The 57,671-nt window shown below is 48.2% G+C and carries 44 protein-coding genes and 4 pseudogenes (2 of these 48 only partly in view); 30 read left to right on the top strand and 18 right to left on the bottom strand.

Translation table 11 applies throughout. The features are described 5' to 3' along the window. The 4 genes and pseudogenes from HV350_RS06095 to HV350_RS06080 all read right to left on the bottom strand — a co-directional run. Positions 1 to 998: the 5' portion of a P-loop NTPase fold protein gene (locus HV350_RS06095; RefSeq protein ID WP_054626373.1), read on the bottom strand. 877 nt of this gene lie to the left of the window's left edge; only the first 998 of its 1,875 coding nucleotides appear in the window; the start codon lies at positions 996 to 998; its stop codon lies beyond the left edge, outside the window. Between the two features lie 220 nt (positions 999 to 1,218). Further along, positions 1,219 to 1,362: pseudogene (locus HV350_RS06090) on the bottom strand (IS3 family transposase); the annotation flags it as partial. A gap of 256 nt (positions 1,363 to 1,618) precedes the next feature. After that, positions 1,619 to 3,166: a hypothetical protein gene (locus tag HV350_RS06085; RefSeq protein ID WP_054626374.1), complete on the bottom strand. Its 1,548-nt coding sequence runs from the start codon at positions 3,164 to 3,166 to the stop codon at positions 1,619 to 1,621. After that, a complete protein-coding gene (locus HV350_RS06080) occupies positions 3,166 to 8,124 on the bottom strand; it encodes an AAA domain-containing protein (protein ID WP_094909260.1) in 4,959 nt (1,652 codons plus the stop codon). Before HV350_RS06080 ends, HV350_RS06085 begins: the two co-directional genes overlap by 1 nt. Positions 8,125 to 8,382: 258 nt before the next feature. Here HV350_RS06080 and HV350_RS06075 point away from each other — a divergent pair, with 258 nt between their 5' ends. From HV350_RS06075 to HV350_RS06020, 12 genes and pseudogenes are all read left to right on the top strand, one after another. Continuing rightward, on the top strand, positions 8,383 to 9,246 hold the full coding sequence (locus tag HV350_RS06075; protein WP_054626376.1) for a GTPase family protein: 864 nt from the start codon (positions 8,383 to 8,385) through the stop codon (positions 9,244 to 9,246). Between the two features lie 93 nt (positions 9,247 to 9,339). Further along, positions 9,340 to 10,167, top strand: a complete 828-nt coding sequence (locus HV350_RS06070) for a DUF932 domain-containing protein (RefSeq protein WP_054626377.1) — start codon at positions 9,340 to 9,342, stop codon at positions 10,165 to 10,167. Positions 10,168 to 10,393: 226 nt separating this feature from the next. Then, on the top strand, positions 10,394 to 11,089 hold the full coding sequence (locus tag HV350_RS06065) for a hypothetical protein (RefSeq protein ID WP_054626378.1): 696 nt from the start codon (positions 10,394 to 10,396) through the stop codon (positions 11,087 to 11,089). Positions 11,090 to 11,126: 37 nt separating this feature from the next. Continuing rightward, positions 11,127 to 11,294 (top strand): annotated as a pseudogene (locus HV350_RS06060) (DUF4339 domain-containing protein); the annotation flags it as partial. A gap of 68 nt (positions 11,295 to 11,362) precedes the next feature. Next, on the top strand, positions 11,363 to 12,271 hold the full coding sequence (locus tag HV350_RS06055) for an Ivy family c-type lysozyme inhibitor (protein WP_064761968.1): 909 nt from the start codon (positions 11,363 to 11,365) through the stop codon (positions 12,269 to 12,271). Between the two features lie 99 nt (positions 12,272 to 12,370). Continuing rightward, complete coding sequence (locus tag HV350_RS06050; protein ID WP_054626379.1) at positions 12,371 to 12,610, top strand: DUF905 domain-containing protein; 240 nt, start codon at positions 12,371 to 12,373, stop codon at positions 12,608 to 12,610. 83 nt (positions 12,611 to 12,693) lie between these two features. Further along, positions 12,694 to 13,152, top strand: a complete 459-nt coding sequence (locus tag HV350_RS06045) for an antirestriction protein (RefSeq protein ID WP_128347215.1) — start codon at positions 12,694 to 12,696, stop codon at positions 13,150 to 13,152. Between the two features lie 15 nt (positions 13,153 to 13,167). Further along, complete coding sequence (locus HV350_RS06040; protein WP_046495838.1) at positions 13,168 to 13,644, top strand: RadC family protein; 477 nt, start codon at positions 13,168 to 13,170, stop codon at positions 13,642 to 13,644. Between the two features lie 8 nt (positions 13,645 to 13,652). Next, positions 13,653 to 13,874, top strand: coding sequence for a DUF987 domain-containing protein (locus HV350_RS06035; protein WP_000691995.1), 222 nt, complete (start codon positions 13,653 to 13,655; stop codon positions 13,872 to 13,874). A gap of 18 nt (positions 13,875 to 13,892) precedes the next feature. Then, positions 13,893 to 14,210 (top strand): type IV toxin-antitoxin system YeeU family antitoxin, encoded by a 318-nt coding sequence (locus HV350_RS06030; protein WP_046495841.1) that lies wholly within the window; start codon positions 13,893 to 13,895, stop codon positions 14,208 to 14,210. Positions 14,211 to 14,230: 20 nt separating this feature from the next. Further along, a complete protein-coding gene (locus HV350_RS06025; protein WP_181630016.1) occupies positions 14,231 to 14,560 on the top strand; it encodes a TA system toxin CbtA family protein in 330 nt (109 codons plus the stop codon). A gap of 396 nt (positions 14,561 to 14,956) precedes the next feature. Next, the gene (locus HV350_RS06020) at positions 14,957 to 15,139 is read left to right on the top strand and encodes a hypothetical protein (protein WP_181630015.1); all 183 of its coding nucleotides are present in this window, start codon (positions 14,957 to 14,959) and stop codon (positions 15,137 to 15,139) included. A gap of 190 nt (positions 15,140 to 15,329) precedes the next feature. Here the strand turns inward: HV350_RS06020 and HV350_RS06015 are convergent, their stop codons facing one another. After that, a complete protein-coding gene (locus tag HV350_RS06015) occupies positions 15,330 to 16,076 on the bottom strand; it encodes an SDR family NAD(P)-dependent oxidoreductase (protein WP_181630014.1) in 747 nt (248 codons plus the stop codon). A 70-nt stretch (positions 16,077 to 16,146) separates the two neighbouring features. After that, positions 16,147 to 16,836, bottom strand: coding sequence for a YafY family protein (locus HV350_RS06010; protein WP_181630012.1), 690 nt, complete (start codon positions 16,834 to 16,836; stop codon positions 16,147 to 16,149). Positions 16,837 to 17,291: 455 nt separating this feature from the next. Here HV350_RS06010 and HV350_RS06005 point away from each other — a divergent pair, with 455 nt between their 5' ends. Further along, the gene (locus HV350_RS06005) at positions 17,292 to 17,648 is read left to right on the top strand and encodes a hypothetical protein (RefSeq protein ID WP_016157245.1); all 357 of its coding nucleotides are present in this window, start codon (positions 17,292 to 17,294) and stop codon (positions 17,646 to 17,648) included. 58 nt (positions 17,649 to 17,706) lie between these two features. On the opposite strand, the gene HV350_RS06000 is transcribed toward HV350_RS06005, so the two are convergent. Then, positions 17,707 to 19,140, bottom strand: coding sequence for an EAL domain-containing protein (locus HV350_RS06000; protein WP_181630010.1), 1,434 nt, complete (start codon positions 19,138 to 19,140; stop codon positions 17,707 to 17,709). Between the two features lie 116 nt (positions 19,141 to 19,256). After that, the gene (locus HV350_RS05995; RefSeq protein ID WP_249418038.1) at positions 19,257 to 26,171 is read right to left on the bottom strand and encodes an autotransporter outer membrane beta-barrel domain-containing protein; all 6,915 of its coding nucleotides are present in this window, start codon (positions 26,169 to 26,171) and stop codon (positions 19,257 to 19,259) included. 997 nt (positions 26,172 to 27,168) lie between these two features. Here HV350_RS05995 and HV350_RS05990 point away from each other — a divergent pair. The 5 genes from HV350_RS05990 to HV350_RS05970 all read left to right on the top strand — a co-directional run bounded on the left by HV350_RS05990 (position 27,169) and on the right by HV350_RS05970 (position 33,857). Beyond that, entirely contained in the window at positions 27,169 to 27,939 is a 771-nt protein-coding gene (locus HV350_RS05990; RefSeq protein ID WP_047499516.1) for a winged helix-turn-helix domain-containing protein, read from the top strand. After that, positions 27,929 to 28,441 carry a hypothetical protein gene (locus HV350_RS05985; RefSeq protein ID WP_047414843.1) on the top strand — a complete coding sequence of 171 codons (513 nt, stop codon included), beginning with the start codon at positions 27,929 to 27,931 and terminating at the stop codon, positions 28,439 to 28,441. Before HV350_RS05990 ends, HV350_RS05985 begins: the two co-directional genes overlap by 11 nt. A 268-nt stretch (positions 28,442 to 28,709) precedes the next feature. Next, positions 28,710 to 29,276 (top strand): Slp family lipoprotein, encoded by a 567-nt coding sequence (locus HV350_RS05980; RefSeq protein WP_181630007.1) that lies wholly within the window; start codon positions 28,710 to 28,712, stop codon positions 29,274 to 29,276. A 278-nt stretch (positions 29,277 to 29,554) separates the two neighbouring features. Then, complete coding sequence (locus HV350_RS05975; protein WP_181630005.1) at positions 29,555 to 30,712, top strand: efflux RND transporter periplasmic adaptor subunit; 1,158 nt, start codon at positions 29,555 to 29,557, stop codon at positions 30,710 to 30,712. Between the two features lie 28 nt (positions 30,713 to 30,740). After that, the gene (locus HV350_RS05970) at positions 30,741 to 33,857 is read left to right on the top strand and encodes an efflux RND transporter permease subunit (RefSeq protein ID WP_016154096.1); all 3,117 of its coding nucleotides are present in this window, start codon (positions 30,741 to 30,743) and stop codon (positions 33,855 to 33,857) included. A gap of 361 nt (positions 33,858 to 34,218) precedes the next feature. On the opposite strand, the gene HV350_RS05965 is transcribed toward HV350_RS05970, so the two are convergent. Both HV350_RS05965 and HV350_RS05960 read right to left on the bottom strand, forming a co-directional pair. Then, complete coding sequence (locus tag HV350_RS05965; RefSeq protein WP_225622952.1) at positions 34,219 to 34,509, bottom strand: HdeA/HdeB family chaperone; 291 nt, start codon at positions 34,507 to 34,509, stop codon at positions 34,219 to 34,221. Between the two features lie 56 nt (positions 34,510 to 34,565). Continuing rightward, a complete protein-coding gene (locus tag HV350_RS05960) occupies positions 34,566 to 35,162 on the bottom strand; it encodes a DUF308 domain-containing protein (RefSeq protein WP_181630001.1) in 597 nt (198 codons plus the stop codon). 280 nt (positions 35,163 to 35,442) lie between these two features. Here HV350_RS05960 and HV350_RS05955 point away from each other — a divergent pair, with 280 nt between their 5' ends. After that, positions 35,443 to 36,069: a YfdX family protein gene (locus HV350_RS05955; RefSeq protein WP_016154099.1), complete on the top strand. Its 627-nt coding sequence runs from the start codon at positions 35,443 to 35,445 to the stop codon at positions 36,067 to 36,069. A 74-nt stretch (positions 36,070 to 36,143) separates the two neighbouring features. Here HV350_RS05955 and HV350_RS05950 read toward each other — a convergent pair whose 3' ends face one another. The 3 genes from HV350_RS05950 to HV350_RS05940 form a co-directional block, all read right to left on the bottom strand. Further along, positions 36,144 to 39,386, bottom strand: coding sequence for a transporter substrate-binding domain-containing protein (locus HV350_RS05950; protein ID WP_181629999.1), 3,243 nt, complete (start codon positions 39,384 to 39,386; stop codon positions 36,144 to 36,146). 4 nt (positions 39,387 to 39,390) lie between these two features. After that, a complete protein-coding gene (gene evgA / locus HV350_RS05945) occupies positions 39,391 to 40,005 on the bottom strand; it encodes an acid-sensing system DNA-binding response regulator EvgA (RefSeq protein WP_016157256.1) in 615 nt (204 codons plus the stop codon). A gap of 799 nt (positions 40,006 to 40,804) precedes the next feature. Further along, positions 40,805 to 41,305, bottom strand: coding sequence for an anti-virulence regulator CigR family protein (locus HV350_RS05940; RefSeq protein WP_181629998.1), 501 nt, complete (start codon positions 41,303 to 41,305; stop codon positions 40,805 to 40,807). A 309-nt stretch (positions 41,306 to 41,614) separates the two neighbouring features. On the opposite strand from HV350_RS05940, the gene melR reads away from it, so the two are divergent. From melR to HV350_RS05925, 3 genes are all read left to right on the top strand, one after another. Next, positions 41,615 to 42,553: a transcriptional regulator MelR gene (gene melR / locus HV350_RS05935; protein ID WP_016154104.1), complete on the top strand. Its 939-nt coding sequence runs from the start codon at positions 41,615 to 41,617 to the stop codon at positions 42,551 to 42,553. A gap of 193 nt (positions 42,554 to 42,746) precedes the next feature. After that, on the top strand, positions 42,747 to 44,207 hold the full coding sequence (nhaC, locus tag HV350_RS05930) for a Na+/H+ antiporter NhaC (RefSeq protein ID WP_046275107.1): 1,461 nt from the start codon (positions 42,747 to 42,749) through the stop codon (positions 44,205 to 44,207). Between the two features lie 124 nt (positions 44,208 to 44,331). Next, complete coding sequence (locus tag HV350_RS05925; RefSeq protein WP_249418030.1) at positions 44,332 to 44,652, top strand: hypothetical protein; 321 nt, start codon at positions 44,332 to 44,334, stop codon at positions 44,650 to 44,652. 34 nt (positions 44,653 to 44,686) lie between these two features. Here the strand turns inward: HV350_RS05925 and HV350_RS05920 are convergent. Further along, positions 44,687 to 45,894 (bottom strand): IS3 family transposase gene (locus HV350_RS05920; RefSeq protein ID WP_089617520.1). Its coding sequence is split into 2 segments (ribosomal slippage): positions 44,687 to 45,573 and positions 45,573 to 45,894, totalling 1,209 coding nucleotides; the frame shifts between segments, so codons are not numbered across the junction. Between the two features lie 96 nt (positions 45,895 to 45,990). Here HV350_RS05920 and HV350_RS05915 point away from each other — a divergent pair. The 4 genes and pseudogenes from HV350_RS05915 to galE all read left to right on the top strand — a co-directional run bounded on the left by HV350_RS05915 (position 45,991) and on the right by galE (position 49,877). Continuing rightward, positions 45,991 to 46,857, top strand: a pseudogene (locus HV350_RS05915) (aminotransferase class I/II-fold pyridoxal phosphate-dependent enzyme). A 154-nt stretch (positions 46,858 to 47,011) separates the two neighbouring features. After that, positions 47,012 to 47,647, top strand: a complete 636-nt coding sequence (locus HV350_RS05910; RefSeq protein ID WP_016154107.1) for a carbonic anhydrase — start codon at positions 47,012 to 47,014, stop codon at positions 47,645 to 47,647. Positions 47,648 to 47,855: 208 nt separating this feature from the next. Next, the gene (locus HV350_RS05905; protein ID WP_049270986.1) at positions 47,856 to 48,794 is read left to right on the top strand and encodes a hypothetical protein; all 939 of its coding nucleotides are present in this window, start codon (positions 47,856 to 47,858) and stop codon (positions 48,792 to 48,794) included. Between the two features lie 66 nt (positions 48,795 to 48,860). After that, on the top strand, positions 48,861 to 49,877 hold the full coding sequence (galE, locus tag HV350_RS05900; RefSeq protein ID WP_016154109.1) for a UDP-glucose 4-epimerase GalE: 1,017 nt from the start codon (positions 48,861 to 48,863) through the stop codon (positions 49,875 to 49,877). 46 nt (positions 49,878 to 49,923) lie between these two features. Here galE and HV350_RS05895 read toward each other — a convergent pair whose 3' ends face one another. From HV350_RS05895 to HV350_RS26820, 3 genes and pseudogenes are all read right to left on the bottom strand, one after another. After that, on the bottom strand, positions 49,924 to 51,315 hold the full coding sequence (locus tag HV350_RS05895) for a DUF4832 domain-containing protein (protein ID WP_181629996.1): 1,392 nt from the start codon (positions 51,313 to 51,315) through the stop codon (positions 49,924 to 49,926). A 31-nt stretch (positions 51,316 to 51,346) separates the two neighbouring features. Further along, complete coding sequence (locus tag HV350_RS05890; RefSeq protein WP_016154111.1) at positions 51,347 to 51,754, bottom strand: hypothetical protein; 408 nt, start codon at positions 51,752 to 51,754, stop codon at positions 51,347 to 51,349. Between the two features lie 2 nt (positions 51,755 to 51,756). Next, positions 51,757 to 51,876 (bottom strand): annotated as a pseudogene (locus HV350_RS26820) (phosphonate ABC transporter substrate-binding protein); the annotation flags it as partial. A 70-nt stretch (positions 51,877 to 51,946) separates the two neighbouring features. On the opposite strand from HV350_RS26820, the gene HV350_RS05885 reads away from it, so the two are divergent. After that, positions 51,947 to 53,154 (top strand): IS3 family transposase gene (locus tag HV350_RS05885; protein WP_089617520.1). Its coding sequence is split into 2 segments (ribosomal slippage): positions 51,947 to 52,268 and positions 52,268 to 53,154, totalling 1,209 coding nucleotides; the frame shifts between segments, so codons are not numbered across the junction. On the opposite strand, the gene HV350_RS05880 is transcribed toward HV350_RS05885, so the two are convergent. Beyond that, positions 53,151 to 54,221: a glycosyltransferase family 4 protein gene (locus HV350_RS05880; RefSeq protein ID WP_181629994.1), complete on the bottom strand. Its 1,071-nt coding sequence runs from the start codon at positions 54,219 to 54,221 to the stop codon at positions 53,151 to 53,153. The genes HV350_RS05885 and HV350_RS05880 overlap by 4 nt on opposite strands. Before the next feature lie 139 nt (positions 54,222 to 54,360). Here HV350_RS05880 and HV350_RS05875 point away from each other — a divergent pair. The 3 genes from HV350_RS05875 to HV350_RS05865 form a co-directional block, all read left to right on the top strand. Further along, positions 54,361 to 55,058, top strand: a protein-coding gene (locus HV350_RS05875) for an IS1-like element IS1A family transposase (protein ID WP_103215986.1) whose coding sequence is annotated in 2 segments (ribosomal slippage) — positions 54,361 to 54,610 and positions 54,610 to 55,058 — 699 coding nt in all. Because the reading frame shifts where the segments join, the coding sequence is not laid out codon by codon here. A gap of 43 nt (positions 55,059 to 55,101) precedes the next feature. After that, positions 55,102 to 55,773 (top strand): molecular chaperone, encoded by a 672-nt coding sequence (locus HV350_RS05870; RefSeq protein WP_016157277.1) that lies wholly within the window; start codon positions 55,102 to 55,104, stop codon positions 55,771 to 55,773. Between the two features lie 14 nt (positions 55,774 to 55,787). Beyond that, positions 55,788 to 57,671, top strand: partial view of a fimbria/pilus outer membrane usher protein gene (locus tag HV350_RS05865; protein WP_181629992.1) — the 5' portion only. Its footprint extends 669 nt past the window's final position; 1,884 of the gene's 2,553 nt are visible here — the first part of the coding sequence; the start codon lies at positions 55,788 to 55,790; the stop codon falls past the right edge of the window.

Raw genomic sequence — 57,671 nt, 5'->3', positions numbered from 1 at the left:
CAAGTTTCTCGTAGTCGAGCTTCTACGCTGAGTTTAGCTTTCTCAAAACTCTCGGTTTTCAGCTGTCCGCTGCGGTGAGCACGTTCCAAAAATAGCAACGCGGTATATGCTTTAGTCTCGTTAGCGCCCAGTCTTGGTACTCGCAATGGAACTTGAATTAACTTGTCGAAATAATTAGTTGCGATATCGTCATCCAAACCAGTACCAGCAAAGTGGACACGGACGGCTCCACGAATAAACACATCGTCCGCGGCAATGACGAATGCACTTCGACGCAGAAACAGTAGCAACCGAATAGCCTCGAGCGTTGAAATAGCAGTCTTAGGTAGGCATCGATCAAGGTCATCGACAAAGACTACCAACGTGATATTCAGCTCGACGAGTAGCTCTTCCAAGGCTTCCCGAAAGGATTGTATTTCTTTTGGCAGCGAAACGGGTTTAGCTTCGTTCAAGAGTCCTTTGGTAGCATCTGATGCATCTTTGGCGACTGCGATGCCTTCATTAAGTGATTCATTCTGCAATGCACCTTTTCCAGCCTCGACAACTTTTCCAATAAGACCGACCGGAACCCCTGTGATCAAAGTGGCTGCAACTTCTCCACCAAGTTGAGCCAACCGTAGAAAATTAATGCGCTTGACGAGGGATTTTGCCTTACCTAAAAGTCCACTATTCTGAGCGACTACAGCCTCAAGTACTGCATCTCCAACCGTCTGTAGCAGCGCGGTACGTGCATCCTCAAAGCCTTGGTAAAGCCATGGATTGAAAGTTATCACTACATGTTTTGGTCGTTCCTCAGAGGCAATTCCCACTCCGACAGTCTGTTCCAGCGATAACTCAGATGCGATCATCCGTACAAGTGACGATTTTCCTGCGCCCCAGCCTCCCGAGATCCCAATCGAGATTGGCTCCCCACCGGTATCTTGAATGAGCTCCGCACATGCTTTTGCTACTAGGCGAAAATTAACGTAATCAACGGTTGTCTCATTGTCATGCCACATAACGTCCCCAATTATTTTTCTTCAAAACAACTGTTTACTAATCTCAGAAAGTTCTTCGACCCGACACCTGCTACCGAATTTATAGTATATGGGCAAGTTCCCTTTCTATTTGCAAGGTTTTTATTAGGATAAGGTAGATAATTGCTGTCGAACTCAAATTCATTACAAACATAAATTTTAGAGTGACTTCCATGGCCTTCTACGGGGGGATTACCTCACTCTGGTTAAGCGCTTCTGGCGTAGCCAGTGGTGCCGGGCTACGGCTTGGCAGACGTTGCTTTCCTTTTCGACGAAAACTCAGTTTCTGCAGACAGTAAATCCAGTGAACACGCTTATGGTTCCAAGCGTTACCCTGCCTGCATATCATCAGGAACCCGGAAATCTCAAAAAGTGCGTGGAACTAAAACAGGTATGCTTACACCGGGGGCAGGTCAAACCGAAAGCTCAATTTATTTAAAAAAAAGCATAATTAACTCCGACCATTCAAAATGGTCGGAGGGGTATAAATTCCTATCAATTTAGCATTATCTCATTTGACATGAATAACGCCGCTCACCTATTTTTTGTCCTTTAGCTAGTTCATAGCAACCTAGAAAAATTTATTCGCTGCAATATAAATGCTACTTGCGCAGCGATAAAATTGCCCGTGCGGTTTCAGCACGGTTAGCAATTTGCATTTTTTGTATTGCAGCATCCACATCTTCACCACTTTTCTTATTCAGTTTAATCAGAAACTCAACAGGTAATAGCGAAGTTAAATTTTCAAGTTTTGATTCAGACCAATTGATGGTTGCAACAACCCCTTCAATTCGCTTAATCATTAGGTTTTTAAGTAATTCTAAACGCTCTGGCTCAACGGTTATATAACCAATCGGCAGGGTTAATGCACTATCAGAATTAGGTTGACCGTGGTATTGCACCAAAGCAATCACATCAGGAATTAAGAGGATCTCCAAACGATCAAACTTAGCCTCTGAAGTAAGGCCAATACCGGTAGGAAAACGACCTAAGTGTCGCTTACGTTCTTGACGTTTCTCACCTTCATCAGCGCTTGGGTGTAAAAGCGAAATGCGGGCAATCTTATCATCGGCATAATTACCAAGTATATCGCCTAGATCGCGATTAAAACGCGAAAGTTGACTGCCATTAGCTCCCCACAGTGGTACTTTACTGCTATACCACAGCGCTTTTGGAGCTGTTTTACCCACATAATCACGTAATGCATTATGCAACATACTAATGAACAGCTTAGAGTTGTGCGGCAAATAAACAGCCCCTAACATGCCGGTAGTCAATGAAGTACCGTAGCCAGTTTTCCGTTGTTCGCGAGCCTCTATCCAGCCGGAATAGTCGAACTTATAACCATTAGCAAATTGTAACAACACTTTATCATTTGCTAGTTTACAGAAATCTTCACAGTCGATACCAAATTCATCTAGTTTATGTTCTCCCAAAAAATCTGCGATATGAGCCTCCAGCTCGTTTGAAAGCGGCAGTCGGGTGTTACCTAAATATTCATAGGAGCGAGTAAATTTCTGCGGCTCAATGCTACCAGCAGAAGCATCGTAGCTAACCTCTATCTCTATTGGGAGCTGCACCATTTCATGCGAACTACAGCCCATTATCTTATATAATCTAGTCCTTTGACGCTCATACTCGCTGTTGCGGCTGAGCAAAAGATGGTGGCGAAACTGGGAGCTAAAAGCCTCTGTTACCGCAGCAGCATCTCCCCCGATCTGATGCCGAGGCAATAGCTCTGGCAGTCCAGAAGTAAAACGACGATTCGGTTGCGGTTTACATATCGAAAGAGTTAATAGATCGAATGCCACTTCCTCCGTACGTTCTTGATACTTAACTAAACTTGGCTTCCCACCATTACTAGCTGCATGCTTACGTAGGAATGAGCTAGCCTCAATATGCCCATCAGGGTTAATGTTGATCAGTCTGTTAGCCAGCAAGCCATCAAGCAATACCTCTCGCTCACGATCGGTTAGACCAAAGTAATTCTGTAACTCGCTGGGATAGAGCTGATCAAAAATCAGCAGCAAGCGACATGCAAACTGTTCAATTCCAGGCATCAGTTTTTCAGTGGTCAAAGCGCAGTTGATCTTGTAACTACGCGCAGGTAGTAAAACGGTAATCAGATTACCCAGACGTGGTTCTGACATTAGTTGTTATCTCCAAGCAGACTTTGACCACACAGGATTTGGTAGTTGGGTTCATCTACGGCAACCTGTTTACTAATAAATTCATGAACGTTTCCAAGTGCTGAATCATTATTGGTCTTTGACCACATACGCCTAGCTCCCAGAATCAATAACCTTTCTTGAGCTCGCGAAATAGCAACGTTTATTCGCGGCGCATCGCGCAGGAAACCTTGTAGTTTGTTGGGGTTATCGCGAACCAGACTGAGGATAATTATCTTGTTCTCCTGGCCCTGATATGAATCAACGGTATCGATCTTAATCAAACCACGTAACGATGCAGCCCATTCAGCCCGACTGATAGCATTGTCAATTTCCTCTTTTTGCTGACGATACATTGTGATTATACCAATAGGATATGGCTGCTCTGTGGTAATAGTTTGCTCAAGCTGTGCAATGCAGTCATCGCTCGACAATGACTGCAAAGCCTCTAACAGTAGCCGGACTTCTCGTTGATTATAGTAACGGCCATTACCCTTATGCTCTTCTGCACCTGCTTCATTAGGGCTCGAACTATCGATCCAAGTAACAGTTTTGTTCCAAGGACTTGGTAACTGGGAATACCAATCTGGCGAGACTTTCCTCGATGAATGCAGTTTACCGATATCTTGAGCGTAAAAGCACTCCGATACTAACTCGCCAATTGGTTCTACCATTCGATATTGAGTATCGAGTGTTACGCCGTCTGTTGCTTTAAAAGCGCGTTCAAAATCAGACTCGTAAAAGATCCCTTTCCCGAGTTCTAACTTCTTAGAGGCTAACTTAAGATGCTGTTGATGATAGAATGGTGGCAATTGTTTATGATCCCCTACCAGCAACACTCGCTTGCCTGATTGCAGCGCTACCATCAATTCAGCAGCTTGTGCTCGGCCAGCCTCATCAACTATTACCCAATCAAAACTAGACTCAGCTAGCTCTAGTCGACGATTCCCAACACCAACAAGAGTTCCGCAAACCAATCGCTTACTTTTGAACATAAATCGATCAAACCCAGCCTCGCCGCCGCGTAATACATCCATCCACTCTTGGCTCATTTCCAATAGCTGCAGAAAACGTTCAAGGTTCTCTGGATTGTTATAACTGCATTGTATGGCAATTTGCTCAGCCAACTGTCTTATCAAGGTCTCATCATAGACGAGAGTTTTCAGCAAGCTGTCATCGAATATTGAGTTAATAATTTCTTGTGTTCGCAGTTTAAGCTGATTGCTTTGTTCTAATAATTCAGTCAGTCGCTCTTGATGACTAATACTACTGCTCTTTGTCTGTTCTACTTTATCCAGCTCACGGCTATATTGGCCATATGTCACCATCAAGGGATTCAGCGTACGATGTAACTGACATAACTGTTTGACTAATAATGGAGCCATCCCTAGACGCTTTCCTAGGGAGCTAACTCGCAGGTCATATTCACGGTGAAATTTATGCTGAATCTGTCGCTGAAGAGCTTTAGTTGCAACACTTAGCATACCCTCATCAATCATAAGTTCATTACCAATACGTACTGTATCCAGTTCCATTCCTTTTGTATGGCAGAGCTCTCTAGCCTTGATGGCAACATTATCAACAGACGCATGGGATTGGCCGACCAGAAGAATATTATTCACACCGCAATGTTGATACAGATAGTGAATAAATTTTGAAATAAAGGTTGTTTTACCTGTTCCTGGCGGTCCCTGCAGAACTCCAACAGGTCCCAACTCGACCAACTGTTGAAACGCCATGAGCTGCTGTTCATTAAAACGTTGTCCAGGCTGATCATAAAGCTCGCGTAATGTCTCCGCGGATGGCCGCGGTTGCATTTGCTGCATGCAGGGTTTCTGGTGGTAATCAAAATACTGTGGCAGATGCTGGATCTCTGCTTTGTTTTCAATTACTCGTTGAAGGGCTCTTTGACGCAACTCTCTTGATGATTTGTCACGGATCGACTCCAATTGTAGCTGGCTGCCGCTACTAATTCGCTTACGAGCAGCATCGAAATCAAAGCGAATAGCCAATAGATTCGGCGTAGTCTCACTTAGTCGCAACTCCCCTAACTGCACTGATTCACGCTTATCTTTAATATAAACAATGATCTTATCATCAAGTTCAAAGCTGAGGTCAGCACCGGATTCCGTAGTATATGGGTAGAGTAAGCAACCACTTGGTGATTCCTGAAAGTCAGTTGAATCGATGTTGACTATATCTCGTAGGTCTACTTCTGTGTCAGACAATGCCTGCCACAACTCAACTGGACTTGACTCACTACTATCGAAGTCATCTTCATCCATCTCTTGATTAGGATTAGCCCGCTCAATGATGGCGTCAATTACTGGCTCGAGATTAAACAGTAGTTCAATAAAAGTATTGCGCTGATTAAGTGAGCCACGCTGTAATGAAAGTTGAGTATTAATTTTAGCTTGGGAATATTTACCAGCCTTTATACTTTCTTCGATCGATAATCCTTTTTTATACACTATTCTATTAATAGTGCGATTATCAGGATCCAGGTCTACCAATAGCCGCTCACCTAGGCCAGTGATGTTACAACGCAATTCATGCGCAAAGCGTGGGTTAGCTGACCAGTTACAGTGAAAATGATAGATCCCATCATTTTGTTCTAGAAGCTTCACTTCTTGCGGCCAATCATCTGCGCCCCAGCAAACAGGAATTACATTATCCTGTGACTCAGACTCCACAACTTGCTTAATCTCAGCTTGTTCCGGTGCTCGAAGTGACTGCAGCAAAGGATCGAGCGCGATAGGTATACCGTCAACGGTTTGCTTTGCACGTTCTAACTCAGCTTGCACCGGTACTGGCATATCTTCACTAAATAGCTCCTCCACCATACGATATACTGCAAAGCAATCTCGCCCAAAAGCATCAGTACTTTCAGGATTATCTGGCTGGTAGCGATTATCTGCAGTTAATTCATCACTGAATTCAAGCAATCCAATCAGAGTAATTGCTGTCTGCTCCCCGACTTGTACCAGCAGTTTCTCTGGGCAAAGATCTCCATGAGGTAACTGTTTTTCATGAAAAGCATGAATGGTGTTGATCAACGTCTCCGCAATTGTGAAACGTTGGGATTGTTCTAAAACGTTCTCAGCAATAAACTGTGACCACGGTAGACCATCCACATACTCGCTCACTACATACAAGCCGCCTTGTCCTAATAGTCCACAGGAACGCACCTTAGGAGTTGGCAGATTTATATGCGTAAGCTTATCGATTCGCTGCTTAAAAGCGTGGATACGGCGGTTAACACCAGGTTGCTGAGGATTCAAAATCACGCCATCCCACAATTTTACCTGCAGGGCTTTCCCACCTTGTTCACAGTGATAACTGATGCTGCCAGTCGTAGCAATGGCAGCAAGCGCAGGGTAAACCATAGGCAACTGTTCAGGAAGCGGAGGAAACTCAATTAACACACCAACGCTGTTCATCCCTTCGCGAAAGAATTTGTTTTGCTTTAACTCTTGATAAATCTGGTTAGCTTCATCAAATTCTTGGCTATGTTCCTTAGTAGCCGCATTAAACTCATTGAGCATTATGTCCGCACGTGGAAAGCGTTTACTTGGCTCAAGGTTAAGAGCTTGTTCAAACCAGCTATTTAAAATGCCGCTAAAAGGATCAGTTAATGGAGCTCGCCATTCAGGCATCTGTCCAGGAGTCAGTAACGATTCGCCTGCAAAACAAATACGATAAGCAATTACAGCCAACATGAATACATCTAGGCGATAGGGCTCAACTGCTTCTTCAAAAGCATCTTCGGGCAGAGTATATGGAGCACTTTGCAATGTCGGACGTAATGCCTCTAGGCTATTATGTCCCTCCAGCGAGGCTGCGCCAAAACCAGTAACGACAATGCTCTTTTGATCCCCTGCGTACCATAGATTGTGCGGGTCAATATCACAATGGCCGATACCTAGGCTATGTAATTCAGAGAATGGAGCCAATAATGCACGAACGCGATCAATACGATCAGACTTACTCCATCCGTCAGCTTCGCTATCTAGTATCTCATCCAATCGGCTAAAACTACGGCGTAATTCATACAGCTCACGGGCATCATCAGTTATATCCTCCTCGGATAATTCCCTTACCGCACGCAACATATAATCCTGCATAGTTGCACTGCCATGACGAACCAAGCGACCGACTCGAGTCTCACGCAGCGCTATCTCAGACCATAATGTTTGCATTGCATTTGCCACACCCAGGGCATCAAAGTTCCACTGACGCAGCAGACCTCTGTGTTGACTATTGTCTTTGTGGGTAGCCCTGAATTCGTTGTAGACCATGTGAGGGTGACTAAAGAATGGCTTATCGTTCGCAAGATAACCGCTTTCTTTAAGTGGTAAAGGCCTGACTTTTGGGCCTTCAAAGAAGGACTTAATGATCGGTAATGCCTCATCTGAATTTGGCCGAGGCTTTCCCCCCTCAAAAAGATGAGAAAAGTTAGTGTCCTGCACCAGCTTTTCGTAATTTTTGGGGTTGCCTATAGTCAAGAATTCATCACGGGTATGAACATAGCGACTCTCACTTGATGGCAAGTTCTCAGGACCTGCAGTGCCACACAGCACTACATGAGCCTCAACATGCAAAAAGTAACCCAACTTACGAGATAGCTCTTCCTGCAACAAATCTTTTAGTCGCAGTGCATGCTCACGCTTGATCTGATAGGGACTTTTGCCTCGTGGCTTACCATTTTGCAGCCACTTACCCCCTTCGTATGTGATGTTACCATTCCACTCTTTAAGCTCGACTAATAGCAGCCGGTCAGCAGTAATAATTAGCGTATCGATTTCCATCGATCCTTGGCTATCAGTAACAACCAAGCCAGCATAGCCAAACCAACTATCTGGTAACTGCTTAACCATCATATCAACTGTTTTGGTTTCGCTGCGGTGCAGGCCTGCACCACCTACTATCTGATACTTCACGTTTTCTCCTGCACCACTATATTTTTGTTGGTGGTAGTCAAGTAAAAATGGATGTAGTTATCTCAGACATTGCATAGATTGTGCCTGCCTGATCCTAAAAAATGTAATTATGAAAGGGAACGCCAGAAATTTTATACCGTTCGCAATGAGAACGCATTCCAAAACTTTTCAAATATATATCATCATCTTGAACATATCACTATAACGGCGAATCCATAAGGATTCGCCGTTTTTGTTTTCTTTGTTTCAGGAGATATCATGAATAATCTGGGAGGGTTGCAGTCCTTGCAGGGCTCACTTAAGGGCTTACCAGAATGGGCCTCAGAACGGGTCATGCAGCAAATTCGTCAGCTCACAAACTACGAGCCAGTTATCGGCATTATGGGGAAAACAGGGGCGGGAAAATCGTCGCTGTGCAATGCCCTGTTTGCCGGTGAAGTGTCGCCGGTCAGCGATGTAGCGGCCTGTACACGTGAACCTCTGCGCTTTCGTCTGCAAGTCGGTGAGCGCTATATGACGCTGGTGGACCTTCCCGGCGTGGGGGAAAGTGGTGCACGCGATACTGAGTATGCTGCGCTGTACCGCGAACAGCTACCCCGGCTCGACCTAGTACTGTGGCTGATTAAGGCTGATGATCGGGCTCTGGCGGTGGATGAGCATTTTTACCGGCAAGTGATTGGTGAGGCATACCGGCATAAGGTGCTGTTTGTTATCAGCCAGTCAGACAAAGCTGAACCCACCAGCGGAGGAGAACGATTATCCACAGAGCAGAAGCAAAACATCAGCCGCAAAATCTGCCTGTTGCATGAGCTGTTCCAGCCCGTGCATCCGGTGTGTGCTGTGTCGGTCCGTCTACAGTGGGGACTACGGGTGATGGCAGAGCGCATGATCCGTTGCCTGCCGCGTGAGGCCAGCAGCCCGGTGGTGTCGCAACTGCAGCATCCCTTTCGCACAACGGTAGTCCGGGAGCAGGCCCGTGACGATTTCGGTGAAACCGTAGGTGCAGTACTTGATACCATCAGTGCTTTGCCCCTTATTCCCGCCCCGATGCGGGCCGTCATTCAGGCCGTGCGCGGCACAGTGGTGTCGGTTGCCCGTGCCGTCTGGAATTTCTTCTTCTGAATATTGCTTCTTAATCCGTCGTTTCCTGAGCCCTGTCGCCATTTGAGCGGCAGGGCTTTTTTGTCTTTATTTTCCATCATGAGGAGTCTGCTTATGACCCGTCTGGCTTCGCGCTTTGGCGCAGCAAACCTTATTCGTCGCGACCGCCCGTTAACCCGTGAAGAGCTGTTTCGTGTGGTGCCCAGCGTGTTCAGCGAGGATAAACACGAATCCCGCAGTGAACGTTATACCTATATTCCGACCATCTCCCTGCTGGACAGCCTGCAGCGCGAAGGCTTTCAGCCATTCTTTGCCTGTCAGACCCGGGTACGTGACCCTGGTCGTCGGGAGCATACAAAGCATATGTTGCGTTTGCGTCGGGAGGGACAGATTACCGGTAAACAGGTCCCGGAAATCATTCTGCTCAACTCGCATGACGGCACAAGTTCGTATCAGATGCTGCCGGGATTATTCCGTGCAGTGTGCCAGAACGGGCTCGTCTGCGGTGAGTCTTTTGGTGAGGTGCGGGTGCCGCACAAAGGAGATGTGGTGAGTCAGGTGATTGAAGGGGCGTATGAAGTGCTGGGGATTTTTGACCGTGTGGAAGAAAAGCGAGATGCCATGCAGTCGCTGATGCTGCCGCCACCTGCTCAGCAGGCTCTGGCACAGGCCGCGCTGACGTACCGCTTTGGTGAGGACCACCAGCCGGTTGCCCCGTCACAAATACTTTCCCCACGCCGCTGGCAGGATGAGAGTAATGACCTGTGGACCACCTACCAGCGTATTCAGGAGAACCTGATAAAAGGCGGGCTTAGCGGACGTAGTGTAAAAGGCGTGCGAACGCATACCCGTGCCGTGCGCGGCATTGACGGAGATGTGAAGCTTAACCGGGCACTGTGGGTGATGGCGGAAGCCATGCTCAGTGGTTTCCGGCCTGCGTGAGTTCACATTTTACCTCTGGCATGGTTATTAAAATGTGAATAAATGACACACCCTGTCATTTCGGGTGCACAGAACTTGCCGGTTAAATCATCAGAAATCCGCGCAGGTCTGATAATCACGGGCTTCATGCGCTTCCCAAATTAATTCCCGTCGTGGACATATCCTGTCAACCCTCTCCTTTAGAATCTTATTTCTTTCAGTCAGTTAACCATGCGGAGGAGCCTCCATGCCACTGACAGAGCGCCGCTACGACAGGCTGGCGGTCAGGCTGTCGCTGATTATCAGCCGTCTTGTGGCGGGTGAAACGTTAGAGATGCAAAAACTGGCGACCGAGTTTGATGTGTCGGTCCGTACCCTGTACCGGGATTTTCGCGAACGACTGATGTACCTGGACCTCGAATGTCATCAGGGATGCTATCGCCTGCGGACCGGTGCAGGTCCGCAGGGTGAACTGGATGTGCTGACTTTTGCATACCGGGCCGGGCTGGCCGATATCTTTCCGGGGCTGGACCGGCGTCTGGCGGGCGCACTGCTGGCATCGGATGGAACCCCTTGCCTGGTGTGGCAGTCACCACAGCCGATAACGACCACCAGCCCGCTGGTATTTTATCGACTGGTCAGCGCCATCACCGGCAGCCAGCGTGTATTGCTGCTCGCGGACGGTGAACGTTGTGACGGACTGGCCCCGTACCGTCTGATATTTCTCGACGGCTGCTGGTACCTCACCGGTGAACTTAACGGGCATATAACCGTGCATCCTCTGGCGACCATCCATGCAGTGACAATCCTGAACACCACTTTTACCCCTCGAAAACGACTCAGCCTGTTAACCACTCAGGCAGGCTTTATCCGGGCACTTCCTCACTTCAGCTGTATCCGTGAAGTTTTGTCACAGGCTGCCGATAACGGGGGATCGGGATGAGCTTTGGTTTAATGACCTCTGTTAACAAGGAAAAACAATGATATGGTATTACGAGATAAATGGCGTACGTCACGACAATGTGACCGAAGACGACATCACCGGCCTGATTGTTCACGGTGAACTGACTGCCGCCACTCTGGTTTGGCGACAGGGAATGACGGAGTGGCAACCGGTCTCCGCCACCCCACTAGCTTCGGTGCTACTTCAGAGCGCCATACGCGAGCATACGCCCACAGCCCCTGACGCATCAGGGGCTTTATAAGGAGTCTTATAATGAAAAGAAAATCTTTCTCTGCAAATGTGAAATGGAGTTGGTTGGCATTGTCTGTGGCACTGATGGCCCCGACTGTAGTCCAGGCAACCGCAAAAACGGCGGTAGAAGCCAAGAACTGTCAGTCAGAAAACAATACCTGCCCATATCCTTTCGACCTGTACAAAACCGACCCAGCGTACAAAAAGTCGTTTGATGAGACCATGAATCAGAATGGTTTACCGGCGATGCTCGACGAGATGAATGGTCCAGCGGGTCCGATGGAACCAGTAAAAATTGACGGTAAAGTCTACCTGAAAGGTTTTATGTGTGAAGACGGTAACTGTGGTAACCACAATCTGACATTCTTGTACCAGCCTGACCTCCATAACTTCGTGGGCTTCTACAGCAACGGTAAAGATGGGCAATGGGTTAACACCCCAAGTGATGGTGAGCTGAAAGTATTACGTGCATTAGTCAATGGGACTGCGGAACCAACACACACGCCAACCGCCACTACCACGTCCAATGATGCACCACCAGCGAATACCATCTGGGAATTTACCGGGGGTAACGGTGACACTCTGTGGAACATGTGCGGCGGTAAACATAACAGTTGTGTGATTGTTGGTAATACCAAACACGTGGCCGCCGTGTTAAATCACAAATCTGCAAGTGGGTGTTCATTAGGTGATTTTTACATCATTGACAGGGATGACCGTTCCTGGCAACAGCGAGATACTGGAACCTGTAGCCCAAATGCTTGGGTGCGCAAAGGCTCCATTAAAGGTGGTCAATATCTGTCTGTTGACATCGGCGTCGGTGATGAAACTGTTATCCAGTACCCTATCGGTTACTGGTCAGACATGAAAGAGTTTTCCGGCCCGAACCGACCATCCTGGGAAAAAGCAAAACAAGCTGCTAAGCAGTAGTGTTATCGTTACGACACGAAACATACCCTATTTTTCCTTCCTCTCTTTCAGTCCCCTGTCGCTTTTGCGACAGGGGATTTTGCTTTTAAGGTACACCGAATGTCTGAACCTAAATGGTTACCACCGGGACCTTTCATCCGACAGCAGGCCGAAGCGATTACCCGCCGATATCACAACATCGCCATTGAAGACGACCAGGACAGTCACTTCCGTCTGGTGGTTCGCGACCCCGAAGGCCGGATGGTCTGGCGGGCGTGGAACTTTGAACCGGATGCCGGTACGGCCCTCAACCGGTATATCGGGCAGGATGGCATTTGCAGAGCATTATCCACCGACTGACTGCAGTCATTTTTCAGACCCTGATTACCCCACCTCATACGCCAGCCATCGCCGCTGGCGTTTTTTATTGACGGAGAAACCCTATGACAACACAGACACAGCACGAGTTTGTTCCCGCTAACGAACCGCAGTTCACCCTCAGTGCCACGCTGGTACCCGACGAACAGCGTATCAACTTCTGGCCACTGCACTTTGGCGCTATCCCGCAGTGGATAACGCTGGAACCCCGTATTTTCGCCTGGATGGATCGCTTCTGTTCGACCTACAGCGGTGGTATCTGGTCCTTTTACACCCTCAGCAATGGCGGGGCGTTTATGGCTCCCGAGTCTGACAATGATGAGATATGGCGTCTGTTTAATTGCCTGAACGGCAACGATGCCCAAATGAGTGCAGAAGCCGCAGGTATTGCTGTCTGCCTGATTGCGTACAGCCATCACGCCTGTCGCACCCAATGCGATGCCATGACTGAACACTATTACCGCCTGCGGGACTACGCCCTGCAGCATCCAGAGGCCCACGCCATTCTGCGTATTATCGACTGACCGAAGGAGCAACAGATGAAACAGCTTTCCTTTTTACCCGGCGAGATGACGCCACAGGACCGGCGTCTCATTCAGCGGGCGCTCAGGGCTCTGGACCGCCACCTGCATGAGCCCGGCGTGGCCTTCACCTCTACCCACGCCGTACGTGAATGGCTGCGACTGCATATGGCCGCGCTTGAGCGGGAAGAGTTCCGTGTGTTGTATCTGGACAACCAGAATCAGTTGATTGCCCATGAGACGCTCTTCACAGGCACGATTAACCGTACCGAGGTGCATCCCCGGGAAGTGGTAAAACGTGCCCTATACTTCAACGCGGCGGCGGTGATACTCGCGCACAACCATCCCTCTGGTGAGACAACACCCAGCCAGGCTGACAAAACCCTCACGCAGCGACTGGTGCAGGTGCTTCAGCTGGTGGATATCCGCGTCCCTGACCACCTGATTGTCGGCGGCAGGCAAATCTATTCGTTCGCAGAACACGGTCTGCTGTGAGGTATGACATGAAAATTATCAGTAAACGCCGGGCAATGACGATATACCGCCAGCATCCTGAGTCCCGAATCTTTCGCTACTGCACCGGAAAATATCAGTGGCACGGTAGCGTCTGCCATTACACCGGCAGGGACGTTCCGGATATCACAGGAGTCCTGGCTGTGTACGCCGAACGCCGCCAGGACCGCAACGGGCCTTATGCCTGCCTGATGAGCATCACCCTAAACTGACAATAGTGGAGAACTGTAATGAGCAACATCACTTGGGGCTTGCAGCGCGATATCACGCCGCGCCTGGGAACACGTCTGGTGCAGGAGGGCAACCGGCTGCACTACCTAGCTGACCGGGCCAGTATCACCGGTAAGTTCAGTGACGCCGAATGCCAGAAGCTGGATGAAACATTCCCGCACTTTATCAGCCAGATGGAATCGATGCTGACCTCCGGTGAACTGAATCCCCTACACGTTCATTGCGTCACCCTGTACCACACCGGTTTTACCTGCGAAGCCGACACCCTCGGCAGTTGCGGCTACGTATACATCGCCATTTACCCCACTAAGCGCTAATTACTTTCACGAGAGCAAGCATGAAACCTCAATCTGCAGCAACTTCGCGGGCGGTAAAACCCTGCCTGTCACCCGTGGCTATCTGGCAAATTCTACTGACACGCCTGCTGGAACAACACTACGGCCTGACCCTGAACGACACGCCGTTCAGGGATGAATCCGTTATACAGGAACATATCGATGCAGGTATCACGCTGGCCAATGCCGTTAACTTTCTGGTGGAAAAATACGAACTGGTTCGTATCGACAGGAATGGATTTTCGTGGCAAGAACAAACCCCGTATATTTCCGTAGTGGATATTCTGCGAGCAAGGCGCTCTACCGGCTTGCTAAAAAATAACGTGAAATAAACGCTTAAATACAGAGCAGACTAAAGGAAAGCAAAATGCTAATCTCACCAACGAAGAGGCTCCTGCTATAACCTCCCCTCCCCTGCCAAAAAAACCTGACATTTTCTTTTAGGACCAACAATGGGACCAAATTGAAAATTGAATTGAAAGTTAAGTATTATAAAACAACTGGTTACACAACCAATTCAGACTCCGCCAGCCCACCAAAATTCTCCATCGGTGATTACCAGAGTCATCCGATGAAGTCCTAAGAGCCCGCACGGCGCAAGCCCTGCGGGCTTTTTTGTGCCCTCAATTTGTCCCGCGAAGTCCGAAGAGAACTCATTAAATCCGAACCTTTTAGGCACCTTGTTAGGCACCTCATAAAGCTTTATTGTTTTTGAGGTGCCTAAAACTATGGAAACCCGACAATGGCAAGACAAACCAAACCTCTATCCGTTAAAGAAATCGAATCTGCCAAACATAATCAAGGTAGCTGTCTCACGCGCCAAGAAAAACCTGTATGTGGTCGGCTCGACTGCAGCTTGGGAGGGAACCGGTCTGCAGGTCCTGCAGCGACAACTGGCAGAATCAGCGTGACAATCTCCGAGGTGACCCTCACGTAACGGACCGGCCACTACGTGCCAGCAGCGGAAGTTATTAATAGCATGATGAATGGACCAATGGAGAGCCGATCATCTATACTCTTGTTAATCCAGACTGGAAATATTGTTATCACTAGCCCTACAACACAAGAGTTAACTCTATACTCTGACGCTTTAGAGGAATTTTACTCTGCTAAATAACCACCATCGATTGGATATACTCCTCCGGTACAGAACCCTGAATTGTCTGACAGCAAAAACAGAATGAAGTCTGCTATTTCTTGCATTTTTGCCATCCTTTTCATAGGGTGGCTATTTGCGAAACTACGTACGATATTTTCTGGAAATTCACTCATTCGTGGGGTTTGGACATAGCCCGGAGCGACTGCATTGATTCGAATGCCTTGACATGCAAACTCTAGCGCTGCGGTTTTGGTTAAACCGATTATACCATGCTTAGCCACGGTGTAAGGTGCTAATCCACGAATGCCAACCAGACCATTTACTGCAGATAAATTAACTATAGAGCCACCAAATTTCATCATCTCAGGTATTTCATATTTTAGGCAGTAAAAAACACTGCTCAATGAGGTGGCAATGACCTTATCCCAGTTTTCAACCGTCTGCTCGGTTATGTTTTTACCATGTTCACCTGTTAAGCCTGCGTTATTTACAGCACAATCAAGTCTGCCGAAATTTTTGATAACTTCATCTATCATTTGCCGTACTTGTTCGGGCTGTGACACATCACATCCGATCCCCAGCGCTTGTTGTCCCTGTGAAGATAATCGTTTCGCTTTTTGTTTAGCCTGCTCTGACGAGCGGGAGACAATAACGACCTTAGCTCCATGTTTGTGTAATTGCTCTGCGACTGCCTCACCTATACCTGCAGTACTTCCTGTTATGACAGCAACTTTATTCTGGAAATTCATAATTCACCCTATGAAGTCGAATTGAGTCTTTCATCTGGGTTAGTATACAAATTAGCTGTGACAGTTTTTGTCAGTACTCTTTCTCCTCGCTGATTCCTTCTTTTATTCTCCATTTTTTCAATAAAACTGTCCTGCTTTCTCTATATATGGAACCCAGTTGTACTATCTCTTCAATCTTGTCAGTTCTAAAATGACGAAAATCATTTCTCATCTCACACCATGCAACCAAAAGCCAGCATGACTCCATATATACCAATCCGATGGGCCATATGGCTCGAGAAGAGTAAGTATCTTTCTTGTCACAATACTTTATTTTGATTCTCTTGCGCTTTTTAATAGCATTGCGGATGTCTTCAAAAAACACCTCATTATTTTCTGAAGGGCCGATCAGATAAGATTGACTCTCAATAAGATTTTTTAATTCACCGGGAATGACAGCGTGGATTTTGGCAAGTGCATTCCTTGCGGTATTTTTAAAATCATAATCCGTATTATGAGATACCCAATTTAACCCAAGCGTAATAGCATTGATTTCTTCATGAGAAAGGTTTAAGGGTGGCAAATGAAAGTCAGACTTAATGATATAACCAATTCCAGCACCACCTTCAATGCACACGCCTTGATGCTGTAGCGTTTTTATATCTCTGTAAAGGGAGCGCACACTTATTCCTAATCTTTCAGAGAGAGTGGATGCAGTGATCGGATATCTTTGCGCCCTTAATATCTGTAGTAGTTCGAGAAGCCTTTCTGTTCTGGTCATGTTGATAAATCCATCTTGATTCTGAGACAAAATCTTAAAGCATCTATTGGATAAGCATCTTAGTACAAAGTAAGCGTACACGCTTAAGTTGAACTTCCCCCTCGATTAAGGATAGCGTGGCATCAACCCGTGAACTCACACCTCATAGAAGACCTTTAGCCCAGTTAGCCTGTCCGCTGTGTGCCAGAGACTCTCTAAAAGTTGATGGTTCGTTTTGCAGGGAGACTTACACATACTTAATATGTCCATGCTTAATAACGACAACCACTTATTATTTAACCTAACACTGAATGCGTCTTTTTGCCCCACCACAAAATTACCGTATTGATCGCTCCCAGCTGCACAAAATGGATAAATACCGTTATCAGCACTTACAGTTTTTTCCTAAAGCCAGCGCTTCGTTCGTGTGCCATGCTTAATCACGCTAATAACTTATAACGCTAAGCGAGGATATTATGAAAAAGACAATTATCGCATTATCTGCAATTCTGCTGGCTTCTCCCGTTATTGCCGCGACGACACACGCAACTGATAATGATGTAGCCGCCGCGCACGAAAATGCCAATACCGCAAAAGAAAAACTGCATCAGGCGCAGAATCAGGGCGAAGAGCAACAGTTAAAAGCAAAACATGCTGCTGAAGGTAAACAAGATGACCTGAGCAGTAAAGTGAGTGAAGGCTCACAAAAAGCCTGGAATACAACCAAAGAAGGTACTGAAAAAGGTTGGAATGCAACAAAAGAAGGTACCGAGAAAGGCTGGAATAAGACCAAAGAAGGTGCTGCCTCCGTTGAGAAAAAAGTCAGCGAGTAATCTTCCATCCATTCAATAATAAAAAGCCGCTTTCGCGGTTTTTTATTATTAGCAATCCTTATAATAAACGTAGAAACGCATTAAAGGGTATTGGTTTACTGAACAGATACCCCTGACCAAAGCTAACGTTAATCCGTCGCAGTCTCTCCATTTGTTCTTCACTTTCTATTCCTTCCGCCACCAATGGGATCCTGGCTAGTTCAGACAGGTGAACAATATTGCTGATGATAGTATCACTCACGCCGCCTTTACCCAGTGAGTCGATAAACATCTTATCAACTTTCAAGAACCGCGGCGAAATGCGTTGCAGCGCAGCATAGTTAGAATATCCGGTCCCAAAGTCATCCAGGGCTAGCGCAGCGCCTGCCTCTTTCAAGCGTCTAAGAACACTTTCACGGATCAGATTCTGCTGCCGTTCGGTGATTTCCAGCATTACGCCAATATGAAACAAGTTCATCCGCTGAATAAAGGCGATAGTGGCATCGGTAAATTCATGATCCTCCAGTGAAAGTGGAGGTACGTTAATACCGATATGAAATGGTATATCACACTGAGCCCTAAGGCACCGCATATCAACCTCTACCTGCGTCAACAATTTCAGCGTCAGCACATTGATCAAGCCGCTATGTTCAGCCGTGTGGATAAATTCGTTAGGGGGAATAATTCCCTGCTCAGGGTGATTCCAGCGAACAAGGACTTCAGCCCCGACGATTTTTCCGCAAGCGAGTTCAACGACGGGCTGATAAAACGGAATAAATTCATCATTATTAATCGCACGCTGCAGTATTTTTATCGGTGATATCCGCTGCGCCCGGCGTAAGTGGAAATATAACAGCAAAGACAGAACCACAAATAAAATAAGAAGATAATGATTATCCCGCACATAATCCGCAATGCCATCCTGTGAATCCGTCACAATCCAGAAAGGATAGTTTTGCGAGGCCATCTGCACGAAAGGATGTTTTTCTGGATACAATAAAAAATGCACATCAATTTTTTCTTTACGGGCAAAATCCATGAGAATTTTATCGATTGCCGCTTTATATACTGCAACAGCCACCACCTGCCCCTGAATCGGAAAATAGATTATATACATCTCCGTGTTCAGCCGATAAATCTGTTCAATCATCAGTGAGTGTGTAGTCGTTCCATTGGAAATAATCCCCGGCGATTCTCGGCCTTCAAGAGAAGAGCAGTTCCACTCACCGTTCCTGATGATACTGACTGAACGAATCTTCTCGCCAGACGCCGTAAGAAGACGCAATTTTCGTAGCAGATCGTCAGTGCAATTCTCTTGTATATGTGCGCTGGCTAACACAGCCAGTGTATTTACGTCGTCAAATATCGTATCGATTTCTTCGACCAGGCTATTTATCGCGTGTTCTCTGACAAGTTGTCCCTCTCTATCCCATTGCTGCCATGACGTCAGCACACCGGCCAGAAGAAAAAGCAACACCAGCATGATGGGTGTGATTTTCTTGGTTACAGACATGATTAACTCGTGTTGTTGAACAGAGCGCCCCGAAGGACGATTTTTGAGATTATTTCAGGAGGAAATGGCCAGACTGACATGCGCCAGTCTGGCTGAACTTGCCCGGTAGAATCAGCTTAGAAGTTCCATTTCACACCTACCATCGCAGCGCTGTCGTTATACCCTTTGTCGCCAGCCTGAACCCCGATATTGCCCCACAGATTAAGACGAGGACTCACCTGTCCCTCCACACCCACTTTTACCTCGGCAATATTTTTCGCTCCATCCTGGCGCACATTCACGCCATCCATGGTCGTACTGAAATCGCGTGAATTGTGCAGCCAGTTCAGCTCGGCAAACGGCTGGAATTCACGCTCTTTAGCGTTATCCATCTGGTGATGGCTCTTAATCCAGGTTTTCAGGCCCAGTCTGGTCTGCACATTACCATTACCGTTGCTGGTGATACGGGTACCGTTACTTTCACGATGGTCGTTCGCCTTCACTCCCATCCAGACTGCCTGCGCCTGAGGTTGTATGTACCATTCGTTCAGCGTTCCGTGACTGCCGGCAAACTCGCCCATTTTTTGGGCATATCCCATTTCCAGCGAAGCGCTAACCCCTTTCGATTTGTACGATTCGCCTTGCAGGTCATCGCCTTTAACATTGTTATCAAACCAGCTGTACTGAGCCCAGCTGTCCAGCCAGGCGCCGTTATGCGACGCATCATTGGCATACCACGTGGCATAAACACCGGTGCTGTAGCCATTCACTGAGCCTTTTGAACGATAGCCCGTGCGTGAAGACTGGGTATTGCTGTGATCGTTACCGTAGCCCGCCATCACGCCAAGGTGCCAGCGATCAAGCCCATTCTGGCTCCATTGCGCAATGTCGCCCCCCAGTTGCAATACGTAACGGTTGCTCTGGGTTTTCAACTGGCCGCTACCGTCACGCCAGTTGTTGTGCCCACCGACGTGGCGCATCCACATGCTGGTGACTTTCTGCTCGCCGGTGAGGGCATCGATATACTGCGTTTCGCCCAGACGATCGTGCAAACGGGTGACGAACATGTTGTTGGCTGCCGCCAGGTTAGCCGTGTAGCTGCCGCCTTCCGGACGCAGATCTTTATCGGGATCTGGATCCGGGTTTGGCTGCGGATCGGGGTTGGTTTTACCGCTGGTCAGATACCAGTTGCCGCTGTTTTCATCCTGACCACGTCCAAGGCTGTAGTCATATGCCCCCGCCACAATACGGCCAGCCTGAATAAACTCACCGTCCGATACGCCATCAACATGGATAACTTCGATACCATCAATCGTTGCGGCACCTTTCCCACCGGCGTTAGTGACGCTGACAGAAGTAGTGCCACTGGTATCACCTTTCACCACCAGCTTATCCGTAACGGAATTGTCATCCCCCAGCGCGGTGTTTAAGGAAAGATGACCATCATTACCCGTGTAATTGCCATTGACCACCAGTTGATTACCGGCCTGCTGACCATTCACACCGGTTGCGAGGATACCGCTGTTAACCAGGTCTCCCTCTACAGTGAACAGGAGGTTGTCACCGGTCCCGGTACCCACCTGCAGCACACCGGCGTTATTCACATTACCTGCGACGCCCCCTACACCCGAGAGCATCCCCGCCGTAGCTATGTTGACCTCGGTACTGGCAAGCGTGACGGGAGATGTGCCGTCACCCAGAACCAGGCCGCCCTGCTCAATATCCGTTTTCCCCGTCCAGGCGGCGTTATCACCGACAGTAATGGATCCAGCTCCCAGCTTGGTCACGTCGCCGCTACCATAAACGTCGTTATTAAGCTGCCAGTCGGTATGACTGTCCAGCACCAGTGAACCGCTATTGCGCACCTCTGCGCTGCCCAGATTTTCTGCGGTGAACGCGGTGAGCCGGGAATCCGCATCAATAGCAAATTGTCCCGTAAAGGCACTATTATTGCCCACCAGCGCGACATCGCTTTCGGTAAGTTCAATCCGTCCGGCATCGCTGATGCTGTTGTAAAGTACACCTGCCGCCTTATTCATCGTCAGCGTTCCCGCCGCCACAATATCGCCCGTGCCGAGACCCAGCGTCGTGTTCATCAGCACGCGCGCACCTTCTGCAATGGTCGTTTTTGCCGTCAGCGTGCTGTTTTCACCGGTGATGGTCAGCGTATCGCCATTGATGTTTAGCGCGCCGCTTCCGGTCAATATTCCATCGGCTGTTCCGCCCTGCTCCAGGGTCAGGCTACCGCCATTGATGTTCAGCAGTGAGTCAGCCCCCGCCGTCAGCTTACCGACAGTCTGGCTATGACCATTCATGTCAAAACCGGTATCGGCGGCCAGACGTAGTTCACCGGTCTGTCCCAGAACATTATCGTTTTTCATCAGCAGGTTGCCGCTGCGCACATCGGTGATACCGGTGTAATCGTTATCCATATTCGATAGCGATACCGTCTGGCCTTTGGCGCTGTCAAACGCCAGATCGCCACTGCCAGTCACGCGAGCGCTCAGATCTGCGGCATTACCGGTTTTTCCGTTCGCATCCAGGACCAGTGCATTGTCTCCGGAAGCGAGCAGTTCGACTTGTGTCAGACCATAGCTAATGTACAGTCCATCATCGTTATCCCCTCCGGTGAGGCGATAATCATAGGTTCCATTCGCAACAATCTCGCCATTTTGGCTGATACCGGCTTCAACCCCATCGCTGATGATATTGCCATTGCTATCGGTCAGCGTCAGATTGCCCGCACCGCCGGTGACGGAAGAATCAGATGTTGCCAGTTGAATCAGGGACTGCGCATCGTCCTGCTCAAGAAGTGATAGCGTGGTATCAGCCAGCGGACGATCGTTTGTAATCGTGCCGGTATCAACCTGCACGGTTCCGCGTCCGGAGAGATCCATCGCGCCAGCATGAATTGTTCCTTCGGAACTGCTCTGCCCCGGCGTCACCCCGTCAAAGCTGATGGTGCCGCCGTTAAACGCCAGGCCTCCGATATTTTGCTCACCGGACCCCACGTGGGTGACGTTCCCCTCGCCTACATTTAATGTTGCCTGGCTCAGCGCCTGAGTGTTTAATCCAGCCAGCTCAAAAGTGCTGTTCGTCAGCGCCAGCGTACCGTTGAATCCATCTGCCGCATTGTTGCTGGTAAAATCAAACGCATTACCGCTGGCATCAACGGCGACAGTTCCGGTTCCCGCCAGATGGCTATTAAAAGCCAGCGCAGCGTCAGAATTCAGCGACAAGGTGCTGGTCGTATCAATGTTGTAACCCGTACCGGTCGCATCGTTTTGGTTATCACCCAACGCAAAATCAACATTATTAACGGTAAATACTGAACCAGCAGTGAGATCGATATGCTCCATGCCGGTAATAGCATCGGCGTGATTGAGGATGTACTGTGCGTTATTCAACTGAAGTGTATCCTCCCCATCACCACCATTGAGGCTGGTAAACAGTGAGGTTTCTGTCTCTTTGACATCTTTCAGTAGGTACAGATCGTTACCACTGCCCGTCTTGATGTCGGTTGCGGTACTGCCAGACTCCAGCGTAACGGTGTTATCACCGCTCATCAGGTTAACCTGACCAACAATGCTGGCACCCGCCGCGTTAGTAAACGCGATGCCTGCCCCCGAGAGCATTTCTACCGCTTTTTGCGACGCATCCAGCGCTTTAATAACGCCTTTATTGATAAACGTTTCCAGGGAACCGTTATCAACATTCACCACCGCGTGGCTGGTCGATTTCGATGTCAACTCACCAGCCTGTTCAACATTTTTGGTCGTGCCACCGACAATCAACGCTTCACCACCGTTAACGTCGAGTACGTTAACGCTGACGCCCGTTTTCAGGTCGGTTGACGCATTGGTGACGATCCCTTTACCCGCAGCCTGCTCAACATTGATAACCAGATCGCGCGAGTCAGACATATCCAGCGTTTGATTCGTTTCGCTGCCGTCGATATTTTCAAACAGGATCCCCGTACCGCTCCCCGTAACATTAATCGTTCCGGAGTTGGTCTGCGCCAGGGATGCTCCGGTATGAATACCGATTCCATTCCCCACACTGATAGTTGTATCTTTTAGCTGGATACCCGCAATGTTGGCGACGTTTTCAATCGCGCTTCCTTTACCCGTACTGTCCATCGTGATGATGGCTCCATCGACCAGCAGACCTTTCGCACCGGCGGCCAACAAGATACCGTGCGCGTCTCCCGATGCTTTGGTTTCTCCCGAACCCGTCAAACTTAATGACGCATCATCGCCCACGAGATAGGCTGCGGTGCCATCCGTCGCGGTAACCGTCGCATTGTTGTTCACAACGGAATCAGCGCCTTCGATGCTGACCGCCACGCCATTAACCTTGATATCGCCGTCGTTATTCAACGTACCACCGGAAACCAGCACGCCTGTGCTACCCGCCTGGTCAAAGTCGATGCTGCCTTTATGGTTGAGCGTACCGCCGTTGCGGGCGATGTAGCCGAAAGCACCATCCGCCGTATTACTGGTATTCAGCGTGGCGTAACTGGTCAGGGTTGAGTCACCTTTCTGATTTTCATCGACATTCCCGGACAAGTCATAATAATTACCGTCCACAATCCCGGCGGTGGTGTCTTTACCGGAAAGTTTCACGATCACCGCGTCTTTGGTGATAACCCCATCCGCTCCGCCTTCAACCCGAATCCCGGTCGCGCCGTCACCCGTGATACTCAGCGATTGCGAGCCGGAATCAAAATGGCTCCCCGTCCCGGTCACCTGCAGAATAGTGCTGTCGGTGCCTGATGCCGTCATTGTCGTACCAGACGACCCGCTGCCATCAAAAGTCGCACCACCTTCTATGCGATATAATGTTGACCCTTCAGTCGAGACATCTTGCGTATTGGTAGAGGAGGCGTTTACTTTTGAACCTTCACCATAAATAAAATAGCCAATCTGGTTTTTGCCACTGGTAAATGAGACTTTGCCTGTATCGGTAATATCGATAACACCGCCGTCACGAACGTGCAGACCAATGGCGTTATCAGCAGCAAGATTCACACTCCCACTCATCGTAAGTTGAGACCCGGTCCCCTCGACCCAGGCACCAATATTTTTTAATGTATTATCCGTGGTACTACCATTGGTGATATTTATCGTGCCCGAATGAAGCGCCTGACTCCCTCCCTGCAGTTCAATACCGCTGGCGCTGTACCCATTGAGGTTAATCGTGCCGCTGTTTACCAGCCCTTTTGCACCGTTAATCCCCATCAGGCCAATATTTTGCGCTGAGCCGATGCCATTGATGTCAATGACGCCGTCCTGGGTAACGTTGATTGCACCAGGAGACGCACTGCCGTTTGCCTGAATGGCAACAGCATTCTCGACTTTTTCTCCGATCGTGATGTTCCCGGTGTTATTGATGGTTCCACTCTTCACAAACATACCAATGGCCGGAAGAGTGACCTGGACTTCTCTGGTCGCCTCATCTTTTACCGCTTGTGCAGAGCGTCCGATGTAGAGCGTCCCGTTATTAGTAGCCACTGCATTACGTTGAACAAACACGCCGTAGGTATAGACACCATCGGAAGATTTCGCAGGCTCACCTCCGGTGGCAATATTCATTACTCCGTTATTAATAAAGGTCGCCGTGTCATTCATCAGCACGCCATAGGCGTTATAGATATCCTGATGCGAGGCAAGGTTGATGACGCCGTCGTTCTTTACCTTTGTCGTCCCGGTCGCGAGAATCCCGGTATGGGCGCCAACCCACGCATTTTTCACATCAAGACTGGTACCCGCATCAATAATTCCATTGTTATTTACGATGCTATCACGCGCTGAAACGACATAATCACCACCGGCTGCACCGGCGGCAACCCCCAGTGTGCCGTTGTTATTGAGGGTGGCTCCGTCGGTCAGCGTCACCACGGAGGTATCGCTAAAAACCGCCTGAATATTGGCATCAGCAGAAATATTGACGACAGAGCGCGCACCGGAAGCTTTAATAAAACTGTTCACATCACGATTCGCAGCCTGCAACACCGCATCGCCATCCGGGATATTGGTGTCGAAGTGAATGTTTTTCTGTTCCGTGGAATAGGCTTTATGAAGCTCAGCTTCGTAGTCCGTGGGCGAAAGTTGCCCAGCCTCTACGGCTTTCACCAGAGCATCATTGTAGTTTTTTAAATCATCAAGATTATTAACCGTATACTCGCCAAGCGCGCTGGAGAAGGTGCCGTTATAGGTTGCGGTATCAAAGTTATAATCTTTACCGGTATTTTTCGCGACATTACCAATGCTACCGCTTTGTACGATGGTTTTGGCGTTGTAATTCAGTACCGCGTCTTTAGTGTCACTGGCGCTGCTCTCAACGTTATAAACTCCAGAGACCTTGGTGACAGCATTGAAGATATTTGCCGAGTTTGATGCCCAGCCGCTTTCCGTTGAACCAACATTCACATCAAGCGTGCCGCCTGATGTCACTGTCGCCAGCTTCATATTCACATACTGCCCATCACCGACGCTGACCCCCAGATAAGTCGTCAGATCGCCAACGCTGGTAGAGGCAAAATTATCGCTGTCATACACCTGGACTGTACGCGAAGCCCCGGTGATGGGGTCAACGTATTGAATGCTGTGGGTACGACCACCTAAAGTCGTCTGCGTCAGATTTATATTTTCACTACCTGACGAAATATAACCATTATCCATTGCCTGCTGAATAGTCATCGTTTTAAAGCCCGATGCACCAGAGGCGATGCTGCCATATCCTTTAGTACCGGTGATAATATTCATGGTTTCACCGTCACCGACAACAAGTTGCCCTGCGCCATTAGCGTTAGTCGACGGTAAGTAATCAGGCAAGACGTAGTCAGCGGCAAAAGCATATATTGAATGCGTAGCCAGTACGGCACCTATTATACTTAGCGCAATTCTTGAAATATTAAATTTATGCGTTCCAGATTCAATGCGGGCAGAACTATTGGTTTCCACAGAAGCACCACAACGTTTTGCCAGTTCAGAAACAACAACCGCGCAAGAGTGCGAAACACTCCATACCACTTTAAAAATCTTGTTCATCATTACCATTCCGAATAATTCCACGAATACCCTTCCTGGGAAAAATTCGTGGTCACATAGCATTATGGGATGCTCATAATTACCCAGCGGTCAGATACCTCTTCTCTGGAGTTTTTTCCGCTGAAACATTGAGCGATCTGTACATGACGAATGGTATTACCGCATCAACAACCAATCTATTTATACTGATAAATTTGCAATTTATAGATGTTTTATCTAAAAAGATAAGTGATTATAGTTTTAAGTATCGATGTCATCACAGGAACACATAAGCAACTGTTAATGAATTGCATAAACAATGTAATATGACGACCTAATTTTCTACACAATAAACAAACATTTCAAATTAAATAAAACGCATATTAATTTATTTCATACCCCGTAAAAAACATTTATAATCACAGCTCTTAAACAACAAACAACTTATAAGAGAAATCTTATTGCATGGGTTATATTGAAAAACATAACCCATTTGAGTTACTTAAATTATAACTGCGAGAAACAGGGATTTCAGTCAGTCGAAAACACACCTCGCGATAAGCAAGTTCCGCGGCATCTGTACCGCCAGGGGTTGAATGTAATAAGTAAAAAATATCAAAGCCTTTCTAATTATTGTTTAAGACGCTTGATACCATACTATTTTTAGATTATTTTACTTAAGTAACTTTTCGTTTACTCATTATAAAAATGCCACTTACTAAAGTTACTGACAATTTGTAAATCAACCAGAGACTCAGAACTACGCAGTTCTCAAACCGGCGAATGATTATAATGGTCTATCTGAAAATAGTAGCACTCTTATAATTTAATCAGCGTGAAGTAGGCATTTATACTTAAAATGAACAATTTCATAGTTTTTTATGCCAGAGGGGATATTTTACAATGCTCAAATGCCCCCCTCATCCTGCATCGGCCCTGTCACCTCTCACGATACTGTAGTGAAGAAGAAATACCACTATGGTTTATAATTACGTAATACCCTGTTAATGATGAAAAAATGAAATATCTAATTAACAATGAAGTTACATTTAGGACTGATGATGGCGTTTTGGCGAGTCTGAGTCCGTCGGACAACTCACTCACCCTGTCTATTACCGCAAACAGGATCTTCACCTATCTCCTCGAGCAGGAAGGGAAAGTAGTCTCGAGAGAAGAGATGTTTACGAATGTCTGGGACAAAAATGGTCTGCAAGCCTCAAACAACTCATTAAGCCAGTATATTTCTTTGATTCGTAAAGGATTACAGGAGCTCGGTTGTGAACACGAGATCATTCAAACCGTACCACGGGTCGGCTTTTTCATCGCTGAAGGATTGGTAACCACCATAGAGGAATCGCCTTTGGTTTCCGCGGCGTCCCTCACTCCCGCAAAAGCCACACCTTCCCTGTCAAAACGCGTAAAAATGATGCTGCTTGCAGCTGGGGGGGTCTCGTTATTCATGCTTCTTTACCCAGTCAACACATTGTTTAACAGCACTCAAAACAACCTTCCCGTCGTGCAGTTGTATAAACTTGGCAATATCGATCTCTGTCCGGTCTATACCGTTTTTGAAAGCTCACGAGAAGTGGCAACTGCGAAACTTGAAAAAGCCAAAAAAATGGCTGATTTACACCTGAAGTGTCTGGCTGGCGCATTGTTTATTTTCCAGCCTGACGATCTGTACGTCTACGGCGAAAAAGGTCGCATATTTTTATCCCGCTGTACTTTCAATAATGCAGAAAAAACAAAGTTTGCTGGATGCAAGGACCTTTATATCCATGAATACTAAATATAAAACCAAGATATTACTTGCAGGAGCGGCCGTTCTGGTCGCTGTCAGCGCCTTGTTAAGCGCGAATGGAATCACCCTCATTCCAGTCAATCAGGGAATAAGCGTGCATTGCGTCTCCACACTTTCACTACCCGAACTGCCCGGGGGTGGGAAATACGATGGTAGCCTGATGATCCAGTTGCAAACAGATAACACTGGCGTCATTGATTTCTCAGGGATTATTACCACAACCCCACTGGCAGACAACCGCCCAGGACGTCGCCTTATCCTGCAACGCTCCGTCAGTTTTAATTATCGGATAAAAGATAAAGGCGTCGTTTTTCTGCAAGACGTGAAAATGAGTAAACACAGTCTGGATAACGTGTCGGATGAGATGTTTATCCATAATATCTATGACCCGTTCACACCCAGTAAGCGTGCGCAAATATATAAAATTGATAATGCCTACCTGTTAGGCAATACCTTTTCGCCAACGAACGTCTGCGTTAGTAAATCGTAGTAATAAGCCGTAATCCAGGATTGCCTACCCGCCTGGCTAAACCAGAGCAGGGCACGGTAACGCATTGGCCCTGACTCCACGTGTGGCGACAGTAAATCGCTTTCCCTGTCGCCACACACTTTCGCCCTTATCCAGCGACCAGATAAAATACAGCCTGTTATTACCATAAGCTACAATAATATTAATTTTAGATAATCAACGGCACGTTTGCTGACAATAATGAGCAAAGGGTTATTATTGGCCTGTCTTTTTTTAGCAGGAAAGTAAAATGAAAAAAACAAAAGGGTTGATAATTGTTGCCCTTGCTTTCACCCTGGCGTCATGTGCTTCAATTCCTGAGAATATCAAAGGTAATAATCAACCAGATATACAAAAAAACTTTATCTCCGTGCATAACCAACCGGGATTATATACCGGTCAGCAGGCCCGCTTTGGGGGTAAAGTCATCAATGTGATTAACACCAAAACGGATACATTACTGGAAATCGCCGTTCTGCCACTGAACAACTATGCTAAACCGCAAATAGACGCGAGCTATCAGGGGCGCATTCTTACCCAGCAGAAAGGTTTTCTCGATCCGGTAAACTACAGAAACCATTTCGTTACTATTTTGGGGACAATTCAAGGAGATGAACCAGGATTCATCAACAAAGTCCCGTACAACTTTGTTAAAGTTGATTTACAAGGTATTCAGGTTTGGCATTTAACGGAGTCAGTCAACACTACCTATAATATGTGGGATTACGGCTATGGCGCGTTCTGGCCTGAACCCATGTGGGGCGCCCCCTATTACGCTAATACAGTAACTCAGGTAACTCCGGAGCTAGTGAAATAATCTCTGTAGTAAGATGGCGCGAATATATACCGGAGTCGGGTACTGACAAACGCCCAGCACATCACCCCGCGTTGACCTTATTGCGCCATCCTGCTTTATGAGATCCTTCGCTTAGCACGCATTCTTCCTGTTACATATAATTTTACCCGCTAACACTTGAGCGAAAAAATGGGCTTTAGCCATCTCATGCCTGAGCATCTTTTGTTATTTACCGATAACTCTTCCACCCTGCCTGTAATAAAAGAACATTGGTGTTTACGATTTATTCAGGGATTACTATGAACAGAAAATGCTTACTGTTGATACCATTATTTTTTAGTAGCGTCATCATCACCGCCTGCGATAATAAACCTGCAGTAAAAACCACCGCGATGGAGCCCGAGGTCGGCGTTGTTACCTTAGAGCCCTCTTCAGTGAATATTAAAAGTGAACTTCCAGGTCGCGCGGTTTCATTCGAGATCGCCGAAATCCGCCCTCAGGTTGGTGGGATCATCATAAAACGCAACTTTATTGAAGGTGATAAAGTCAGCAAAGGAGAGTCACTGTATCAAATAGATCCTGCCCCGCTGCAGGCACGACTGGATTCAGCCAAAGGCGCGCTGGCAAAGGCACTGGCGACGGCCAATAATGTGCGTCTGACATTAAATCGGCAGTCAGCATTAATAAAATCCAATTACGTCAGCCGCCAGGACTACGACACGACACGCTCACAGCTTAATGAAGCAGAAGCCAATGTCGCCGTCGCCAAAGCGGATCTTGAGCAGGCCACCATCAACCTTCGTTACGCTAATGTCACCTCACCGATTGATGGCATCAGCGGTAAATCCTCCGTAACCGTGGGTGCCCTGGTCACCGCAAATCAGGAAAACGCGCTGGTCACCGTTCAGCGGCTGGATCCGATTTATGTTGATTTAACACAGTCAGTACAAGATTTCTTACGCCTGAAAGAAGAGAAAGCCAACGGCAAAATTGCCCAGCAACAAGGCAAAATTCCTGTTGAGCTGATGCTGGAAAACGGCAAACCCTATCGCCATACCGGTACGCTTGAGTTTTCCGATCCCGCCGTCGATGAGACCACCGGATCGGTGACTTTGCGCGCCGTGTTCCCCAATCCTGAAGGTGAAATTTTACCCGGCATGTATGTCACGGCGTTGCTGGACGAAGGCAGCCAGCAGAATGTTTTGATGGTCCCCCAACAAGGGATTACGCATAACGAACAAGGAAAAGCCACCGCGCTGATCCTTGACCAGCAAAACGTGGTGCAACTGCGCGAAATAAACGCCGTGAAGGCCGTTGGCAATCAATGGCTGGTGACCGCAGGATTACGCCCCGGCGATCGGGTCATTGTGTCCGGATTACAAAGAATTCGTCCGGGAATCAAAGCCCGGGTCCTCCCTTCAAAACTGACCACTCCTGACGCGGGAACTGAACAGTAATATTTCAGGTATTAAGGACACTTTCTTCATGGCCAACTTTTTTATTGAGCGCCCGGTTTTCGCCTGGGTGCTCGCCATTATCATGATGTTTACGGGCGGTATCGCGATAATGAACCTGCCGATCGCCCAGTATCCACAAATTGCTCCCCCAACCATTACCATCAGCGCTGCCTACCCAGGGGCAGACGCAAAGACCGTTGAAGACTCCGTGACTCAGGTGATTGAACAGAACATGAATGGTCTTGATGGCCTGATGTATATGTCATCCACCAGCGATGCGGCAGGTAATGCGTCGATTATCCTGACCTTCAAAACGGGCACGTCACCCGATATTGCGCAGGTTCAGGTACAGAATAAACTGCAGCTGGCGATGCCTTCTTTACCGCAGGAAGTACAGCAGCAAGGGATCAGTGTTGATAAATCCAGCAGCAATATTTTGATGGTCGCCGGCTTTATCTCTGATAATAACAGCCTGAGCCAATATGATATTGCCGACTATGTGGCCTCGAACATTAAAGACCCAATAAGCCGCACTGCCGGGGTGGGGAGCGTACAGTTATTCGGTTCGCAATACGCCATGCGTATCTGGCTGGATCCGCAAAAGCTCGACAAGTATAACCTCACACCTCAGGACGTCATTACCCAGCTCAAAGTTCAGAACAATCAGATATCGGGTGGGCAGTTGGGAGGTATGCCTCAGTCAGCCGATCAGCAGCTAAATGCGTCGATAATCGTCCAGACGCGCCTGCAAACTACCGATGAATTTGGCAAGATCTTCCTTAAAGTTCAGCAAGATGGCTCCCAGGTTCTGCTGCGCGATGTCGCGCGAATTGAGCTGGGTGCGGAAAATTATGCAACGGTTGCACGTTACAACGGCAAACCCGCCGCCGGGATTGCAATTAAACTTGCCGCTGGCGCGAATGCCCTGGAAACATCCCAGGCAGTCAAACAGGAGCTGAACAGATTATCGGCCTGGTTTCCGGCCAGCATGAAAACCGTTTATCCCTATGACACCACTCCGTTTATCGAAATTTCGATTCAGGGGGTTTTTCATACTTTGATCGAGGCAATCATTCTGGTATTCCTCGTCATGTATCTGTTTTTGCAAAGTTTCCGCGCGACGCTTATCCCCACAATCGCCGTTCCGGTAGTTATCCTTGGCACCTTTGCGATACTCGACGTCGCGGGTTTTTCGATTAATACGCTCACGATGTTTGGCATGGTGCTGGCGATAGGGTTGTTAGTCGATGATGCCATCGTGGTGGTTGAGAACGTAGAACGCATTATTGCCGAAGAACACTTGTCACCAAAAGCGGCTACCCACAAAGCGATGGGCCAGTTGCAAAGAGCGCTGGTCGGTATTGCCGTTGTGTTATCCGCCGTATTTATGCCGATGGCATTTATGAGCGGAGCAACCGGTGAAATTTTCCGTCAGTTTTCTATCACCTTAATCTCCTCTATGCTGCTGTCGGTGTTTGTGGCGATGAGCCTGACGCCAGCACTCTGCGCCATGCTGTTGAAATCCCACGAGGGAGAAAAAGCAAACACACATTTTCTGTTTACCCGTTTCAATCACTTTATGGAGAAATGTACTCAGCACTACACGGATAGCACCCGTAAACTGCTACGTTGCACAGGCCGTTATATGGTCGTGTACTTAGTGATTGGCGCGGGCATGATTGTGCTGTTTCTACGTACCCCGACCTCCTTTTTGCCTGAAGAAGACCAGGGGGTGTTCATGACCACCGCGCAATTGCCTTCGGGCTCGACGATGGTGAACACCAGCAAAGTGCTCGGGGAAATAACGGATTACTACCTGACGAAAGAACAGAAAAATGTCGCTTCGGTTTTCACCGTAGGCGGATTTGGTTTCAGCGGCCAGGGGCAAAACAACGGTCTGGCGTTTATCAGCCTGAAACCGTGGTCAGAACGCGTTGGTGAAGAAAACTCAGTTACCGCCATTATTCGACGGGCGATGATGGCCTTAAGCACCATCAATAATGCCGTCGTTTATCCGTTTAATTTACCCGCTGTTGCAGAACTGGGAACGGCTTCAGGTTTTGACATGGAGCTGCTGGATAACGGTAACCTTGGGCATGAAAAAATGATGCAGGCCCGAAACGAGCTTCTGGCGCTGGCCAACCAGTCGTCCGGTGAGGTCGACGGGGTGCGCCCGAATGGTCTGGAAGATACACCGATGTTCCGCATTCATGTTAACGCCACGAAGGCGGAAGCCATGGGCGTTGCATTATCGGATATCAATCAGACCATCTCCACGGCGTTCGGTAGTCGCTATGTCAATGATTTCCTGAATCAGGGACGCGTTAAAAAAGTGTATGTCCAGGCCGATACGCCGTTCCGTATGTTGCCGGATAATATTAATCACTGGTACGTACGTAATGCCTCCGGCGCTATGACGCCGCTTTCGGCCTACTCATCCACCGAATGGACCTACGGTTCTCCCCGCCTTGAACGCTACAACGGTCAGCCTGCAATGGAAATTCTGGGCCAGCCGGTCGAAGGGAAAAGCAGCGGCGATGCGATGAAATTTATGGCATCGCTGATAAACAAACTGCCCGCGGGCGTCGGCTATGCCTGGACCGGTCTGTCTTATCAGGAGGCGCTGTCCACAAACCAGGCACCAATGCTGTACGGCATTTCGCTGATCGTCGTATTTCTGGCACTGGCGGCACTGTATGAAAGCTGGTCGATACCGTTCTCGGTAATGCTGGTTGTGCCAATCGGGGTGGTCGGCGCTTTGCTGGCGACCGACTTGCGCGGCCTGAGCAATGATGTTTACTTCCAGGTAGGCCTGCTCACCACCATGGGGCTCTCGGCTAAAAACGCCATTCTGATCGTCGAGTTCGCCGTCGAGATCATGCAAAAGGAAGGAAAAACGCCGCTTGAAGCCGCAGTAGAGGCCGCGCAAATGCGCTTACGCCCTATTTTGATGACGTCACTGGCCTTTATCTTAGGGGTAATCCCTCTGGCAATAAGCAACGGCGCGGGCTCTGGCGCGCAAAATGCCGTCGGTACGGGTGTTATTGGTGGGATGCTGGCCGCAACAGTGCTGGCGATCTACTTTGTTCCGCTGTTCTTTGTTCTCGTAGAAAACATGCTGGCGCGATTCAAAACACGGCGCTGATTCCCTGCCCTCGTACGTGATTATCCCTGGGATAAGTTTATTAAATCCCAGGGATTCTCAATGCTCTCTCAGAGAAAGGGTTCCGTTCACCTTAAGTTCTTCATTTCATTACAGCGACGATACTGTGACTACGTTAAGAGTGGCATTCTCCATCACACTTGAGTCCCTCTGCTCTGCGGGTAATCAATGCCCGGTGGCGCTTCGCTTATCAGGTCTACGGTTGTTAGCGGGCCCTGTTATCCAGCGAATTTCTCGTGGATAGCAGGGTAAACATTACGGGGATTTTTTCTTGTAGGGTAACAACTAAGGTAGGTACAGAGGTTGTCAATTCTGACTCATGCCAGGCTATCAAAACGGGTAATCAATAGTTCAGACCGGAGCCCTTCCGATTTACGGCCAGCTCGCCCAATTTAGTATCAGGGTGTCGATGACACATTTTAATCATCTTCGGTACAGCGACAGTTTCCACCTCGTGCAGGGGAACATAATCATCGCCTTTAAAATCCGAATTTTTATTAACAATCACAAAGGCAATTGCTGTCATGTATTGCCGACTCATATCAACGAATTCTTTACAGGTCATATCTTGTGGCGCCGCTTCCGTTGCCTGTGTAGCAAAAGCACGGCTCATCGGCGCCAAAACAGAGGTCATAAGAATAGCTGCAGAGACAATCAATTTAATATTCACAATGCACTCCAGAAGTAGCATTAATTTTTATCGGCGAGTTTTTCAGTTTGTACCAACGACGCATTTCTGCGCAGACTGATAAAAGCCAAAGAACTAAAGATCATCTCAACGCCTATAAAGATGGAGGTAAATACATAAGAACGGTCGGGATCCATATTCAGCCACACGGCTGCAATAAGCAGGTCAAAAATACCGATAAAAATATTCCATCCATAGCCCGGACTGCGGAACATTTTGACGCCGGAAGCAACACGAAAAATCCCGCCAAGAATAAACAGGCAACAAAAAACCATTGCCAATGAATTCATACCTATCACAGGATTTTCGAGGAAACAGTATCCTAGCAGCAACCATGCGATAGCAAAAAAGGCATAGGTAAATTTGGCTTTCAACTGCTTTTTACCCGAGGAAAACAGGCTGTAAATAGAATAGAAGCCGCACACCAGGAACATAAAACCTGTTGCATAGCTTAAGTAAACACCTGCAGCGATTGGATAGATTAAGCAGCAGATGCCACAAACCAACAACAGCACGGCCATGATTGTGGCGTGTCTTTTATAATGAAATAGTGTTTTTTCATTAAATTCTTTCAGGCTACGCTGATTAAAAACAAACATACATCCTCCGTTACATAGAAACGCAATGCAACCTACTAATAAAAGAGTAATATTCACTTAATACATATCACTTACAATTGGATGATAAGACTTTCACTCCGAATTCGTATATAAGAATAAAGGAATGTCATTATCCGTATAATCCTACATGTGTCAGACGTCTGACATCTGTAAGATTAAACGCTCATTATTCTATCCTGGCTCTGATTCCACTCTTCGAAGTTATTTAATATGCTTATTTCGTTTGGTGAGATATACCAAATTTATTCAGGAGAAAGTAATGAAAAAGATTATTCTTGCAGGTCTGCTTGCAACCATGATGGGCTCAGCCCCGGTACTGGCAGCTACCACTACCACGCCGGCACAAACTGCTACCGCCAATGTACAAAAAGAAGCTGCCGATATTATGCAGGTCGCAGTACAAGGTGCAAACGCGATGCGTGATATTCAGCTTGCCCGTCTGGCCCTGTTTCATGGACAGCCTGACAGTGCTAAAAAGTTAACCGATGACGCCGCTTCCCTGCTTGCGGGTGACAGCCACGACTGGGCGAAATTTGTAAAAGCTGCGCCTAAAGCCAAGATGATTGACGATCAGTACGTGATTATTAACGCTACGATTGCGCTGTCAGAAGACTATATTGCCACCCCAGCTAAAGAATCCGCTATCAATACAGCGAATGGCAAAATGGCTAAAGGCGACTGGAAAGGTGCTGTGGATACCTTGCAACTGGCGGGTATCAGCGTGCTTCAGACCCAATACCTGATGCCCCTGAATCAGACGCGTAAAGCCGTTGCCAGCGCTCAAAAACTGCTGTCTTCAGGTAAATACTATGAAGCAAACCTTGTGTTAAAGGGTGCTGAAGAAGGCATTGTGATCGATAGCGAGATGCTGGGCGCAGGCCAGTAATACTCAGCACTACGGAGTGTTGAACCAGGACTTTCTCTCCTGATCGGGTTGCTACGGCAACCCGATCAGGGGGGTTAATGGCTAATCAAACTGTTAATCTCAATCTCAATTTCCCGCATGACGGCAACAATCTTCTGTAATGCTTCCTGGCGTACTGCCAGAGGAAGATCGTCATGTCGCATCGATTCAAAAGGTTCGCATAGCGTCTGAAGAGCAGTAATGCCCAGAATTTGCGCCGAACCATGCAACCGGTGAAGGGCTCGTAAAAACAGCTGGGGTTCGTCTTGCTCAACGGCTTTCTCGGCCGCCTGTAAATCGCTAAACGTTGCCTCGCGGAATGTTTCGAGTATCTCGTTCATTAATGCGCGATCGCCGCCGGTATTTTCCGTCAAGACATTGAATTTCAGATGCCGGATTGCACAAGGAGACGAATAACCGGTTTCGATTTTGCTTAATTCATGCGTCAGTGTCTGAATCGACACGGGCTTAAACAGACACAAATTCATGCCGTTTTGCAGACACCTGTCACGTGACTGTGGGAGCGCGCTGGCCGTCAGTCCCCATATTTGTAAATGAGGCTGCTGACGACGTAACGAAGCCGCAAGATCAAACCCGTCCTTCTTCGGCATATTCACATCGGTTATCAACAGGTCGTATGATTTTTTAGCCAGTTTGGCTTCGGCTTCCTCACCATCACACGCTTCATCCACGCTGTAACCAATGGCGTTCAACTGTCGCTTAAGCAACAGGCGATTGGTCGGGTTGTCATCTGCTATCAAAATAGACAGACACGGCAGCGGCAACAGCGCCCCCGGCGTGTTGCTATCCGGTACAACTGACTGGCGGGCTGTCTCAACCGGCAGCGTTATGGTAAACGTGGTTCCTTGCGCCGGGACGCTCATCAGCTCCAGCGTACCGCCCATCAGCGTCACCAGCTCTTTGCAGATAAATAATCCCAGACCAGACCCCGTTTGTTGACGCCCACAGCGCCCCTGAGCGTAGCGACGAAACAGCCCGGCCTGCTCCTCTTCGCTAATCCCGCAACCGGTGTCGCTAATGGCGATGGTCAGGGTACCGTGATTCTCCCCGTCAGGTGTTAAACGGGCTGTCACATGAATGCTACCCTGCTCGGTAAACTTGAGCGCATTGCCCACCAGGTTGGTGAGAATTTGCCGCAAAGCTTGTTGATCGACAAACACCCGCTCGTTTGCCGGCAACTGACTTACGCAAGCAAGCGTAACGCCTTTCTGTCTGGCTAAGGCATCAAAAGAGTGACACTGCAATTCAATGAGCTGCGAGAGATCCGTCCATTGAGGAACAACCTGATATTTACCAGACTCAATCTTATCAACGTCCAGAATCTTACCGATCAGCCCAAGCAATGACTGGGCTGTCGCTGCTGTAAGAGCAATCGCCTCTTTTCGTTGTGCCGGGCTGAGTTCTGAGCTCGACAGTAATTCCAGAAAGCCCACAATCGAGCTGACAGGGGTACGTAATTCATGGCTCATGCTCGCAAGAAAGCGACTTTTGGCCTTGGTTGCTTCAATCGCTTTATTTTTTTCAGTTTCCAGTTCTTGGGACAATGCCTCTTTGAGATGAAGCTGCTCTTCTAGCTGCCGCTGTGATTGTTTTCTTTTATTGACCTCACGGGAGAGTGAGATCCCCCAGATCAGGCTAATTGCTATCAGCAACAGCGCAAACACCACCAGTTGATAGAACTGTTTGCTATACCTACTCCAGAGATCGACCTGCGTATTAGAAATTTTCGACCACTTCTCCGTCATCTGCAAAATCTCACGCGGCGGTATCGCCTGCAGCGCTTTATCCATGACGGACTTCAACATGGGCTCGTGGGGAGAAACCGCAAAGCTCACCGACGCGCCAGGCATATCTGGTAGCCTAAAAAAGTGCATGTTTTTCTGGTAGTCATGATCGACCATGAACCTTGCCGACAATTCGGTAGCAATTGCCGCGTCAACCTTGCCATCCCTGAGCATAGTCATCGCGACGCTGCCAGTATCAGCATCCACCCAGGTGGCCTGCGGGTAGCGTTGTTTCAGGTCACTTTCCAAAACATGTCCGGCGGGCAACGCAATACGGATCGGTGTATTCAGTAACGAGTCGGCAGTTTCATCGCGGGAAGTGATAATCACAAACGCCACATTCATCAGCGGATCGCTAAAGGTCGAATTGTGCTGATTTTGATTTGTCAGGGTGATAGTGGGATACATATCCCATCGTTCGCCGCTTATTTGTTTGGTCTGTTCACTTTTGGTGTTGGCCAAAACCGGCTCAAAATCAATCCCCGTTTGCAGATGAATAATATTCAGCAAATCGCCAAGAATTCCACGTAACTCACCGCTGCGATCGACAAGCGTGTAAGGCGGATAATCTGGATTGATAAGAATGCGAATAGTATGTTTCTTCTTCAGCCACGCTTTTTCCTGATCGGTAAAAGGAATAGGCGCATTCAGAAAAGCAAGGTTACCGCGGTTCAGCCAGTTCTGCATGACCTGCATATGAATTTCATTACTGATTGACGTAATGAAACCATCAAGAATATTTCTTAATACCGGCTGGTCGTCCTTCACCACAAAATAATTATATTGCTCTTGTTTATCAAAGTAGTGCGTAATAACCAGTGATTGCGAAAAATATCGGGAGACACAATGACTGCTGGTGATATTGTTCCCAATATAATATTGGTTATCACCGTTCACTACCGATGCCATGGCCTGATACTCGTCGTCGAAAAATGAGACTTTAGCTTCAGGAAAAGCATCCTGGATAACATCAAGAAAAGGACAATCTCGCACACACGCGACGCTAACCGGATGCTCCGAGGTCAGCGGCAGCATAGTGTTTTTTAGCGAGGTCACAAGCGTCGGCCACGTCGTCAGTAATGCCGAAGTGCGCAATAAATGGCCGCCGACATCTTGTCGCCGGGACAGCTGAGTTATCAATGTATCTACATCGTTACTGGCAAGTGCGGTCAGCGCTTCTTGCTCATTATCATACTGCTTTATAACAATTTTTATATTGAGATTCTTTTGCATTAGCGCAAGATAATCCGCGTTGACGCCCCGATAATATTCACCGCTATTTTGATAAACAATGGGGGAGACTTCCGGTAACCAGGTGCCAACAACCAAGGTTTTTTTATGCGCTAACCAGTTTGTTTCTTCCCTGTTCAAGCCGATATGTTGTACTGAGGTATTATAGTTACTTTTTAGCTCAACTTGCCGGGCTGAGCTTACACCCGTAGAAAACCCGATGGTAAATATGACCATCAAAAAAATAAACAAGCGTTCCAGCATTACTCTATCCTATTTTATTTCTTTGCGCATAATCATAAATTTCCATTAATGACGAGCAATCTAACTTCTCCATCAAACGGCTTTTATAGGTGCTTACCGTTTTATTACTGATGTTCATTTTGCTGGCAATAGTGCTGTAATCCATACCGTTAAGAATATAACGCAACACTCTCATTTCTTGGGTCGACAACGTATCAAGCTTATCCTGTTCGCTGACAGATGAGCCAGTAAAATGCTCAAGGGAAAAGGGAAAATAGCTATACCCATTTTTTGCAGCTTCGATTGCTGCAAGAATATTATTCATACCCTCTTTTTTACTCACAAATCCGTTGGCACCGTATTCGGCGCTACGTTTGCCGTAAAAAAATTCATTTTTGGCTGAAATGATAATGATTACACCAGCATAGTGCCGCTTTCGCAGTTGCTCCAGCACTTCGATGCCGCTGATGCCCGGAATATCCACATCAATAATCAGTAGCTCCGGCTTAGTTTTCTCAACGGTTTGGACCACATGCTCTCCGCTGTCGAGCTCGGTGGTTACGGTAATACCATTAGTATCGAGTAAGTTGCGGATGGCTATGCGAGCTAATGGGTGATCATCAACGATTATCGCGTTCATTGCGTATAAGAATCCCGATAAATAAAGAGAGGCGATGGCTATCGAGCAGGTGAGCCTTAAGCATTATAATTTATAAAAATAAGGCGTTATCAGGTAAATCCTAACACATTCACACGTATATTTATTAGTTTTTTATAAAAACGAAGAATAAGGCATAAATGCAACACTGTATTTTACAAATTTTAAACCTTGAGCCCATCTAAATATCAAACCATTAACACAACCAAAAGGAATATTCCTACACGCGTAGGATAAATCTCTCATTTATTATGATTCATTCTTAATGCCCGGGGTCATATAACCAGGGGGAGTTTTCATCACAACGGCAAAGGCGTATATGCAGAATAGCTATCTAAGAATCATTTTTATACCAGGTCAAATCTGGAGAAAAAGATAATAAACCTGCTGATTTGATAGTAAAACGCCCTGTGGCTCAGGAAACAGCAGAGCCACAGGAGTCAGCTATTAATCAGGCTTTACTGGGCAACGCCCCAATAGCATGGGAGCTTTTCACGGTCAGCGTAACGACGGCAGAACACAACAGCGCGGCAATCATAAAGATAGATGAGTCCGGTAGAGTACCGGACTCTGACAGAGTAACAATGAAATTACAGTGTCCAGGTATAGGGGTTCAGTGCACGGTGAGCCTCCATTGCGCATTCACGGGTGTCTGAGCTTCAGAGAATTGATATCGCTGAGGTGAACGGAACCCTGAGCCGGAGTCACATGTTCTCCATACATGCTTAACTGAACGGTAATGCGCGTAGCGCGGGCTTGTGGTGGTTAAGTACGGAGATACTTAATCAAACACACCATTGATAACCGCGGTGACAATTGCCGTGCTCAGTGCAATCAACACCAGATTGTCGCCAACAACCTGCCATTCATAACCCGGGTAATATGGCAGTTGATTCAGCATCGAGGGTGGGACACTTTTCTTAGCGATCCCCGGAGGAAGTGGTTTTCCTCGCGCCAGATTTTTGGCGATGCCCGGAGGCAGTGACTTATATCCCGTCAAACCATATCTGACGGCATACTGCCTGGCCACGTTATAGCTAATATCACTATCAACATGGTCCGGCTTGCCATAATTTTTACGCTGTTCCGATTGCGAGTTGTTTTTTGGGCCTGGGTTTCCTTTCTGGCTATGACTGCTATTACCCTTATTCCCACTATTACCATGGTTGCCGCTATTACCATTTCCGTTGCCATTACCGGGGTTAGCCGAAACGGGGATAGCGCACATCGACATCGCGGCAACGGCAACTAAAGCCGTTGCTAAAGTACGGAGCCTGGACATGATGATTCCTTAAGATATGGATACATACAAAATGTATGGTATTGCGTGAATATTGGCTATCGCTATGAATCCGATTTATTGGCAGAAAAACGCTGTCGCTTTGAAAAGTGAGCAGCTTTGATTGACCGTTTTTTAAATTAAAAACCGCCATTCCCGTTAACTCAGATCGGCAAGCGACAGGCACAGGATCTGAGTTTTTGGGAATAACTTCGCGAAAATGGAGAGAAAACGGCGTTTTTTTTCGGTTAAGCTATGTTCATGCTTTGGCGCTACCCATGGTCAGATTCACTATTCAGGAACCCACCCATAATGGCAAAAAGTACCCCGCAGCTGCCGCTCGACCCACATATGTGTCGCAGCTATGAAAAAAAGTCGCGAAGTCCGCTGGCGCTCTACTCAGAGTATCAGCGGATGGACGTCGAGCTGCGGGCTCCGCTGGCCATGACCTACAGCCACTGGCACGGTCAGGTTGAAGTGAATGTGCCGTTTGATGGCGATGTGGAGTACCTTTTCAATGACGAAGTGGTGAAAAGCAAACAGGGCTTTATCACGCTGTTCTGGGCCTGCACACCCCATCAACTGACGGATGCCGGGCACTGTAAACAGATGGCCATCTTCAACTTACCGATGCATCTGTTTTTGTCCTGGCCGCTGGACAGGGAACTGATTAACCACGTGACGCATGGGATGGTGATTACGTCGCTTGCCTCGCAGCAGCTGAGCGCTTTTGAAGTGCAGCGTTGGCAGAGTGAACTCAACAGCGACAATGAGCAAATTCGTCAATTAGCCATTGATGAGATTGCCCTGATGCTCAAGCGATTTAGCCTCGCTGGCTGGCGGCCAGTGCTGGGTAACAAAACATCGCGCACCCAGAAAAACAGTATTTCACGGCATTCACAGTTTTACGTCAGCCAGATGCTGGAGTTTATTGCCGCAAACTGCGACAAACAGCTTACGGTCGATGCTATTGCCGAACACGTTAAGCTCAACCCAAATTATGCGATGGGCATTTTTCATCGCGTGATGCAACTAACCATGAAACAGTATATTACCGCAATGCGCATCAACCATGTGCGGGCTTTGCTCAGCGATACGGATAAAACAATTCTGGATATCGCTACAATTGCAGGTTTCCGATCCAGCAGCCGTTTTTATAGCTCATTTCATAAATACGTCGGCATGCCGCCGCAGCAGTATCGCAAACTGAGCCAACAGCGCCGAAATCATTCACCTTATGCCGAGGGGTAATTTATTCGTCAAACTCACTCTTACCTTACTACCAAAATATAAGCGTCAGAATAGCAGGTCAAAATAGATAATCTGCAGCAGTTAATAAAATAGGGTTCAGACATGAACTCTGGCAACTATGTTACTCAGTTATGGGTGACCTGTAGCAGGTATTTATTTGACGTGTTCAACCATTATCGATTGGGATGGAATTATGGAATTAAATAGCTGCACCGCCAACAACAGAAAGCCATTGTCTTTCTTTTGGTCAGTTTTACCCATGATAGTCATGCTGGGTGGCATTAGCATCGGATATTTTATCTTCAATATTCGAGCTGAACCCATGATCCTCGTGGGAACCGCAACCGCCTCGTTTATCGCCATCGCTCACGGCTACACATGGGATGACATTCTACAATCTATTTGCAATAAAATATCTGAAGCGCTTCCTGTCATATTAATCGTCGCCAGTATCGGTTTCTTAATTGGCGCATGGATGGTGTCAGGCACTATTCCAATGATGATTTATTATGGTCTGAAGTGGATTAACCCGCAGTATTTCTATATTTCAGCATTTATGCTGGGAGCGCTGATCTCAGTCTGTACCGGCACCTCCTGGGGGTCCATCGGAACCGTCGGGATCGCCATGATTGGCGTAGCGATTGGTCTGAATGTTTCGCTGCCCATTGCTGCTGGCGCTATTGTCTCCGGCTGCTGGTTTGGTGATAAGCTTTCTCCGGTTTCTGACTCAACCAACATGGCGGCGCTGGCTGCCGGTGTAAACCTGTACTCGCATATCGGCCATCTGCTGTGGACCACCGGCCCGGGATTTATTATTTGCTGCGTCGTATACAGCTATATGGGCATGGGCATTGATGCCTCATCCAGCGCGCCAGCCAATATCACCAACTTGATGAACGCTATCGGCCAGATTTATCACTTTAACATTCTTCTACTGTTGCCACCGATCATCGTTTTGTATGGCTCACTGTCAAAAAGACCGCCAATCCCGATGCTCTTTTTATCCACAATAGTCTCGATGATTCTGGCATTAGCCTTTCAGCAATTTACCGCATCATCGGTTGGCGAATCCGTGGTTAGCGGTTTTAAGCTCGCGATGCTCACCGGAGATAACCTGCCAACACTGTCATCAGATGTTTCGCGCTTACTGGAACGAGGCGGCGCCATTTCAATGTTTAGCAGCTTCGTCACCGTCTTCAGCGCCTTCAGCTTTGCCGGCGCAATGAGTGCGACAGGCTCTTTGCACACCGTGATAAACGCGCTCACGAAAGGCGTTAAATCCACATTCCGCCTGGTGGCCACCACGATTGTGACGACGTTCACCATCTGTGCCTGTACGGCAAATGGAACCTTGCCACTGCTGCTGTGCGGCGATGCCTTTAAAGAAGAATATAAAAAACGAGGGCTTGCGACAAAGAACCTCTCGCGTACTACCGAAGATGCCGGAACCGTTGTCGAACCGATTATCCCCTGGTCTGCCTCAGGCGTTTATTGCGCCACGATGCTGGGCGTGGCGACGCTTGATTATTTGCCATGGGCAATCCTCTGCTACAGCGGCATCATCTTTGCCCTGCTGTGGGCTGCCACCGGTATTGGCATTGCTAAATATGAACCAAATGAAGCTACAGAGCATATGGTTGAGCAAAAATCATAGGCTAATAAATAGCTAAATATTGGCTACCACCAGGGTAAATTTAATATATCAATTAGATATACAGAAATATTCTTCACTGTTGCGTTGCTTAAACTATTTTTCAGAGACTGTCCAGGAGTCAGCAATGTCTTTGTTTGATGATATTGTCATAAGGGATGTTAATTGCCGTAAATACGGTCAATTACAACAGATGTACGGCACCACCGATGTATTACCGCTGTGGATTGCAGATATGGATTTTGTGACGCCAGAGCCAATCATGAGCACACTGCGTTCAGTGGTATCGCAGCCAGTACAAGGCTACAACCTGGATTATCCGCAATGGAAAGAGTCCGTTATTCATTGGTATGCGCAACAGTATGATGTCGACATAAAGCCACACTGGTTGCATTTTATTCCCGGCGTCATAAAAACTATCGTGCTCTCTCTGATGGTGTTTACCTGATCTTGACCCTCCATCTCCGAACAGCTTTTGTATCTTAAGTTAACGATGTCCGCTGCCGCCGGTATTCCCTCGGGGAGTGATATCCCAGCGCGCTGTGCGGGTGGTTTTCATTGTAATGCGTGAACGCTACTGCAAGGTTTCGCAGTGCTGTTCTCACATCCGGTTTTGGCATGAACGCGATATAGTCTTCTTTCATCGTTTTCACGAACCGTTCGGCCATGCCATTACTCTGCGGGCTGCTCACCGCTGTTGTGCAGGGCTCCAGATTCAGCTCTCTCGCGAACCTCCGCGTTTCATACGCGGTATACGCTGAACCGTTATCCGTCAGCCACTGCACCGCTGTGTCGGGCAACCTGTCGCCGAAGCGCTTTTCCACCGACCTCAGCATCACATCCTGCACGGTCGAACTGTCATAGCCTCCCGTGCTTGCTGCCCAGTCTATGGCCTCACGGTCGCAGCAGTCCAGCGCGAACGTTACCCGCAGTTTTTCGCCGTTGTCGCAGCCGAACTCGAAGCCATCTGAACACCAGCGCATATCGCTTTCTGCCACCGCTATCTTGCCCTTATGTTCACGCTTCGGTCGCTCTGGTTTGTGATGCAACAACAACAGGTTATGCTCGCTCATTATCCTGTAAAGCCGTTTGGCATTCACAGGTGGCTGTCCCTCTGTGCGACGTTGCTTGCGCAGGATGCCCCACACGCGTCGATAACCATAACTCGGCATATCGCTGATAATGTTGAGGATAGCCGACAGTATTTCTGCGTCTGCTTCTTCATTACGCCGGTTACAGCGCCTGTCCTGCCAGTCGGCAGAACGGTTAATCCGCAGTGACAGTTGCGCACGCGACACGCCCATGGTCCGGCTGACCATGGCTATTCCCCGTCCTTTGGCAACAAGGGCGCGTGCGCTATCCATTTTCGCGACTGACCGTACTCCACGGCTTCTTTCAGGATCTCAACTTCCATCGTTTTCTTGCCCAGAAGGCGCTGAAGCTCCCGGACCTGCTTCAGAGCAGCAGTAAGCTCAGAAGCAGGAACGACTTCCTCTCCAGCCGCAACGGCGGTGAGGCTGCCTTCCTGATATTGCTTCTTCCACTTAAACAGCAGGCTGGGCTGGATACCATGCAGGCGGGCGACATGGGAGACATTCATACCCGGCTCCATCGTCTGCTGGATAATGGCGATCTTCTCCTGAGGAGTTTTACGTTTACGGACTTCTTGCCCTAACAGGATCCCGGTCATCTCAAAATTGGCGTTAGTGTTAGACATATATTCAAGCCTATCTCTTATCTGGAGATACAGCTACTGTCCGGTGTTTCAGGGGGCTACATCACTCTGATGGTGTTTACCCGACCAGGTGATAATGTTTTAACCTGTACGCCAATATATGACCCCTACCCTAATCTGGTAAACACCAGCGGCAGGAATTTGATTCAAACGCGCCTCATTGAGAAAGATGGTCATTACGAATTTGACTAGCATGATTTCAGCGAAAAACTCAAGCAGTGCAAAATGTTTCTTTTCCCTTCGCCGCATAATCCGGGCGGTATGGTGTGGTCGCGGGAAACGCTGGAAAAAGTAAGTCACTATTGTCAGCAAGCTGGCGTCATTATTCTCTCAGATGAAGTGCATAGTGATTTAACCCTGCCAGGCAAGCGCCATCTGCCGTTTTTTACTTTAGACGAAGCGACAGGGAGCCAGTCAATCGTGCTGACCTCAATCAGTAAAACCTTCAACACGGCGGCGATCCAGGGCGGAATTGCCATTATTAAAAATGATGAATTACGCCATCAGTTCTATGGTTTCCTGGATAACTGCTACCTTGCCGAGACACATTCATTACAGCAGGCGGCCATTTACAGCGCCTTTACCCATTGTGGCGACTGGCACCAAAAATTATTAGCCTACCTGGCCGACAATGTGGCGTTTGTTAAAAGTGAAATTGAAAAGCACTGTCCCTTAATCTCCATTGTGTATGGCGGCGCATCGTATCTTCTGTTTCTGAACGCGGAAAAAATGAATCTTAGCGATGAACAGCTAAGCGCATTTTTTGTGCAGGAAGCAAAACTGGGTCTGTCACCAGGCGCGCAGTATGGCCCCGGCGGAGAGGGTCACATGAGACTCAACGTTGGGTGCCCGCGCTCGGTACTGGTAGAAGCGATGAACCGACTGAAAGCGGCGTACCAAAAACGACAGAACGCGTAGCGCGCATCACACTCTTTGCCCCGCCACGGTGGGGCAAAACTATACAAAGATGTTGCAGAACTGCTATAAAGTTTTTCCGTTCTGTCGGCTGGTGTTAAACTGGAAAGTGTGATCTTCATCATAACCAGCTTAAACAGAGAAAAGAGACACTGCTATGCAACATATCATTGAGGGCTTCCTCAACTTCCAAAAAGAGATTTTCCCTCAACGTAAGGAACTCTTTCGCAGCCTGGCATCCAGCCAGAATCCCAAAGCGCTTTTCATCTCCTGTTCCGATAGCCGCCTGGTGCCAGAACTCGTTACTCAGCAAGAGCCCGGACAGCTTTTCGTTATCCGCAACGCCGGTAATATCGTTCCGTCTTTTGGACCGGAACCCGGTGGCGTATCTGCTACGATTGAATACGCGGTTGTCGCACTTGGCGTGACGGATATCGTCATCTGCGGACACTCCAACTGCGGCGCGATGAAAGCCATTGCCGATAGCCAGCCTCTGGATCCGATGCCCGCTGTGGCTCACTGGTTGCACTATGCCGATGCCGCGAAAGCCGTGGTTGAGAAGAAAACCTGGGATAACCCAATTGATAAAGTTAACGCTATGGTGGAAGAAAACGTTATCGCACAGCTCAATAATATTAAAACGCATCCTTGCGTCGCGGTTGGGCTGCGAAATAATGCGCTTCGTCTGCACGGCTGGGTATATGACATCGAAAGCGGTGAAATCCGTACCCTGGATAAAAACAGCAAAACCTACGTCTCCCTTGCTGATAACCCGCAGGTGCATTTCGAGTAAATCGTCCACTGGAGCAAGGATGCTCTGGAGAGCTTTTACCTACTTTTGTGCTATAGACAAAAAACATGCTTGCGACTAGTTTTAAAATAGCCACTGGTGTTCTCACATCAGTTTTCGCACATTCATACAACGTTGCGACAGGTCTCATGAACTGAGCCGCAAATAGCTGTTCATACATGATGCAGGCGATAAAAAGGAGCGGGTACGAATGCAAGCAAAAATAAAAAGAATAATAAATATGTTATTCTATCATGAGTCGTGGGATATCATGATTATTAAGGATCATGGTACACACTTATTCCCAAATAATACACTGGATATATTAAGTAAATCCGCTGCACAGCAGTTAAAAAAGAAATATACGTTTCAGGCCGATCCTTTTCTTATTGAAAAAGATGACAAACTGTTTGTTTTTTATGAAGCTTTTAGCTTTCGCAACTCGAAAGGCACGCTCCGATGCCGTATTCTTGATCGTGAACTGGTTGAAATTGATGACGTGAAACTTGAAGGTTTTGACGACCTGATGTGTCATTTGTCATTTCCTTTCCTGATCAATATTAACGATCAGCTCTTCATGATTCCTGAATCATCAGAAAGAAAAGAAGTGATACTGTTTCAGTCAGTAGAGTTTCCTACGCGCTGGAAGAAAATTAAAGTTCTAATCTCTGACACCGAAGTGACAGATAACATTTTTCTTTCAATGAATGAGACCTGCTATCTTATGTCGACCACCATGGATAATAAAATAATTATTCATTCGGCCGAGCATCTCCACGGACAGTGGCAGAGAATTACTCCTGCATTGAAGGTGAGCAATCATCATCATCGGGGAGCGGGTGCGCCTTATCTTGTCGATAACAAAATGTATTTCTTAACCCAGGAATGCACACCTGAAACGTATGGAAAATCTATCTACATCAAAGAATTAGTTACACTGAATGACGCTACTTTTGATGAGAATCTGATCGAACAAATCAATTCGTCGATCAACCACAGTGACGGCGTTCACACGCTAAATTTCTCAAGTAATTATATTGCCTATGATACAAAAATAAATAAGTTCAGTCTGTTGGCAATCTTTAAAAAAATATCATATAAGTGTATGATAAAATATAGAAACGTATACCTTTCCCGGCAAAATAACTGATCCACTGGATCCTTGGGTGCATTGGTGGAAAATCGCTCGGGTTTTTAGCATTTTTCTGGAGTCTGTATGGCTATTCTTGTCACTGGTGGTGCAGGTTATATTGGTTCACATACTGTTTTAACGCTACTGGAAAGAGGCGATGATGTCGTTGTCATCGATAATCTGGCAAACGCCAGCCGAATCTCGCTGGACAGGGTCGCGGAACTCACAGGAAGGGAACCCATTGTCTATATCGCTGATGTTCTCGACAGGCAGGCATTAAAAAACATTTTCGCCAACCATAACATCACTGATGTCATTCATTTTGCGGGCCTCAAATCGGTTTCCGAGTCGATAAAAGAACCCCTTGCTTACTACGAAAACAACGTCACTGGAACGCTGGTTTTACTGGATGAGATGCTGGCCGCAGGCGTTAATCGATTCATTTTTAGCTCATCAGCTACGGTATACGGTAATCCAGAAAGCGTGCCGCTGAGCGAGCAATCGCGTACGGGGGGTACCACCAATCCGTACGGTACCTCTAAATTAATGGTCGAACAGATTCTGGCCGATTTCTCCCGCGCGCAGCCCGATTTCCGCATTACCTGCCTGCGCTATTTCAACCCAGTCGGCGCCCATCCATCGGGTCGAATTGGTGAGGATCCCAACGGTATCCCCAATAACCTGGTGCCGTACATCTCCCAGGTTGCGATTGGTAAGCTGAAAACCGTGTCGGTGTACGGCAATGACTATCCAACCCCCGACGGCACCGGCGTTCGTGATTATATCCACGTCATGGATTTGGCGACCGGCCATTTAGCCGCGCTGGATAGCCAGAATAAAGGCGCTGCCTATAAGGTGATTAATCTCGGTACCGGGGTCGGTTATTCTGTGATTAATCTGATTGAGGCGTTTGAAAAAGCGGCGCAGAAAAAAATAAGCTATCAGTTTGTCGACAGAAGGCCCGGCGACATTGCCGAATGTTGGTCTGACCCGTCACTGGCATACAAAGAGTTAGGCTGGAAGGCCATCTACAACCTTGATGAAATGATGCGTGACACCTGGAACTGGCAAAAAAACAACCCGAATGGTTATAACATCTGATGTACTCGGCAACGAGCCTGAGCCTCAGGCTCGTTGCAGTGACGGGCTAGTGTGCCGTTATCGTTGATACGCGATACCAGCCGCTGCTCTGCTTTCCTTCGTTGGCAAAGTTAATTCTTGCCGCCCCGGATTTATCCAGCATCGAAACCTCAATGGCGTATTGCCCTTTCGCCAGTCGGCCCGGCATGGGCAATGCGTAGCTAACCTGATAAACGCCCGGGAGCCAACGTCGTATATCATCCGCCGCATTCCCCTGCGCCACCACCTTATTGGCGCTATCCACCACACGAAATGCCAGCGTGTAGGGCAGATAAATCGGTGCGATACCTTCGTTATACCAGGTACTGTTCAACCTCAGCGTTTGTCCGCCGTCCCACACGGACTCATGGCTCAAAGACGCTAAGCGAAACCGATAGCCCAGTTTGGTCAGCGCATCATCAACAATCGGTCGATAATCGCTGGGTATCGCTCTCGATTTCAGGTTGATCGTGCTGGCATGCTGCTTGACCGCCCAGTCAAAAATGCCCTGCACTTCGGCACGCGTATAGTGGAAGGTGTTCTTCCAGTCCTGCATATATGAACAGATTTCCAGACTGACCGGCGCACGTTTCCAGGTATCATTAAACCCCGAATAACTCTGCTGTGCTGCCAGTAATCGCTGCGGGTAATCATCGGCCATATGGCTCCAGGAGTCCGAAAATACGCGCAGGTCACCCCAGCAATCCGCCCGCCATCCAGCCCCTCGCGCCACCGCATTCGCCAGGCTATGCCCACCGCTCATCAACATTATTTTCGGCGTCGAAGGGAAGGCAGAAAAGTGCATTGCGACGTAGCGGTCTAACTGCGCGGTGGTGTACTGCTCCAACAGTGGTTTCAGATCAGGGAAATTGCTGTTATGCCATTCACCCCAGGCCCCCACCATGCCGATATCCACAAAAGCGAGATTCTCATTACCGTCGTAGCGTTTTCCGAATGCGTTCAGCAGACGCTGGCTGTACTCAATAAACAGCGGGTCGCTTAAATCCGGAATAAATGTTTTATTATCGGGCGTCCAGCTGCCTTTCACGCCTTTTTTAATCAGCCAATCGGGAATTTTGGTGCCATCCCCCGGATCGGCAAGCACCATAAACCGCAGCCCGACATTCATCGCGGGACGATGCGCTGCCGCGTATTTGAAGGCATCATCCACCAGCGCAAAATTATACTGACCTTCAACAGGCTCCAGCTCTCGCCAGTAAAATCGCTCGTATTCAAATCCGGTATTGGGATAATCCGCCAGACCCAGCGTTTCACCGTACCCCTGATGAAAACTTGCCACGCCAATCCCCGGATTGGTTAGCGGGCCCGTTAATGCTTTGGGGGTTACGGTCGTTAATGCAGACATAACCGCCAACGGAAAGGACATCAACAACAGCGCAGAAACCCATTTACACTTCATCGCAGTGACGCCCTCCACAGGTTTGTTTACGCTAGCGGTTTTTCAGACTTAACCACCAGTCCCATATACCCACATGAAAATTTTGGAACACATCAATACCTAATGCTGATTTGATCATATACAGCGTCAGCAATACGCAGCAGGTAACGAACAACACGGCTATCAGCAGCAAAAAAGTGAGCAAGATTCTCGACAGGGTCGATTCCTGACGATGCTGCCGACGCAAATCTCTGCCAAACAAAAAAACCAGATAATAGCGTTTACTGAAAAAGGGAAAGCTTCGGCGAATATCGATCTGATGCCGCGAAGTCAGAGTCGAGGCCAGGATCGCTTTTTCCACCCCTTCTTTTTGTTCAGGAGTCAACCCTTGCGCAATCGGCTCGTCAAGGTGAGCATAAAATCGTTCGATGACGGGAGGACGATTTTGAGGACTGGTCAAAATTAACCTATATCTTTATCAATTGAGTGATAGACGTTAATCGTCTTTTTGGCGATTTCATGCCAGTTATAGTTTTGCAAATATACACGATAGTCCACGCTTGATGTAGCCCCCTGAAACACCGGACAGTAGCTGTATCTCCAGATAAGAGATAGGCTTGAATATATGTCTAACACTAACGCCAATTTTGAGATGACCGGGATCCTGTTAGGGCAAGAAGTCCGTAAACGTAAAACTCCTCAGGAGAAGATCGCCATTATCCAGCAGACGATGGAGCCGGGTATGAATGTCTCCCATGTCGCCCGCCTGCATGGTATCCAGCCCAGCCTGCTGTTTAAGTGGAAGAAGCAATATCAGGAAGGCAGCCTCACCGCCGTTGCGGCTGGAGAGGAAGTCGTTCCTGCTTCTGAGCTTACTGCTGCTCTGAAGCAGGTCCGGGAGCTTCAGCGCCTTCTGGGCAAGAAAACGATGGAAGTTGAGATCCTGAAAGAAGCCGTGGAGTACGGTCAGTCGCGAAAATGGATAGCGCACGCGCCCTTGTTGCCAAAGGACGGGGAATAGCCATGGTCAGCCGGACCATGGGCGTGTCGCGTGCGCAACTGTCACTGCGGATTAACCGTTCTGCCGACTGGCAGGACAGGCGCTGTAACCGGCGTAATGAAGAAGCAGACGCAGAAATACTGTCGGCTATCCTCAACATTATCAGCGATATGCCGAGTTATGGTTATCGACGCGTGTGGGGCATCCTGCGCAAGCAACGTCGCACAGAGGGACAGCCACCTGTGAATGCCAAACGGCTTTACAGGATAATGAGCGAGCATAACCTGTTGTTGTTGCATCACAAACCAGAGCGACCGAAGCGTGAACATAAGGGCAAGATAGCGGTGGCAGAAAGCGATATGCGCTGGTGTTCAGATGGCTTCGAGTTCGGCTGCGACAACGGCGAAAAACTGCGGGTAACGTTCGCGCTGGACTGCTGCGACCGTGAGGCCATAGACTGGGCAGCAAGCACGGGAGGCTATGACAGTTCGACCGTGCAGGATGTGATGCTGAGGTCGGTGGAAAAGCGCTTCGGCGACAGGTTGCCCGACACAGCGGTGCAGTGGCTGACGGATAACGGTTCAGCGTATACCGCGTATGAAACGCGGAGGTTCGCGAGAGAGCTGAATCTGGAGCCCTGCACAACAGCGGTGAGCAGCCCGCAGAGTAATGGCATGGCCGAACGGTTCGTGAAAACGATGAAAGAAGACTATATCGCGTTCATGCCAAAACCGGATGTGAGAACAGCACTGCGAAACCTTGCAGTAGCGTTCACGCATTACAATGAAAACCACCCGCACAGCGCGCTGGGATATCACTCCCCGAGGGAATACCGGCGGCAGCGGACATCGTTAACTTAAGATACAAAAGCTGTTCGGAGATGGAGGGTCAAGATCACACGATAGTCCACGCTATTGGTTGCCGCCCACTCGGTTAGTTTTTCGGCCAGGCTGGTCACATCCCCCACCTTAAAATAGGCCTCGGACGGCAGTTGAACTTCGAGGTTAGCCGGAATATCACTGACGACGGCAGGAAGAGAAAATGACATCGCTTCCAGCAGCGCAATGGGCAATCCTTCATGGTATGAAGGCATCACAAACAGCTGGGCCTGCGAAAACACCGCCTGAAGCTCATCACCACGCAAGAACCCCGTCATCACAACGCCAGGGGTGTCCGCGGCAAGCTTTTTGAGGCGAATGCTGTATTCGGTCGGATGATCCGCATCGCCAATTAACACTAACGGCATAGTTAAACCGCTGCGCTGATAAGCGGCAATGGCATCATGCATCCCTTTTTCTTCCACAAATCGCCCTACCACCACGAGGTAGTTTTTCGGCTGCAGCCCAAAGCGGGAGAGCGTATTGTCGATGGTCAGCGCAGATAACGACCGCGGCTCATTGACGCCATTGTGAATTAAATGCGCATCATAGCGAGCGTGTTTTTTCTGGATCAATTGATTAATAACCTCAGAAATCACAATCACTTCGTTGGCATATCTCACAGCCCAACGCTCACCCAGCAGCAATATTTTTTTAGCAACAAATCCCCATTTTTGACGATCGTAATCAGGTCCATGGTGGGTGAACACCACCTTCTTCCCTAACATGCGTAATAATGGGATCACAAGCCCAGGTCCGATAGCATGGACATGCACAATATCTGAATGGTCGATACTTGTCCTAAATGCCGCTAAAACGGAATGGACAATCGCTTCCAGCGAGCGCTTTTTGGGTGCCCACAGCGCGTAGGTTTCAACTTTCTTATATAACGATCGTTTGTAATTTACATACGGCGAGCGTGCAATCACGCAAATATCAACGTCCAACTGCTGCTTAATGGCAGGATATAGATTCTGACAGTGTGTCTCCACCCCGCCCAATACATCAGGAATACCACGCGTACCAAAAACCGTTATTTTTTTACTCATACTATGGCCTGCTCAGCAGTTCTTTATAGAGCGCCAGTAGAGTATCCATATGTTTACTCAGCGCATATTTTTCACTCAATCGCGGGTGATGCTGCCAACTTACTGATTTAGTGTATGATGGTGTTTTTGAGGTGCTCCAGTGGCTTCTGTTTCTATCAGCTGTCCCTCCTGTTCAGCTACTGACGGGGTGGTGCGTAACGGCAAAAGCACCGCCGGACATCAGCGCTATCTCTGCTCTCACTGCCGTAAAACATGGCAACTGCAGTTCACTTACACCGCTTCTCAACCCGGTACGCACCAGAAAATCATTGATATGGCCATGAATGGCGTTGGATGCCGGGCAACTGCCCGCATTATGGGCGTTGGCCTCAACACGATTTTACGTCACTTAAAAAACTCAGGCCGCAGTCGGTAACCTCGCGCATACAGCCGGGCAGTGACGTCATCGTCTGCGCGGAAATGGACGAACAGTGGGGCTATGTCGGGGCTAAATCGCGCCAGCGCTGGCTGTTTTACGCGTATGACAGGCTCCGGAAGACGGTTGTTGCGCACGTATTCGGTGAACGCACTATGGCGACGCTGGGGCGTCTTATGAGCCTGCTGTCACCCTTTGACGTGGTGATATGGATGACGGATGGCTGGCCGCTGTATGAATCCCGCCTGAAGGGAAAGCTGCACGTAATCAGCAAGCGATATACGCAGCGAATTGAGCGGCATAACCTGAATCTGAGGCAGCACCTGGCACGGCTGGGACGGAAGTCGCTGTCGTTCTCAAAATCGGTGGAGCTGCATGACAAAGTCATCGGGCATTATCTGAACATAAAACACTATCAATAAGTTGGAGTCATTACCTCTTCCCTGAACCTGGAAAGTGCACCTGATGAATAAAATATTCTTTTACCTGTTGCTGTGTGTGGTTAGCACCGCTCACAGCGCAATTAATTTGGGTCAAACACGCGTTATTTATAATGAGAACGATAAAGCGGCGATGTTTGACGTCAATAATAATACAGACAAGCCATATATGGTACAGACGTGGCTGGATAATGGTAATCCGGATGAGACACCAGCCAATCTGCCAATGTTAATTACGCCCCCGATCCTGAAACTTGATGGCCATAAATCAGCCGTGTTGCGAGCTATTTATCAGGGCAACGGCTTTCCTGAGGATGTTGAATCTGTAGTGTGGATTAATGTGCAGGAAATCCCCACCATCGAGAATGAAGAAAATACCTTACAGCTGGCGCAGCGTATTCGCATCAAACTATTTTATCGCCCTGTTGGGCTGAATATGACGCTACCTGAAGCCGTTGAGAAATTACAGTGGCAGTGCCACGGTCATACTCTGCGGGCGGTCAATGCGACGCCGTTACATATCTCCCTGACGCAATTACATATTAACGGCCAAAACATCGATGCCGACATGGTTAATCCGCATGGCGAACGCACGTTTGCGTTGTCACAGCAAAAAGTCAGCCATATCGGTTTTAGCTGGGTAGATGATTACGGCGGCACTAACGCGGTTAATAACGTCCCGGTATCTTGCAATTAAGTTGGGGGTTGCACATGATGAAAAAAAATAAGCAGCCGCAACGGTACACCCTCTTTACGCTGTCAACGCTGGCCGTGTGCATACCTGCATACGCCAGCAGCACACCGCAGTTTAATACCCGTTTTGTACATGGTACGCAAAATATTACCTCCGTAGTGCAAATAGCCCGTAATGACGGACTTAGCGAAGGTACGTTTGAATACGATATATATCTTGACCATAGCTTCGTCGAAACGCGCAATGTTGACTTTAAAAGACGTCAACCACAAGGCAAGCCGCAACCTTGCCTGAGCGCGGACGATCTGCGCAAATACGGGATTAAAATCCCCGAAGGTAACGCCGATACCTGCGTGGAGCTCACGGCTCTGATCGCAAACAGTCGCCTGACGGCAGATGCAAACTACCAGCGCATTGATATTTCAGTACCAGAAGCGTTTCTGCTTTCGACTGCGCATGACGCCGTGCCTGAATCGGCCTATGACGATGGGATTAATGCCGCTTTTGTCGGCTACAACGCCAATACGACGCACCTGATTGAACAGGGTCAGGATCATGACTCTGTTTTTGCCAGTTTTGCCAACGGTATAAACCTGGCGGGATGGCATTTTCGCAACCAGTCTACTTTCAGCTATGCCAGCGGTTCAGGCCGTCAATGGCAGGCGGTTTCCACGTGGGTGGAACGTAATATTATTGCGCTGCGTAGCCGCTTGCGCTTCGGGCAAACATATACGGACGACGATGTATTTGACAGCATCCAGTTTACCGGGGCACAGCTCACCAGCGATGAAAACATGTTGCCTGATAGCCAACGCGATTTTGCGCCAGTCGTTCGCGGCGTCGCCAATAGCAATGCCACAATCGAAATCCGTCAAAATGGCTATCTGATTTACAGTAAAAACGTCGCGCCGGGCGCGTTTGACATCGACGATATTAACCCCAGCAACCAAAGCGGCGACCTGAACGTCAGCGTTATTGAAGCCGATGGCAGTCGGCGTAATTTCACTGTGCCTTATTCGGCGGTCCCGAACATGCTGCGTGCAGGTAACAGCCGCTTTCAGTTTACGGCAGGGGAATACCGCGATGGTTACAGCGGCGGCTGGCGGCCCCGCTTTGTTCAAGGCACATTGAGTTATGGTCTCAGCTTTGGCTCCACGTTGTACGGTGGTTTCCTGACCGCAGAAAGCTATAATGCGATTGCCACCGGGATCGCGCAGGATCTGCACCAGTTCGGCGCGATCTCTTTCGATATCACTACCGCCAGAGCGCAGCTTGCCAGTGGAGATACGTCCACAGGACAAAGTTACCGTTTCTTATACTCCAAATCGCTGAACCAGTACGGTACGGATTTCCGTCTGGTAGGCTACCGCTACAATACCTCCGGTTATTACAGCTTTAGCGACACCATTAACGAGCATAACAGCTGGTCCTCGGGCTATTACGACATCGCCTATGACGACCCGAATCAACAGCTGCGTTTTCCTGGCGAGGAGCACAACAAAAAGCATTACTACACCACTAACTACAATAATCGCCGCCAACGTTTTGAGGTCTCTGTTAACCAGCGTTTGTGGGATAACGCCTCTCTTTACGTCAGCGCCAGCCAGCAAAACTACTGGCACAACGGGAGTCACGACCGCACGATACAGCTGGGTTACAACGATACACTGGGGAAAATCAACTGGAGCGTTTATGTACAGGATACCCGTAACCAGTACGACTACCAGGACCGCAGTATCAACCTGACGCTTTCCATTCCATTCGATTTCATGGATAGCCGCGGCTTTGTCTCCACCAACATCATGCATAGCCAGCAGAATGGCGACAGCTACTCCACCAGCTACAGCAATACAGCATTTGACGATCGTCTGAGCTGGGGCGTTCAGGGCAGTACCACCGAT

The organism is Citrobacter sp. RHBSTW-01013 (assembly GCF_013781985.1).
Lineage (GTDB): Bacteria > Pseudomonadota > Gammaproteobacteria > Enterobacterales > Enterobacteriaceae > Citrobacter > Citrobacter braakii.
The sequence above is the reverse complement of the archived record's forward strand: the minus strand, read 5'-3'. Positions and strand labels throughout refer to the sequence as shown.

Coding starts and splice junctions, on each gene's coding strand:
- HV350_RS05990 (WP_047499516.1), top strand. CDS start 27,169: ATGAAATATCTAATTAACAATGAAGTTACATTTAGGACTGATGATGGC.
- HV350_RS06045 (WP_128347215.1), top strand. CDS start 12,694: ATGACAACACAGACACAGCACGAGTTTGTTCCCGCTAACGAACCGCAG.
- HV350_RS05985 (WP_047414843.1), top strand. CDS start 27,929: ATGAATACTAAATATAAAACCAAGATATTACTTGCAGGAGCGGCCGTT.
- HV350_RS05870 (WP_016157277.1), top strand. CDS start 55,102: ATGAATAAAATATTCTTTTACCTGTTGCTGTGTGTGGTTAGCACCGCT.
- HV350_RS05925 (WP_249418030.1), top strand. CDS start 44,332: ATGTCTTTGTTTGATGATATTGTCATAAGGGATGTTAATTGCCGTAAA.
- HV350_RS06015 (WP_181630014.1), bottom strand. CDS start 16,076: ATGAATTTCCAGAATAAAGTTGCTGTCATAACAGGAAGTACTGCAGGT.
- HV350_RS05880 (WP_181629994.1), bottom strand. CDS start 54,221: ATGAGTAAAAAAATAACGGTTTTTGGTACGCGTGGTATTCCTGATGTA.
- nhaC (WP_046275107.1), top strand. CDS start 42,747: ATGGAATTAAATAGCTGCACCGCCAACAACAGAAAGCCATTGTCTTTC.
- evgA (WP_016157256.1), bottom strand. CDS start 40,005: ATGAACGCGATAATCGTTGATGATCACCCATTAGCTCGCATAGCCATC.
- HV350_RS05975 (WP_181630005.1), top strand. CDS start 29,555: ATGAACAGAAAATGCTTACTGTTGATACCATTATTTTTTAGTAGCGTC.
- HV350_RS05960 (WP_181630001.1), bottom strand. CDS start 35,162: ATGTTTGTTTTTAATCAGCGTAGCCTGAAAGAATTTAATGAAAAAACA.
- HV350_RS06005 (WP_016157245.1), top strand. CDS start 17,292: ATGAAAAAGACAATTATCGCATTATCTGCAATTCTGCTGGCTTCTCCC.
- HV350_RS05995 (WP_249418038.1), bottom strand. CDS start 26,171: ATGAACAAGATTTTTAAAGTGGTATGGAGTGTTTCGCACTCTTGCGCG.
- HV350_RS05970 (WP_016154096.1), top strand. CDS start 30,741: ATGGCCAACTTTTTTATTGAGCGCCCGGTTTTCGCCTGGGTGCTCGCC.
- HV350_RS06025 (WP_181630016.1), top strand. CDS start 14,231: ATGAAACCTCAATCTGCAGCAACTTCGCGGGCGGTAAAACCCTGCCTG.
- melR (WP_016154104.1), top strand. CDS start 41,615: ATGGCAAAAAGTACCCCGCAGCTGCCGCTCGACCCACATATGTGTCGC.
- HV350_RS06000 (WP_181630010.1), bottom strand. CDS start 19,140: ATGTCTGTAACCAAGAAAATCACACCCATCATGCTGGTGTTGCTTTTT.
- HV350_RS06085 (WP_054626374.1), bottom strand. CDS start 3,166: ATGTCAGAACCACGTCTGGGTAATCTGATTACCGTTTTACTACCTGCG.
- HV350_RS05895 (WP_181629996.1), bottom strand. CDS start 51,315: ATGAAGTGTAAATGGGTTTCTGCGCTGTTGTTGATGTCCTTTCCGTTG.
- HV350_RS06020 (WP_181630015.1), top strand. CDS start 14,957: ATGGAAACCCGACAATGGCAAGACAAACCAAACCTCTATCCGTTAAAG.
- HV350_RS06050 (WP_054626379.1), top strand. CDS start 12,371: ATGTCTGAACCTAAATGGTTACCACCGGGACCTTTCATCCGACAGCAG.
- HV350_RS05940 (WP_181629998.1), bottom strand. CDS start 41,305: ATGTCCAGGCTCCGTACTTTAGCAACGGCTTTAGTTGCCGTTGCCGCG.
- HV350_RS05980 (WP_181630007.1), top strand. CDS start 28,710: ATGAAAAAAACAAAAGGGTTGATAATTGTTGCCCTTGCTTTCACCCTG.
- HV350_RS06010 (WP_181630012.1), bottom strand. CDS start 16,836: ATGACCAGAACAGAAAGGCTTCTCGAACTACTACAGATATTAAGGGCG.
- HV350_RS06070 (WP_054626377.1), top strand. CDS start 9,340: ATGACCCGTCTGGCTTCGCGCTTTGGCGCAGCAAACCTTATTCGTCGC.
- HV350_RS05950 (WP_181629999.1), bottom strand. CDS start 39,386: ATGCTGGAACGCTTGTTTATTTTTTTGATGGTCATATTTACCATCGGG.
- HV350_RS06030 (WP_046495841.1), top strand. CDS start 13,893: ATGAGCAACATCACTTGGGGCTTGCAGCGCGATATCACGCCGCGCCTG.
- HV350_RS06035 (WP_000691995.1), top strand. CDS start 13,653: ATGAAAATTATCAGTAAACGCCGGGCAATGACGATATACCGCCAGCAT.
- HV350_RS06075 (WP_054626376.1), top strand. CDS start 8,383: ATGAATAATCTGGGAGGGTTGCAGTCCTTGCAGGGCTCACTTAAGGGC.
- HV350_RS06055 (WP_064761968.1), top strand. CDS start 11,363: ATGAAAAGAAAATCTTTCTCTGCAAATGTGAAATGGAGTTGGTTGGCA.
- HV350_RS06040 (WP_046495838.1), top strand. CDS start 13,168: ATGAAACAGCTTTCCTTTTTACCCGGCGAGATGACGCCACAGGACCGG.
- HV350_RS06065 (WP_054626378.1), top strand. CDS start 10,394: ATGCCACTGACAGAGCGCCGCTACGACAGGCTGGCGGTCAGGCTGTCG.
- HV350_RS05905 (WP_049270986.1), top strand. CDS start 47,856: ATGCAAGCAAAAATAAAAAGAATAATAAATATGTTATTCTATCATGAG.
- galE (WP_016154109.1), top strand. CDS start 48,861: ATGGCTATTCTTGTCACTGGTGGTGCAGGTTATATTGGTTCACATACT.
- HV350_RS05965 (WP_225622952.1), bottom strand. CDS start 34,509: ATGACCTCTGTTTTGGCGCCGATGAGCCGTGCTTTTGCTACACAGGCA.
- HV350_RS05955 (WP_016154099.1), top strand. CDS start 35,443: ATGAAAAAGATTATTCTTGCAGGTCTGCTTGCAACCATGATGGGCTCA.
- HV350_RS05910 (WP_016154107.1), top strand. CDS start 47,012: ATGCAACATATCATTGAGGGCTTCCTCAACTTCCAAAAAGAGATTTTC.